Here is a 54,418-nt window from a genome sequence, read left to right as displayed (position 1 = left end):
ACCCCCTACAACCCAGCCGAACACCGCGCCCTGCAAACCCTGCTCAACCCAACCCCACCAACCGGTTGACACAGGGCACTCCCGCCGAGGTCGCTTCGCTCCACGTGCGTGATGGGTCACCCTCGAAAACCGTCAGACCGGCGGCCAGGGGACGGCGGGCCAGTCGGTCGGAGGCTGCGGGAACTTCGAGGCGCGCAGGAGGCGCTTCACGCGGAGGCGTACATGCTGCACCTCGGAGAGGGTGAGGTGTTCCTCCAGCGTCTCGCCGAGCCCGCCCGACAACGCCGACTGCAGCGACCGCAGGACGTCGGTGGCCTCGTCGGGGAGGGGCTTGCCGGTCCAGCCCCAGAGGACCGTGCGCAGCTTGTTCTCCACGTGGAAGGACACGCCGTGGTCGACGCCGTAGACGCGGCTCTCGGGGGCGTACAGGACGTGGCCGCCCTTGCGGTCGGCGTTGTTGATGACCGCGTCGAGGACGGCCAGCCGGGCCAGCCGGGGATCGTCGGCATGGGCCAGGGCGTAGGCGTCGCCGTCGTCGTCGCGGGCCGAGGCCACGGCCAGCCAGCCCTCGGGGATGTCGTAGGCCGGCACGAACCCGATCAGCGCCGACGCGTCCTCGGGCTCGTCGATCCAGAGCTGGCAGGCGCCCACACCGAGCGGGCCGTCGCGCAGGATCGTCGGCGGGACCAGGCCCCAGCCGGTCGCCTGGGACACCAGATAGGCCGAGACCTCGCGACCGGCCAGCGTGCCGTCGGGGAAGTCCCACAGCGGCCGCTCACCGCGCACCGGCTTGTAGACGCAACGCCGGGTCAGGCCGTCGAGGGTGATCTCGGCGCGCAGCGTGGTGTTGGACGCGTCGACCAGCCGGCCCTCGAGCTCCATCTCGCCGCGGGTCAGAAGCTCGACGGCGTCGTCCTCGGGCAGCACCGAGATCGTCACCGGTGATAGCCGTTGTGCCGGGGGCAGAGGTGGCCGGCCGGGTCGAGCGGCTGGCCGCACAGCGGGCACGGCGGGCGGCCGGCGGCGACCACACGGCGGGCGCGGTCGATGAACGCGCGGGTCGCCTCGGGAGTCAACCGGACCCGCAGCCGGTCGAGGTCGTCGTCGGGCTCGTCCTCGTCCTCGTCGTCGTCCGCGACGTCCTCGTCCTCGGCGCCCAGGTCGACCTCGGCCTCACCCTCGCCGGCCTCGATCGCCTCGATCACCACCGTGGTGGTGTCGACGTCGAAGGCCAGCCCGAGCGTGCCGACCCGGAACTCCTCGTCGACGGGGGTGTCCAGCGGCTCGTTGTCGTGCGTGGCCAGCGCCGGAACCTCGGGCAGGTCGACACCGAACCGGCGGCTGGCCTCGGTGAGCAGCTCCTCCAGCTTTTCGGCGAGGAGCGACACCTGCACCTTTTCCAGCGCGACGCTGATCACCCGGCCGCCACCGCGGGCCTGCAGGAAGAAGGTGCGGTCACCCGGCTCGCCGACCGTACCGGCGACGAACCGCTCCGGCGGCTCGAAGGCATGCACCTGGTGGGTCATACGAAAACCCTATCCGCCCCACGGCGTGAGCGCGCAGTGCACCGGGGTGGTTCGCCGAGGGCGCAACTGGGCCATACGCTGCGAGAACGTTCGATTACACGGAGTTGCCACCGCCACCCGCGCCGCCGCCGACCGCCGCGTCGCTCGACGACGCCGCCTCGGCCGGCGGGATCAGGCTGGTCAGGTCACTGGTGTCGTTGAGGCGCACGAGGAACGGGCGGGTCGGCGTGTACCGGATCACGCTGATCGACGCCGGGTCGGCCACGATCCGCTGGAACTCGTCCAGGTGCAGGCCCATGGCATCGGCCACGATGGCCTTGATCACATCGCCGTGGCTGCACGCCAGCCACAGCGCCTCCGGGCCGTACTCGGCGTTGACCGCGGCGTCCCAGCGGCGCATCGCGGCCACCGCCCGGGCCGACATCGCGGCCATCGCCTCGCCGTTCGGGAACACCGCCGCGCTGGGATGCTGCTGCACCACCGGCCACAGCGGGTCCTGGGCCAGTTCCTTGAGCGGCCGGCCCTCCCAGTCGCCGTACCCGCACTCGATCAGGCCCTCGTCCTCGACCGGTTTGGCGTCCGGAAGGGCCAGCTCGAGCGTCTGCCGGCACCGGATGAGCGGGCTGGTAACCACCTTGACCAGCGGCAACGCCCGCAGCCGGTCACCCGCCCGCTCGGCCTGCGCGCGCCCGGTGTCGTCGAGCTCGACCGGCTGCCGGCCGGCCAGGCCACCGCTCGCGTTGGCGGTGGTCCGGCCGTGCCGCATGAGCAGGACGGTGGCCACTAGGACGCCACCCCGGCCGAGTCGAACGCCTCGGCCACCACGCGCAGGGTGTCCAGACCGGACTTCAGGTCACCGACGTACGGGCTGACCGACAGCGTGGTGACGCCGGCCGCGGCGTACTCCCGGATCCGCTCGACGATCACCGGGCGCGGGCCGACCAGGGCGGTGCGCTCGATGAACTCCTGCGGCACGGCCGCCGCGGCCTCCCTGATCTTGCGGTCGAGGTAGAGGTCCTGGACCTGCTTGGCGGCGTCGGCGAAGCCCATCCGGATGGCCAGCCGGTTGTAGAAGTTCTGCTCGCGGCTGCCCATGCCACCGACATAGAGCGCGGAGTACGGCCGGATCACGTCGGCACAGGAGGCGACGTCGTCACCGATCGCCACCGGCACGCTCGGGGCGACGTCGAAGCCGGCCAGCCCCTGACCGGTCTTGTCGCGGCCGGCCTCGATGTGCCGCAGGTGGTCGCCGGCCGTCCGCGGGTCGAAGAAGATGGCCAGCCAGCCGTCCGCGATCTCGCCGGCCAGTTCCAGATTTTTCGGCCCCACCGCGGCCAGGTAGATCGGGATGTGGTCGCGCGGCGGGTGGAAGCCCAGCCGCAGCGCCTTGCCCGCGCCGTCGGGCAGCGGCAGGGTGAAGTGCTCGCCGTCGTACTGCACCGGCTTGCGGGCGATGGCCAGCTTCACGATGTCGACGTACTCACGGGTGCGGCCGAGCGGTTTCGCGAAGCGTACGCCGTGCCAGCCCTCCGACACCTGCGGCCCGGACACGCCCAGCCCGAGCCGGAACCGCCCGCCGGAGAGCGCGTCGATCGTGGTGGCGGTCATCGCGGTGGCGGCGGGCGTTCGGGCCGGGATCTGCATCACCGCCGCGCCCAGGTCGATGTTCTGCGTCTGGCCGGCGATCCAGGCCAGCGTCGACGGCGAGTCCGATCCGTACGCCTCGGCCGCCCACACCACCGAGAAGCCGAGCCGGTCTGCCTCCCGCGCGAGCGCGAGATGGTCGGCCGGCGTGGTCCACGCCGCCTGATAGCCGAGGTTGAGTCCGAGCCGCACGCGCCCTCCCGAAACAGTGGGGAAATCTCCGGTCGAGCCTACTGACCCGGTGACCGGCCATCTCGGTCCGGTAACCGACGCGGCGTGGGATGTCGCGGACCGGGAAGTCTGAATATGGTTCACGCATGCAACAGCGACCGCTCGGCCGAAGCGGGCTGGCGGTCTCGCGGCTCGCGCTCGGCACCATGACGTGGGGCCGGGACACCGACCCGGACGACGCGGCCGCCCAGCTCAAATTCTTCCTGGACGCGGGCGGCACGCTGCTGGACACCGCCGACGTGTACGGCGACGGCGACGCCGAGTCGGTCATCGGCGCCCTGCTCGAACAGCTGGTCCCCCGCGACGAGGTGCTGATCGCGACCAAGGCCGGGCTGACCCCGGGCGGCTGGCGCCGGCGAGACGGCTCACGCGGGCACCTGCTGCGCTCGCTGGAGGGCTCGCTGCGCCGGCTCGGCACCGACCACGTCGACCTGTGGCAGGTGCACGGCTACGACCCGCAGACCCCGCTGGAGGAAACCCTGGCCGCCCTGGATCACGCGGTGACCAGCGGAAAGGCCCGGTACGTGGGGGTGTCCAACTTCGCCGCGTGGCAGACCGCGCGGGCGGCGGCGTGGCAGGCGGCGTACCCGGGCCGGGCCCCGATCGTGGCCGCCCAGATGGAGTACTCCCTGCTGGAGCGGGGCATCGAGCGTGAACTGCTGCCGGCCGCGGCGGCCATGGGGTTCGGGCTGCTGGCCTGGTCGCCGCTGGGCCGGGGCGTGCTGACCGGCAAATACCGGGACGGGCGCCCGCTCGACTCACGGGCCGCCTCCGAGCACCTGACCGCGTTTGTCCAGCCCTACCTCGAGCCGCGTAGCTCCAGCATCGTCGAGTCGGTGGCCACGGCCGCCCGCGGTCTGGGCGTGTCGCCGATCGAGGTGGCGCTGGCCTGGCTGCGCGACCGCCCCGGGGTGACCGCGCCGATCCTGGGCGCCCGCACCGCCGGCCAGCTGCAGGGTGCCCTGCTCAGCGAGGAACTGACGCTGCCGGCCGAGATCGCCAGGGCCCTCGACGACGTGTCGGCGATCGAGGTCGGGTACCCCGAGCGCGAGGGATGATCCGGCGCGCGCTGCTCGCCCCGCTGCGCGCGAGCACCTACCGGCGGGCGGTGTTCCTGCTGCTCGGCGCGGTCATCCTGCTCCCCTACCTGCTGCTGTTCGTGGTGCTCGGGCGGCTGCTGGTGACCGCGCCCGGCACCCGCGGCACGGTGCTGCTGGTGACCGTGGTGGCGGGTGGGGTCGCGCTGGTGCCGCCGTTCTTGAGCGGGACCCGGGAGCTGGAGATCGCCGCCGCGCGGGCGCTGCTGCGGGTCGACCTGCCGCCGCCCGGGCGCCCGGCGCTGGAGACCAGGCTGCGCTCGGCCCTGTGGTTCGCGGTGCACCTGGCCGTGGGCGCGGCGATCGGTGTGGCGCTGATGGCGGCGGTGCCGCTGGCCTCGTCGGCGCTGGCCGGCGGCACCGGGCTGGGTGTGTGGGCCGGCTTCGGCCGCTGGTGGTGGGCGCTGGTGGGGGCGCTGATGCTGGTCGGTACGGCGTACGCGACGGCCGGCCTCGGCGCGCTGGCCGCCACCATGGCACCGGTGCTGCTCGGCCCCTCCCCGGCCGAGCGGATGGCCGCGGTGGAGGACCGGGAGCGGCGGCTGGCCGAGCGCAACCGGCTGGCCCGCGAGCTGCACGACTCGGTCGGCCACGCCCTGACCGCGACGACGTTGCAGGCGGGCGCGGCGCGGGCGGTGTTCGACCGGGACCCGGAGTTCGCCCGGCGCGCCCTGGAGGCGATCGAGGAACTCGGCCGCTCGGCCATGGACGACCTCGACCACGTGCTCGGCGTGCTCCGCGCCGACGACGCCGGGTTCGTGCACAGGCCGGCCGCGCGGGCCGAGGTGGAGAGACTGCTGGCCGACGTCCGGGCGGGCGGCATCGCGGTCGACGCCGACCTGGCCATCGGCGATCACCTGCCCCGGGAGGCGTTCCGGATGGTGCAGGAGAGCCTGACGAACGCGGCCAAACACGGCTCCGGCACGGTCGTCGTCCGGATCACCGCCGCCGAGATGATCGAGATCGAGGTCCGCAACCCCTGTGACGACGAGCCACCCGGCCGCGACGGGCGGGGGCTCACGGGGATGCGCGAGCGGGTCACGCTGGCCGGCGGCACGGTCGAGACCGGGCGGCGCGGCGACGAGTGGGTGGTGCGTGCCAGACTGCCGCGTGACCTCGGTGCTGATCGTTGACGACGACGCCCTGATCCGGGCCGGGCTGCGGGCCATCCTGGACGCGTCGGACGGCATCGACGTGGTCGGCGAGGCCGGCGACGGCGCCGAGGTGGTCCCGGCCGTGGTCGAGCTGCGGCCGGACGTCGTGCTGATGGACGTACGCATGCCCCGCCTGGACGGCATCCAGGCCACCCGGCTGCTGCACGAGCGCCTCGACCGGCCGCCGCGCGTGCTGGTCGTCACCACCTTCGAGAACGACGAGTACGTGTACGAGGCGCTGCGCGCGGGCGCCGGCGGCTTCCTGCTCAAACGCTCCCGGCCGGAGCACATCGTGGAGGCCGTGCGCGTCGTCGCCCGCGGGGAGTCCCTGCTGTTCCCGGCGGCAGTGCGAAGGCTCGCGGCCGCCTACGGTTCTTCCCAGGACCCACTTCCCGGGGTACGCCTGACCGACCGCGAGGGCGAGGTGCTGCGCCTGATGGCCGAGGGCCTGTCCAACGCCGAGATCGCGGCGCGCCTGGTGCTCGGGCTGGAGACGGTGAAGACGCACGTCGGCAATGTTCTGGCCAAGCTCGGCGTCCGTGACCGTACCCGGGCCGTCGTGGTCGCCTACCGCTCCGGCTTCATCGCGCCCTGACCGTCCCCCGCAGTTCCCCGGCCAGTGGTGGCCCTGGGCGGTGTCCGGGGCCCGGGATACCGCCCAGGGCTACCACTGAACGGAAGCCCGGCGCATATTAGATCGCATGGACTACGAGTACGCGCCGCTACGGTTGCCGTCGAATGTCGATCGTCTGACCGCTGCGGCGCAGCTGGCCATCCAGGCCGAGTTCTCCGGGTGGGAGCTCGCCCGGGTGCAGCTCTTCGCCGACGGGACCCGGCAGGTGATGCTCCGCCGCAAGGTGCGGGACACCCCCCAGCCGGGTCTTTCGTACTAGGCCCTACTGCTCGTCCTCGTCGGGGAGGTACGGGTGCTCGTCGAGACGGCCGACGAGTAGGTCGTCCGCGCCCGGCGTGAACGGCCCGGCGCCATCGCTGTCCTCGTACGCCTCCAGATCGAGGGGCTTGGCCGTCTCGCTGACCGTGATCAGGCCGTCCAGCGGCTCCAGTTCGGGCACGTCGAGCGAGCTCAGCGACCCGTCACCGGACTGCAGCAGCTCGAGCACGGCCTCGCCGACCGACTCGATCGGTTCCGCGTCCTCGTCGTCCGGTACCGCGCTGCGGCGGGCCGCGCCGGCCACCCGGAGCAGGGCCGACACGCTGGGCACGCGGTAGTCGCGGCGTTGCCGCACCGAGATCACCTGCTGGTAGCCGTCGGCCGGTTCGGCGCCGTCCAGCCCGCCCACGCCGAGGCCGAAGCGCTGGTCGGCCTCGTCCGGGTCGATCGACTCGACGTCCCACGGCGTCACCTCGCCGAAAGCGTCCAGCAACTGCTCGTCGTAGGCGAACGAGGCGTTGTTGAGCGCCACGTACGCCTGCCAGACGCCGTCGTCGTCGATGCGTCCCTCGGCGGCCTTGACCGCGGCCAGGTGCGCGCGGGCGGCATCGACCACGCGGTCCAGGGCGGCGTCCAGGTCCGCCATCCGGTCGGTCATCAGTGTGGGGTCCTCTCGGGTGGGTCGGGCTGATGGAGCAAATCAGCTGTTGCGCAACAGCCGGTCGAGCACGCGCGCACCGAACCTTAGTCCTTCGACCGGCACACGCTCGTCGATGCCGTGGAACAGCGACGAGAAAGCGAGGTCGGGCGGGAGCTTGAGCGGGGCGAACCCGAAGCAGCGGATGCCGAGCGTGGTGAACGCCTTGGCGTCCGTACCCCCCGAAAGCATGTAGGGAACCGCCCGCGCGCCCGGGTCCTCCGCGCGCAGCGCGTCGCTCATCGCCTCGACCAGCGCACCGTCGAAGCCGGTCTCGAGCGCGGCCTGCTGCTGCAGATGCTCGATCTCGATGTCCGGGCCGATCACCCCGCGCAACTGCTCGAGGAAGATCTCGGCCTGGCCGGGCAGGGTCCGGCAGTCGATCGTGGCCGACGCCTTGCCGGGGATCACGTTGTCCTTGTAGCCCGCCTCGAGCCGGGTCGGGTTGGCCGTGTTGCGCAGCGTCGCGCCGATCAGGTTGGCGATCGGGCCCAGCTTGGCGATGGTCAGCTCGGGCTCGTCCGGGTCGAACTCGATGCCCAGCGCGTCCGACACCTGCTCCAGGAAGGTCCGCACGGTCGGCGTGACGACCATCGGGAACCGGTGCCGGCCGACCGCGGCGACCGCCTCGGCCACGGCGGTGACCGCGTTGTCGTCGTGCACGAACGAGCCGTGGCCGGGGCGCCCCTTGGCGTGCAGCCGCAGCCAGTTGATCCCCTTCTCGGCCGTCTCGACCAGGTAGAGCCGCAGGTCGTCGTTGACCGTGTAGGAGAAGCCGCCGACCTCGCCGATCGCCTCGGTGCAGCCGGACAGCAGGTCGGCGTGCTCGCGGACGAGGAACTGCGAGCCGTAGGTCATGCCCGCCTCCTCGTCGGCGGTGAAGGCGAGCACGATGTCGCGTGGCGGGACGACGCCGGTGCGTTGCCAGTCGCGGACCACCGCGAGCATCATCGCGTCGAAGTCCTTCATGTCGATCGCGCCGCGGCCCCACAGGTAGCCGTCCTTCTCCTCGCCGGAGAACGGCGGCACCGACCACTCGCTCGCGTCGGCCGGGACCACGTCGAGGTGACCGTGCACCAGCAGCGCGCCACGGGACCGGTCGGCGCCGGGGATGCGGGCGACCAGGTTGGCCCGTTTCGGCGCCGACTCGTGGATGACCACCTCGACGCCGACCTCGGTGAGCTTCTCCGCGACGTATTCGGCGGCCACGCGTTCGCCGACCGTGGTGCGCGGGTCACCGGTGTTGCTGGTGTCGATCCGCAGCAGGTCCTGGCAGAGGCTCACGACCTCGTCGACAGCGGTGTCGGTCATCTGCCCTTCATACCAGGGAGTTGTTTCGCCGATCATCGCGACGGGTACCTGCGCGGCCGTGTCCGCGCTGAATCTGCCCCCGCTGCCGCCGGTCGGCGGCGAGACGACCGGCCGCAACGTCGTCGACGTGCTCGCCGAACAGCACCGCGAGCTGCTCGAGCTGGCCGAGCTCCCGCCCGGGCCGGACCGCGGCCGGTACGCCCAGGCTCTGGTGGCCGAGCTGTCCCGGCACCTGTCGGCCGAGGAGCAGTATCTCTATCCGGCGGTGCGCAAGGTGGTGCCCGACGGCGACCGGCTGGCCGACCGCGAGCTGGCCGAGGACCACGATCTGCTCGTGACGCTGCAACGCCTGGATCGGGCCGGACCGGATGATCCCGACTTCGAGGCGGCGGCCGCGGCGGTGAGCGAGGCGGTGGCCCGGCACGTACGGGCGGACGCCGAGGAGCTGTTGCCGTTGCTCACCCAGATGGCCCCGATCGAGGATCTGATCCGGATCGGGAACCGGGTCGAGACGGCCGAGGAGGCGGCACCGACCAGGCCCCATCCGGGTACGCCGGCCCGCCCGCCGTGGAACAAAGTGGTCGATCCGGTCGTGGCCGTCGTCGACAAGGCCCGCGACGCTGTGACCAGGCGCACAACCTACGCCCGTGACCTCTAGATCGACCCGACTCGGTGAAGATTGTTCGCGACGGTGGAGATCACGCGGCTTTACTCGGCGCGCGCAGCTCAAGATAGGTCGCGAACAATCTTCGAATTAACCCGATAGCAACATATGGGGGATCTTTGGCTGACCGAAGGTCTAGCCGGGATCCCGCGAACGTCCTACCGTCACGCTATGAACCTGGAGCTGCGGCATCTGAAGGTGGTCTGCGCGATCGCCGAGACGGGCAGCGTGACCAAGGCGGCGTCCCAGCTCGGGCTCGCCCAGCCCGCTCTCACCGCGCAGTTGCAACGGATCGAACGCACGCTCGGCGGACCACTGTTCGAACGGGACCGGCGCGGCGCACGCCCGACCGCGCTGGGCGAACTGGTGCTCTCCCGCGCCCGGGTGCTCCTGCCGGCCATGAAGGGGCTGCAGGACGAGGCCGCCCGGCTCGCCGGCGCCGGCAGCGACGACACGATGAGCCGCTATCGAATCGGCCAGGTCGGCGGTCCGGTGATCGGCGGGCTGGTCAACCGGCTGTCCGAGGCACAGCCCGAGGCACAGATCTCCACCCACGCGTCGTACTACGTGGAGGAGCTGGCCAACATGGTCCGCGACGGGAAGCTCGACTTCGCCCAGGTCGGCGTGTGCGGCGATGCGATGCCGTCGGCCGACTACGGGCTGGTCTGGCAGACCGTCGCGGTGGACGGCGTCTGCGTGCTGATGCAGGAGGACTCGCCGTTCGCCAAGGGCGACGAGATCGACCTGGCCGAGCTGGCCGACGAGGAGTGGGCGGCCGGCACCGGCGACGGATGTTTCGCCGATTGTTTCGCGGCCGCCTGCGCGCGGGCCGGATTCACCCAGAAGCGCTGCCTGGAGACCGACATCCGCGGGGTGGTGGACATGGTCGAGTCCGGCGTCGCGCTGGGGCTGTGTCAGCCCACCTTCCGCGCGTCCACCGGACTCACCCACCGGCCGCTGGCCGGGGCGCCGGTGCGCTGGCGGCAGGTGCTCGGGTGGCATCCCGACTCACCCGCCGCCCGGGTCGCGCCCCGGCTGATCGGGATGGCGGTCGACGCCTACGAGGAGGTCGTCGCCCGCAATCCCCGTTACGTCGACTGGATCCGCGCGTTCCCGCACCTCGGCAGTAACACGCTCGCCGCCGCCTGAGAAGCGCCTCGCGCGGCAACCCGCTCGCCGCCGCGCGAGGGTGATGCACCCGTGTGCTCAGAACGGCTCTGAGCACACCGGCGCATCATCGGCGCGACCCGGGAATCAGGCCGCGGCCGGGGCCTCCGCGTGAGGTGATGCACCCGTGTGCTCAGAACGGCTCTGAGCACACCGGCGCATCACCGGCGCAACCCGCGAATCAGGCCGCGGCCGGGGCCGGGCTGGCGGCGGTCAGCGTGAGCTTCCCGTCGACCACGTCGGCGGTGACCGTGCGGCCCGGGGCCAGATCGGCCGCCAGCAGCATCCGGGAGAGCCGGTTGTCCAGCTCACGCTGGATGGTCCGGCGCAGCGGACGCGCCCCGAACTCGGGCTGGTAGCCCCGCTCGGCCAGCCAGTCGACCGCCGCCGTGGTCACCTTCAGCGAGATGTCCTGCGCGGCCAGCCGCTGCCGGGTCTCGCCCAGCAGCATCTCGGTGATCTGCCGCAACTGCTCGCTCTCCAACCGGCGGAAGACGATGATCTCGTCGATCCGGTTGACGAACTCCGGCCGGAACTGTTCCCGGAGACGCCGGTCGAGCTGGTCCCGGAAGGCGGCGTCGGCGGAGGAGCCGGTGTCGAAGCCGACGCTGCGCCGCGATCCGTCGATCAGGTCCGAGCCGATGTTGCTGGTCATGATCACCACGGTGTTCTTGAAGCTCACCGTGCGGCCCTGGCCGTCGGTCAGCCGGCCGTCGTCCAGCACCTGCAGCAGGATGTTGAACACGTCGGGGTGCGCCTTCTCGACCTCGTCCAACAGCACCACGCTGTATGGCCGCCGGCGCACCGCCTCGGTCAGCTGCCCGGCCTCGTCGTACCCGACGTATCCGGGCGGGGCACCGACCAGCCGCGACACGGTGTGCCGCTCCTGGAACTCGCTCATGTCCAGCCGCACCATCCGGTCGCTGTCGCCGAACAGCGCCTCGGCCAGCGACCGCGCCAGCTCGGTCTTGCCGACACCGGTCGGGCCGAGGAACAGGAAGCTGCCCACCGGCCGGTCGGGGTCGCCGAGCCCGGCCCGCGAGCGGCGTACCGCCTCGGCCACCGCGGCCACCGCGTCGTCCTGACCGACCACGTGGTCGTGCAGGTGCGCTTCGAGGCGCAGCAGGCGGTCCCGTTCCTCCTCGGTGAGCTGGGTGACCGGGATGCCGGTCGCCCGCGACACGACGTCGGCGATGTCGGCCGGGGTGACCTGCGGAATCTCGGCGTCGCGGACGGCCGGGGCCGATGACAGGGCGGCGATCTGGTCGCGCAGCTCGGACGCCCGCTCGTAGTTCTCGGTCGCCACCGCTTGATCGCGGTCACGGGTCAGCTGGTCGAGTTCTTCATCGATGCGGCGCAGGGCCGGCGACGGCGTCTTGACCCGCAGGCGCACGCGTGCGCCGGCCTGGTCGATCAGGTCGATCGCCTTGTCCGGCAGGAACCGGTCGGTGATGTAGCGGTCGGACAGCTCGGCCGCGGCGTCGAGGGCCGCGTCGGTGATGCGTACCTGGTGGTGGGCCTCGTAGTTGTCCCTCAGGCCGCGCAAGATCTGCACGGTGTCGGAGACCGACGGCTCGCCGACCAGGACCGGCTGGAAGCGGCGGGCCAGGGCCGCGTCCTTCTCGATGTGCTTGCGGTACTCGTCCAGTGTGGTCGCGCCGACCACGCGCAGCCGGCCGCGGGCCAGCGCCGGCTTGAGCATGTTGCTGGCGTCCATGCCGCCGCCCTCGCCGCCGCCACCACCGGCGCCGACCAGGGTGTGGATCTCGTCCAGGAAGACGATCAGGTCGTCGCCGTGCTCCTGGATCTCGTCGATCACCTTGCCCAGCCGCTCCTCGAAGTCACCGCGAAAGCGGGTGCCGGCGACCAGACCGGCCAGGTCGAGCTGGATGACCCGCTTGCCTTCGAGGGTCAGCGGGACGTCGTTGTCGACGATGCGCTGGGCCAGTCCCTCGACGATCGCGGTCTTGCCGACGCCGGCCTCGCCGATCAGCACCGGGTTGTTCTTGGTGCGGCGGGACAGCACCTCGACGGCCTGTTCGATCTCGTCGGCCCGGCCGATCACCGGGTCGATCTCGCCGCGCCGGGCCAGGTCGGTCAGGTCGACGCCGAACTGTTCCAGCGTCGGGGTCTTGCCGCTGCCACCGCCGGTGGTCGCCGGCTCGGGCTGGGCCAGCGTCCGCGGGTCCATCTTGCCGCCCAGCACGCGCCCGGCGGCCGAGTCGGGGTTGAGGCCCAGCGCCATCAGCACGTGCTCGGGTCCCACGTAGGACGAGCCGAGGGCCCGGGAGATCTGCAGGCTGTCCAGCAGCGCCCGTTTGGCCGCCGGTGTCAGGGCGATCGTCTCGGGGAGGGCGTCGCCGCGGGTGTCCGCGGTGTCGAGGTCGGCCAGTGCGGCGTCGGGGTCGGCGCCGGCCCGCTTGGCCAGGGCGCGAAGCTGGTCGTGCTGCAACGTGGCCCAGAGCAGGTCGTCGGTGTCGAGGTCGGCCACCAGGGCGCCCTCGGGGGTCGTGCGGGCGGCGCGCACGGCGGCGTCCGAGAGGACCGCGCGCGCGTCGTTGCTCATGTATTTGGTGATGTCGATCCGCTGCTGAGGACGCGGCTCCTCGCCGAAGAAGCGCCCGAACAGGTCGTCCCACTCGCTCATGTTCGTCTCCCAACGTGGGCCGCGGTTCCGGCCGCACAGTTGAGTCAACCCTTGTCAACTTTGCCGGATTCCCAGTCGCTGGGTGTGAGACGCTGATCTCATGGCTGAGCCACCTTTGTCATGCCCTTCCGGCCCTCGCCTGCGGCGCCGTCCGCAGCCGGCGGCTTCTGCCGCTCGGCGCAGGCGGTCATGACGGAATACCCGCTGCTGATCGTCGACGCCGCCAACGTCGTCGGGTCCAAGCCGGACGGTTGGTGGCGCGACCGCGCCGGGGCGGCCGAACGTCTGCGCGACGGCCTGGTCGTGGTCGCGCGGGACGGGCTGGCCGATGTCCCCGGCCCGCTGGACGTGCTGTTGATCGTGGAGGGCAAGGCCAAAGGCATAAAACCCATTCCGGGTGTACGGGTGGAAAGCGCACCGAACTCCGGCGACGACGCGATCGTCGACGCCGTCGATTTCGAAGACCCCGAACGCAGAGTAATCGTGGTAACAGCAGACCGTGAGCTGCGGCGACGCGTAATCGATCTCGGAGCCGAGGTGCGCGGACCGTCCTCTGTACCACGATGAGTGCTCTTGAATGAATGGGACGGCCGGGCATCCGGGCCCCACGAGGGGCGATACTCTGACCAGAAGTACCCAGTTACTCATCTCCGGGAGGCTGCACGAGTGGCCAGCGTCGCCGAGGTGCGCGCGGCAGTGGACGCCGCGTTGCAGCAGGTCACCGAGGGTCAGGCGGCGATTCAGGCGGCGCGGGAGAAGCTCGGCGAGGCCCAGCAGAGCCTGGCCGCCGCCCTGGACGGCAGCGCGAACGACGCGGTCGGCGCCGCGCACGCCTCCCTCTCCCAGGCCGACCAGCAGCTCGAGGAGTGCATGGGCGCCACCCTGCTCGCCATCGAGCAGGCACAGACCTACACGGCCGCCCTCTAGCCATGTCGATGCTGCAGGAACTCGGTGCCCAGCTACGGGCGACCTCCGACGAACTGCCCACCGGGCTGGTCACGGTGGCCATGGAGCGTCTGCGCAGTGCCACCGAGCTGCTCAACTGGGTCCGGCAGACCTCGGTCGACCCGATCGGCGTACCGCAGCTGGGCAACGCCACCGAGCACGCCGAGCACGCCGCCGCGGCGCTGCGGCTGGCCCAGGACGCGATCGCCTCGTACCTCGCGCAGGTCGGCCTGTCCGGCGAGAGCCAGGGCGGCGACCCCAACCGCGACTGGCGGGCCGGGCTGTCCGAGGACGACGAGAAGAACAAGGTGGCGCCACCGCCCGGCGACGACGACAAGCAGCCCCCGCCGGAACGCCTCGGCCCCTGGTGGCAGCGCCGGGTCGAGCAGCTGACCAACGAGGCCCCGCCACAGGCCGAGAACGGTAACGGCGGCGGCAGCAGCGGCAGCGGCAGCGGCCGGATGGGCACCACCGAGCTGCTGCGCAGCGTGGCCGGCCGGGTCCGGTCCGGCGATCGGGCCAGTCTCGGCCGCGACCTGCACAACGTCAACGCGGCGACCGGGCTGTCGCTGTCCGCCGCGGCCGGCCCGGTGCTCCGCCGGCTCGCCCGTGACCTGCTCGGCCACGACCCGCGGCCCGAGGACGTGAGCCGGCTGCGCAACGCGGTCTCGGGCCGGGTCCGCTCGCTTCTGCCGGGCATCTCGCCGGCCACGCTGGAACAGGTGATCACCCGGACCTGCCGGGCCAAGTCACCCGACGGCGAGGCCCCGCACCCGGCCGACTCCGCCGTCGCGTCCAGCGTGGTCGCCGGCGTGCTGCTGGCCCGGCTCGGCCGGGACGCCGGCACGCTCGACCCGTCCACGCCCGAGCCGCTGCCGCGGCACGACAACGACCGTGCGGTGAACGGCGCCGATGCCTGATCAGCTGTCCCCGCGGGCGCTCGACGTCCGCGCCGCCCTTACCCCGGCCGTGGGGGCGGGCGATGCCTGATCAGCTGTCCCAGCAGGCGCTCGACGTCCGCGCCGCCCTGGCCCAGGCCCTGGGGGCGGCCGACGCCACCCTGACCGAGGCCCGGTCGCAGCACATCGCCGCGGTCGAGCGCCGCGACCGGGTCGCCGCCGCCGCCGAACGCCAGCGCGTCCAGCTCGCCCTGGCCCGGGACAACCGGCTGCGCGACATCGACCACCGCCACCACGACGAGCTGGCCGCCCTGGCCGGTGCGGCCGCGGCGGCCGGGCAGACCGGGGCACCGGGCGCGGCCGGCGACCGGTGGGACAGCTGGCAGCCCACCCCCGGCATGCCCGGCGACACCGCCCCCGAACTGCGCATCGGGCGGCTGCTGCTGCCGTTCGACGGCGAGATCCCGGCCCTGGTGCCACTGCTCGACCGCGGCCACGTGGTCGTCCGTGGCGACGAACGGCTCGGCGACGAGGTGGTGGCCGGGCTGCTGCTGCGGGCACTCGGCTCGGCGCCGCCCGGCACCGTACGCCTGACCGGCTACGACCCCGAGAACCTGGGCGGCGGCCTGGCCGGGTTCGCCCCGCTGGCCGGCGCCGGCGTGCTGACCTTCGTCGGCCCCGGTGGCCTGCCCGCCCTGCTCGACGAGCTGGTCGAGCACGTGCGCCGGATCAACGAGACCGTGCTAGCCGGCGAGCACACGTCGCTGCGGGAGCTGGCCGCCGCCACCGGACGCCGCCCGGAACCGTGGCGGGTGGCCGTCCTGCTCAACCCCGGCGCCCTCGGCCGGCACGAGAGGCAGCAGCTGGAACGCCTGCTGCGCACCGGCGCGGCGTGCGGCGTACACCTGGTCGTCCGCGGTGTCGGGGTGCGCGCGGTGCCCGGCATCGAGGTGATCGAGGCGGCGGCCGGCGACCAGGCCCGCTCCAGCGGCGCCGGTGACCTGCCGATCCGGCTCGACCCGGGCCCACCGGCCACGGTGCTGACGCTGACCAGCCGGCGAATCGCCGACGAGGTCGCCGCCGGGCCGGCCCCGGTCGCGCTGGCCAGCCTGCTGCCCGCGGCCGAGTGGCAGGAGACCTCCGAGCTCGGCCTGACCGCGCCGCTGGGCGACAGCCCGCAGGGCACCGAGGTCCGGGTCACGCTGGCCGACTACCCGCCGCACGCGCTGATCGCGGGGCCGTCCGGCACCGGCAAGACCAACCTCATCTACGCCTGGATGGGCGCCCTTTCGGCCCGCTACTCCCCCACCGAGCTGGCCTTCTACCTGCTCGACTTCAAGGAGGGCGTGTCGTTCGCCCGGTTCGCGCCGGGCCGGCGTGACCCCAGCTGGCTCCCCCACGTGCGCCTGGTCGGGGTCAACGTGAACACCGACCGCGAGTTCGGGCTGGCCCTGCTCCGCTTCCTCGGCTCCGAGCTGCGGCGCCGGGCCGACGCGGCCAAGCGGCACGAGGTGACCAACCTGGCCGAGCTGCGGGCCGAGGACCCGGACGGCCACTGGCCCCGCATCGTCGCCGTGGTCGACGAGTTCCAGGTGCTGCTGGCCGGCCGGGACGCGGTCGCGTCGGAGGCGGTCGACCTGCTCGAAGACCTGGCCCGCCGGGGCCGGTCCCAGGGCATCCACCTGGTGCTGGCCAGCCAGGACGTGTCCGGCATCGAGGCGCTGTGGGGCCGGCCGGCGCTGGTCGCGCAGTTCTCGCTGCGGATCGCGCTGCCCCGGGCCCGGCGGGTGCTGGCCGAGACCAACCTGGCCGCCGAGTCGCTGCCGCGCTACCACGCGGTGGTCAACGCCGACTCCGGCGCCCATCCGGCCAACAAGGTGGTCCGGGTGCCGTCGGCCGGCGACCGGAACAGCTGGAACGAGCTGCAGCACCGGCTGTGGCGGCGGCGGCCGCACGACCTGCCGGCGCCGCGGCTCTTCGACGGCGACGCCATCCCGCGGCTCGAGGACAGCCCCGACTACCGCAAGCTCCAGGCCGGGGTGACGCTGCCGTCGCCGGTGGTGCTGCTGGGCGAGACCATCGACGTGACGGCTCGCTCCGCGCGTACCGAGCTGCGCCGCGCGCCCGGCCGCAACCTGGCCGTCCTGGGCACCCGGGTGGACGAGGCGTGCGCGGTGCTCGGCACGGCCGCGCGCTCGCTGGCCACCCAGTTCGAGCCCGGTGCGGTCCGGTTCTCGGTGGCCTGCCTGGACACCGACGCGAGCGGCGCGGTCGACACCCTCAAGGCCGACCTCAACCCGGCCGACACCGGCTTCTACGACGCGTCCAACGTGGACTGGCTGCTGGAGGACACGGCCGACGCGGCCGGGCAGGAGCCGGGTGACCGGCCGCACTTCCTGTTCCTGTACGCGGTCGACGCCGTGCCGTCGCTGGGCGGCAGCGTGCTTCGCATCCTGCGGCAGGGCCCGGAACGCCGGATCCACGTGCTGGGCTGGTGGCGGGGCGCGGCGCTGCTGCGGGACACCCTCGGCGGCCAGGCGTCGCGGACCGACCCGATCGGGGCCTGGGTGGCCCTCGATGTGCACGGCAGCGAGCTGGCACCGTATTTCCCCAGCGCCGGCGCCCCGGCCTGGTACCCGCGCCCGTGGCGGGCGCTGCACTTCGACCGCTCGGTGCACCGCGGCGCCGAGGTGATCATCCCCTACGGTGTGTCATGACCGCTCCCCTGCCCGGCCCCGACGACGCCGGCTACCGCGGCCTGGTCCGGCAGCTGGCCGGGCTGGACGCGGCCGCCGCCGGGGACCGCGCCGAAGCCGTCCAGTGGCACGACGAGCGGATCGCCATCGCCGCCGACCGGCTGCGCACTGCCGAGGAGGACGTCCGCGCCGCCCAGCAGGCGGTCCGGGCCGCGCAGAAGGCCCGCGAAGAGGTCGAGGCCGAGGTCGCCGACGCCTGGAACAGCTTCATCCACCAGACCGGGGGCAAGGCGGAACGGTTCGGTCGGACCGCCCCCGAGCCGACCATCCCGCACCAGCGCGACCGCAGCCCGGACGACTACCTGCAGGAGGCCGCGGCGACGGCCCGGGCCAAGGTGGCGCCGCCCCGGCCGTTGAGCGGGGCGACGACGCTGTTGTTCGCCGCGTTCGGCTTCCTCGGCGGCGCCTGCGGCGTGGCCGCCCACCAGCTGCTGCGCTGGTCCGGCCGGGAGGCGGGGGGCGACTGGGCGGTGGCGCTGCCGGTCCTGGCCCTGATCGTCATGCTGGCCGGGCCGGTGCTCGCGGTCTTCGGCGCCAAACGGGTGGTCGACCGGCGCGGGGTCGGGCTGGACGCCACGGCCGTCGCCACCGTGCTGGTCACCGGACTGTTCACGGCCGCCCTGCTGTGGGCGGCGGTCCGGCCGGCGGGCTGACCGCGTACAACGAGAATCTTTTTCGCCGTTAAGGCTCTCTTATGGAAGCCCGGAATACGGTCTCGCCATGTTGCCAGTCATGGTCACCGACATGGACGCCGGAAGACGCCCGCGGCCGATCGGCCTGCTCACCAACCTGCTCGCCGGCCAGAAGCTGGAGTTCGTCCGCCTCGGCCACGCCGTCGTGCTCGGCTTCTCCGGCGGCAGCCAGGTGCTGATCGAGACGCTCGCCCGCCTCGACGGCCCGGCCGGCCGGGTGTTCGTCGAGCCCGGCGACGAACCCTCCGACGACCTGGCGGCGCTGCTCGGTGACGTGGTCACCGGCGCGCGCACCTTCCGCGACGGCGAGCTGATGATCACCTTCGGCAGCGGGTCCGAGCTGCTGGTCGGCGTGGACGCCGACGTCGAGTCGTGGGCGGTGGCCGGCTCCGGCGGCGTGCTGATCGTCTGCCTGGCCCGCGGCGAGATCGCCGTCTGGGGCGATCAGCCCGCGTAGGACCGCAGTTTGGCCGGGTTCATCTGCCACAGCAGCCGGTCCACGCCATCCGCGGTGGCGGTCAGCGTGACCAGGCCGAGCAGCTGGTCGCCGCGGCGCAGCAGCACGCCCGGCCGGCCGTTCGCGGTCACCTGGCCGAAGGTCACCCCGGTCCAGTACCAGCTGGAGAACGCGGTGACGAACCGCGCGACCCGCTCGGCCCCGGTCACCACCAGGCGGGACACGTTCCGGGCGCCGTTACCGTCCGAGACGCTGGCCACGTCGGCCGCGAACAGTTTCTCCAGCGCGGCCAGCTCACCGTCGCGGGCCGCGTCCAGGAAGGTGGCGAGCAGCCGCCGCTGGGCCTCGGCCGGCACCTCGGCCTTCCGCTCGCCGGCCACGTGCTTGCGGGCACGGCTGACGAGCTGGCGCACGGCCGGCTCGGTCGACCGCAGGATCACGGCGATTTCGGCGTACGGGTAATCGAAGGCCTCGCGCAGCACATAGGCCGCGCGTTCCGGCGGGGTCAGCTTCTCCATCAGCGTGAGGACGGCGAGCTCCAGCGCCTCCCCGCGCTCGGCCCCGAGAAACGGGTCGGCGGCCGTGTCGACCGGCTCGGGCAGCCACGGCCCGACGTAGGTCTCGCGCCGCACCCGGGCCGACCGCAGCTCGTTGACGGCCAGCCGGGTCGTGACGGTGGCGAGGAAGGCGCCCGGGTTGCGTACCTCGTCGCGGTCGGTGCCCTGCCAGCGCAGCCACACGTCCTGTACGAGATCATCGGCCTCGCCGACGCTGCCGAGCATGCGGTACGCGATGCCGAACAGCCGCGGCCGCACCTCCTGGAAGGCCGCCGCCGCCTCGTCCAGCTCCACCCCCACCGCACCAACCTATCGCGCGAACACGTGGGGACATTCGCTCGGATCGATTCACTTCGGCTCAGGATCCGGCAATGCTCAAAGCCGTCAAGCCCCGCGCCGAGCGCCGCCAACCCGCCTGCCAACCCGCCTGCCAACCCGCCTCCGCCCGGGGTGACCCCGACCGGTGCGCGAGCCTCGACCTCCCCTGACCGCCTACCGCCACCGTCCCGAATCCCGCCCCCACCCGCGGCTCACCCACCCAACCGGACGCATCAACCGCCGATCGAGCCCTCACGCCGCCCTCCAAGGCCAGGCCGCATGTAGAAGTGCCGACCGGGCCGTCCCACCTGGCCAGCGCCGGTCCAGCCATCCGTCCGGGTAGCGCTGGCCGGGGCCATTTCGACTGTTCAGGCGCTTCGTCGACCCCCGCGCGACCGCCGCCCCCGACGTCTCTCCGCGGTGCCCTTTGCTCTGAGCACAAATATGCATCGCTCGGGTACCGCTGGTATGTGAGCGATGCGTATTTGTGCTCAGAGCAAAGCGCGCCCGGGGCCGACCTTTCGGGGGCATCGACGGGGACTCGCGGCCGCGGAACGGATCAAGGGGGTCGCGCGCCGGACGCCGGTGATCACGTCGCGAACGTTGGGCCGGGACCGGCCGGCGAAGCCGCGCCCGGCTACCACTTGGAAGCACGGTGGCAGGCCAGGGCGGTGCGCGAGGGGCCGACAGCGCGGGGGGGTACCGCTGGGGGTGGTCAGGGGGCGGGGATCAGGACGGCTTCCTTGAGGAGGCGGCGGGCCAGGACCAGGCGGTCGGGGTCGTCGTCCAGGGGGAGGTCGGCTACTCGGTGGAGGGTGCCGGACAAGGCCAGGCGCAGGGCGTCGGCACAGAAGGACGGGAAAGTCAGGGTCTGGCCGGGGAGATGGAGGACCACCTTGCCGGGGGTGTCAGTGGTCAGGTGCCAGCGGAGGCCGGGGCGGATGGTCACCTGGTCGTGAGGGGTCAGGGACTCGGCGAAGGCGAGCTGGGCCAGGGGAGCTATCGGCGCGGGGCGGGTGGATGGCCACACCCGGTCGCGGAGGCGGTCGGCTACCGCCGCCGGGTCGGCCGTCGGCAGCCAGACTCGCAGGGCTTCGACGGCCTCGGTCAGGGCGGGGGCGAGCGCGTCGGGGTCGGTCAGGTCCAGGCCGTACGGGAGGGTGGCCCGCAGGGACCGGTCGGTGGCGGCCAGGTTGAGCAGTTCCTCGACGATCGTGTAGCGGGTGAACGCGCGTACCCCGACGGTCAGGTGCAGTGATCGTTCGGTCTGGGCCGATGCGGCGTGCAGCCAGCCTCGCGGCAGGTAGAGGGCGTCACCGGGGGCCAGCACGGCGTCGATGAAGGGTTCACCGGCGGCGGTCGCCGTGACCTCGTCCTTGCGACCACCCCAGGCCTGGCGTTCCAGAGGCTCGGGCAGCACCGGCTCGTGGATGATCCAGCGTTTCGTGCCGTCGACCTGCAGCACGAAGACGTCGTGGGTGTCGTAGTGGGTGGCGAAGCCCTGGTTGCCGGGCGGGGTCAGGTAGGCGTTGACCTGCAGGGGCTGGTTGAGCTCGGCGCCGAGCCCCTCGGTGAAGTCGATCAGGGCCGGCCAGATGCGGTGCAGGCCCTGGAAGACCAGGGTCGCGCCTTCGGCGTACAGGCGCAGGATCTTGTCGTCGGCGACCTGGTCGCCCACCTCCGCGCCCAAGCCGCCGGGGGCGGTGAACCGCGTGGCCGGCAGCACCGTGCCGCGGTCGGCGACGCGCAGGAACGGTGTGCGCAGGCCGCGCCGGCTGAGCAGTTCGTCGGCGTCGCGGGGGGAGAACAGGTCGGTGAAGCCACCGCCCGGCAGTTCGCCGGCACGGGAGAGCAGCGGCTGCCGCCCCCAGTACGCGTCGGCGAACTTGTCCGGGTCGGTGGCGATCAGACGGGTGAGCACGGGTCAGGCGTTGCCGTCGGCGCCGCCATCGTGGCCACCAGGGTTGGCGCCTCCGTCGGCCGGGCCCTCGCCCGCGCTGCCGTCGGCCCCGCCGTCGTGGCCACCCGGGTTGGCGCCACCGTCGGCCGGACCCTCGCCACCCGCGGAACCGTCGGCCCCGCCGTCGTGACCACCAGGGTTCGCGCCACCGTCGGCCGGACCCTCCGAAGCACCCGCACCGCCGGAAGTAATGTCCTCGTCACTGAGTCGCATGACGATCTCCTTTCGCTGTGATCCACCGTCTACCCTCACCGCCCACGGCTAACCCTCCGCATATCGGGTATGCGACCGGAGTGTTGGAGATCGGAACCTCGGGCTGGCAGTACAAGGACTGGAAGGGCGCCTTCTATCCGGAGAAGGTGCCGCAACGGCTGTGGCTGGAGCGGTACGCGGAGTCCTTCGCGACGGTCGAGGTGAACAACGCGTTCTACCGGCTGCCCGAGAGGTCGACGTTCGAGGGCTGGCGGGAACGCACCCCGGGCGACTTCCGGTTCGCGGTCAAGATGAGCCGCTTCCTGACCCACATCAAGCGGCTGCGGGATCCGGCCGAGCCGGTGGAACGGTTCCTGTCCCGGGCGGCGGGGCTCGGCGACAAGCTGGGGCCGGTGCTGATCCAGCTGCCGCCGACGATGCGCGCCGACCCGGCCGCGTTGGACGACACGCTGCGGCGCTTCCCGGTTCGGTCAAGGTCGCGGTCGAGCCGCGGCATCCGTCGTGGTGGACCGATCAGGTGCGCGACATCCTGGGTGCGCACGGCGCGGCGCTGGCCTGGGCCGACCGCCGAGGGCGGCCGCAATCGCCGTTGTGGGTCACCGCCGGGTGGTGCTACCTGCGCTTGCATGAGGGCAGGGCGAACCCATGGCCACGGTACGGGGTGAAAGCCCTCGATTCCTGGCTGGCCCGGCTCCGGGCGCGCGGCCAGGCCTACGTCTACTTCAACAACGACCAGCACTGTGCCGCGGTGGCCGACGCGAGCGCGCTGGCCCGGCGGGCCCGCCGTCCCACCACGCGGACCCCGTAGATTTGGCCCGTGCGGCACATCGAGTTGAACGGCCAGGCCCCGAGTGTGGAGGCGCTGTCCGCGATCGCGGTCACCAACTACGGCCACTACACCTCGATGCAGGTCCGCGACGGCCGGGTCCGCGGCATGGCGTTGCACCTGGCCCGGCTGGACGACGCCAACGAGAAGTTCTTCGGTGACCGCGGCGACGTCGACGACGAGCTGCGGCTGCGGTCCTGGATCAGGCACGCCCTGGGCGACCGGCAGGATGCTTCGGTGCGGGTCGCGTACACCGACGAAGGGGTTCTGATCTCGGTTTCCGACCCGGTCGAGGAGCCGGTCGAGCCGATCCGGGTGCGGACCGAGGTGTACGAGCGGCCGTGGCCGGAGCAGAAGCACGCCGCGACCATGGGCCTGCGGTACGCCTACCGCACCGCGCGCGAGGCCGGCTACGACGACGCGCTGTTCCTGGCCCCCGACGGCCTGGTGCTCGAGGGCACGGCCTGGAACGTGGCGTTCTGGGACGGCGGCCAGGTCGTCCTGCCGGTGGCGCCGATGCTCAAGGGCGTGACGATGGTGCTGCTGCAGGTGGCGATGTCGATGACCGGCATACCGTGGACGATGCGCCAGGTCCGCCGCGAGGAACTCCCCGACCTGCTGGCCGCCGCGGCCATCAACTCGCACTCCCCCGGCCTGCGCGTCGCCGCGATCGACGACATCGTCTTCGACGAGCACGAGAAGCTGACCGAGGCCCTGCACACGGCCTGGGACACGGTCCCGTGGGACGACATCTGACATGCACACGCCGTCTATCCGGGCGCTGCTCCTGCCGGCCCGCCCGGACCGGGCCTCGCTGTCGTCGACGTCAGTCCGCGTCCTCGGCGTCCAGCAGGTCGATCAGCGTTGAGGCGTTGCGCTGGGCGTAATCGGTGTAGCAGTTGTTCATGAAAACCTGGGTGGTGCCGGTCTCGGCGGCCAGGTTTTTCAGGCGCGGGGCCCACTCGGCCAGTTCGGCGGTCGAATACTCGTAGCCGAACTTCTCGTGGATGTCCTTGCTGGTCCATTTGTCGCTGTGGCCGTGGAAGCGGACCACCGCGAGATCGTCGGCCGTCGCCGCGACGACCGGCGGGACCGAGGACTTGTGGCCCTGAGGCATGTCCACGCAGACGAACGGCAGCTTGTGGGCGCGCAGGAAGTCGAGGGTCTCGTTCTGGTTGGCGCCCTCGAACCAGGAGGCGTTGCGGAGCTCGAAGACCGGGCGCAGCGGTTTGCAGCGGGCCGCGACCTCGAGCATGTATTCCTTGTTGGACTTGCGGATGCCGAACCACGGCGGGAACTGGAACAGCAGTGCGCCCAGTTTGCCCGCCTCGACCAGCGGGTCCAGGGCGCTCAGGAAACGCGTCCAGATCTCCTCGTACACCTGCGGTGGAAGATCTTGGGGGTAGACGTTCTTTTTCCCCGTGTCGGGACGCAGATCCTTGTAGATCGAGCTGACCTTGGTCGGGTGCCCGGTGAGCAGGCTGAACGCCTTGATGTTGAAGGTGAAGCCGGCCGGCGTACGCTCGGCCCAGAGTTTGGTCGTCTGCTCGTTGGGCGGGCCGTAATAGGTGGCGTCGACCTCGACCACCGGGAACTGCTTGGCGTAGTAGGCCAGGCGCTTCTCCGGGTTCGTGGCCGTTTGCGGGTACCACCCCGAGTCGAGCAGCGTGCGGTCGGTCCACGACGCGGTCCCGACCTGGATCTTTCCCATGAATGCACGCTAGCGGCCCGCCGCCGCCGATGCGCGACGGGCCGTCGGACGAGCGTCAGCCGGCGCGGCGCTCCCGCGTCGACTTGCAGGCCACGCACGTGGTGGCCGACGGGAACACCTCGAGGCGCGCCGCCGGGATGGGCTGGGCGCATCCCTCGCAGTTGCCGTAGGTGCCCTCGTCCAGGCGCTGCAGCGCGGCCTCGGCCTGCTGGCGCCGGTCCAGGAGGGTACGCAGCAGCGAGGTCGCCGCGTCCCGTTCCGCCGTCTTGGACCCGCTGTCGGCCTGGTCGTCGCCGGCCGCGTCGCCGATCTCGACCAGCCGCAGCTTCTGGTTCTCGGCCACCGCCAGGGCGTACTCGGTGTCGAGCGACTCGAAGCGCTCGCGCAGCACCACCCGGATCTGCTCGGTCTCCTCCGCGGAACGCCCCTTGACGGCACTCTTACCCGCGATCACAGCTCCATTGACGAGCATGCGTTCCCCCTGCCCTTCCCTCTGCCCCTTGCCGGCGGGTCCCCCGCAGCCGGCCCCACACCGTGGAGCCGCCTGATACCCGCCGCCGAAGATCCCAAACCGGATCTTCGCTGAAAAGTAGTCGGAGCATAACTGTCCGTGCTGGTTTCCGCCATGGACCTCGCTATCGGGTCGCCTCACCGCAGGTCAACGCGGGTGCACGGGGTCCCAGAACGTGGAAGGTCAGAAGCGGTCGAGCACGAGCGCGGGGCGCGCCGGGTGATCCATCCGGACCACGACATCGGCGAAAGAAGCCGGGTCGACCTCGTCGGCATAGCGGGCGTACGCGGGCAGCGTCCACGCCTCGGCCGGGTCGGTGCGGCGGGCCAGCGCCGCCGGGGAGAGCTCCAGATGCACGCTGACGTCGAAGGGCAGCCCGGCGCCGAGCAGCAGGGCCCCGCTGACGATCACGACCGCGCCGGCGGGCAGGTCGGCGTAGGGCTCGCGGGTGGCCCGGTCGGTCTCGGCGTTCCAGAGCCGGGTGATGATCTTGCCGGTGCCGCCCGGGCCGGCCGGGTCGAGCACCTCGCGGCGCAGGCCGGCCTCGTCGACCCAGGCCGTGTAGAACGCGTCGGGGCTGGTGCGGCCCAGCTCGAAGCGCAGGGAGGCGGGGCGCAGGAAGTCGGCCGTACGGATGCGGACGGCCGGGCGGCCACGCAGCCGCAGCGGGCCGACCAGGGCGTCGGCCAGGTCCTCGGGCCGGGCGGCGGGCGGGCCGTCGATGGCCACCCGCACTGAGCCGGCCGGGCCGTCGGGCCGCGCCGTTCCGTCAGCCACCCGCGCCCGTGCGTCGGGCCGCGCCACTTCGTCAGCCACCCGCGCCCGGTCATCGGGCCGCGCGCTCGCGTCGGCCGCCCGGGCGCGGTCACCGGAGCCGGCCAGGAGGTCGGCCAGCTCCTCGACGAGCGCCTCAGGCGAGACCGGGCGTACGTGCAACGTCAGTCGTGCGGCTGGACCACGATGTGCGCGTCGTCGGCCAGGCGGTAGCCCACGCCGTAGACGGTCGTGATCAGCGACACCTGCGGGCCCAGCTTGAGCCGCAGCCGGCGGACGTGCACGTCGACCGTGCGCTCGCCGGTGTGCTCGTAGCCCCAGACCCCGGCCAGCAGCTGGGCGCGGGTGAAGACGCGGCGGCGGTTGCTCGCCAGGAACTGCAGCAGCTCGAACTCGAGCCGGGTCAGCGGCAGGGCATCGCCGTCGACCAGGACCTGGCGCGAGGAGACGAGCAGCCGCACCTCGGGGCCGGTGCCGGGCTCGCCGATGGTCTGCACGGGCAGCAGCGCCGCCGGGCCCTCGGACACCTGACCGCCGGCCTCGGCGAGGTCGCGGACGGCGTCGATCAGGCGCTGCGCCTCGGGGCTGAGCTCCTGCTCGGTCATCGGGATGGTGATCGTGAGGGTCAGCGAGGGCGCCGCCGCGGGCGTCTCGACCGGCGCGTGGGTCGCCGGCTCGGAAGCCCGGCGAGCGGCCGGAACGCGCGCACCCCTCGTGCTGTGCCGACCCGGACGTGCTTTCAAAGCCGTGCCCGGCATGATCAAGACCCTCCCCAGCGCCGCATGAATAGGCGCACGTGCAAATGCATTATCCTGCGCCCAGTAACCGCCGAAACAGTAGCGCGGCAGATGCCGCTTCACAGTCAGATATCACTCGTTCTCGTGTGCGATTCTCGTCACGGTCTAAACTTTTTCTTAATCGTCGGTAAGCGGCAGGCGCCAGCCCGGGATCGATGGCCACCGTACGGTCAGAACCACCGTTTCCTCGTTACCCGCACGCCATGAATGGTCCACACCCGGCCCCCAGACGACATAGTCGCCCGGTTCGCGCAGCACCACCGTGCGATCACGCAACTCGATGTCGAACGCGCCCCGGATCAGGACCAGCAACGCCGTCCGCGTCTCACCGGTGGCCCACGCCGCACGCCGATCACCCGGCGGATGGACGCCCCACTTCACCTCGACCTCGCGTGAGTGCAGCAGATCGCCCTCGGGCATGAAATGGCCCAGCAGCCAACCCTGGTTGCGGACACCGTCGTCGCCCGCGCGCCCGACGTAGACGCCCTCACCCACCCCGGAAGGTTATCTTCGGCTGGTGGCAGACGATGTGGCGGGTCAGACGGCGGCCCTGGGGTTCCTCGCGGCGCTGGACGACGAGCAGGCGACGGTGGCGCGGCGGCCGTTCGGCGACGGTCAGCGGCGCTGGCTGGAGTACCGGCCCGAGCCGCGCCCCGGCCTCGCGCTGGCCGATATGGACACCGTGGCCCGCAAGGCCGCGCACCGGCTGCTCGCGAGCGCGCTCACCCCGCCCGCGTACGCCCAGGCCATGGCCGTTGTCGCGCTCGAGGAGGTGCTGGACCGGCGGGAGAACTGGGTCCGCGACCGGCGCGGCGACAACTACCGCGTGGTGATCTTCGGGACGCCGGGCGAGGAACGGTGGGCGTGGCGGTTCGAGGGGCACCACCTGTCGGTGACGGTCACGGTGGTGGACGGCGTGGTGTCGCCGGCGCCGATCTTCCTGGGCGCCAACCCGGCCCGGGTCGACCTGGCCGGGCGTCCGGTCCTGCGGCCGCTGGGCATCGAGGAGGATCTGGGCCGGGCCATCCTGCTCGCCCTGCCGGCCGGGCAACGAGACCGGGCGATCGTTAACGACCAGTCGCCGTTCGACATCTACTCGGGGCCTCGGCCGTCCTCGTCCCGCATCGAGCCCACCGGCCTGCCCCGCAGCGACATGTCTGGAAATATCGGGCAGATGCTCGACGAGCTCGTCGCGATCTACCTGAGCCGCTCGGCCTTCCCGCTGAACACCGGCAACCTGCATTTCGCCTGGGAGGGCCCGCCCGGACCCGGAGTGGGCCACTACTACCGGATCCAGGGCGACGACGTGCTCATCGAGTTCGACAACACCACCGCCGACGGCAACCACGCCCACACCGTGCTGCGGCGCCCGAGAGGTGAGTTCGGCGGCGACCTGCTCGCCGAACACCACCACTCAGACCATTAGGCGTGTCTCGCAGTCCGGCCGAGGCTGCGCAACGCGGCCTAGTTGCCGCTCGATGTCAGACGCCGGCCGACCGCCGCGATCAGGCGGTCCAGCTCCGAGCCGAACGGGTTGTCGTGCACCAGGTAGGTCCAGGTGGCGCTGGGCCGCACGATCTCGGCGCGGTCCGGCTCCCAGCCGTCGGAGAGGTCGACCTCCTCGAACGTCTCGATGGTGCGCGACTCGATCTCGGTGAACACCTTCTGGAACGCCGGCACCGCCGCCCGGTGGAACTCGTCCAGCGGGTCCAGCTTGCCCAGCGCCCGCAGGTGCACGCCCTCGCGAACCTCGGACAACTCGGCCAGATGCTCGGCCCACAGCCGGTCCAGGTGGAACAGCGCGATCGACCGGGCCGCATCGGAGAGCACGTCCTCGTCGGTCTCCTTGGCCTTGTCGGGCGAGCGCTCCAGCAACATGATCGCCGCCACCTCGGAGGTCAGCAGCCGCTCGCGGCGCTCGGCCAGCGCCACCCGCTGCTGCTCGATCACCACGCTGTAGCGCCAGGTGTTGCGGTGGATCTCGTGGTTGACACCCTCGGCGACGCGCTGGGCGTGCTCGACCGCGTACTCCACCGTGTCGTCGTGCACCACGCCGTCCATGTCCATCCGCGGTGAACGCGGCAGAATGTCGCCCGCGTGCCGAGTGACCAGGGCGTCCTCCAGGCTGACGAAGAACACCGAGCCCCCCGGGTCGCCCTGCCGGCCGGCCCGGCCCCGCAACTGGTCGTCCACCCGGCGGCTGTCGTGCCGGCCCGAGCCGATCACGTACAGGCCGCCCAGCTCGACCACCCGGTCGCGATCCTTCTCGTCCGAACCGCCGAGCCGGATGTCGACACCCCGACCGGCCATCTGCGTCGACACGGTGACCGCGCCCAGAGCGCCCGCCTCGGCGATGATCGACGCCTCCTCGGCGTCGTTCTTGGCGTTCAACACGTTGCTCGGCACGCCGGCCGCGGCCAGCTGCTTGGCCAGCAGCTCGGACGCCTTCACGTCGAGGGTGCCGATCAGCACCGGCCGACCCTTGTCGTGGGCGATCTTGATCTCTTCGACCAGCGCCCGGTCGCGGTCCTCGTGCAGCGAGTAGATCCGGTCCGGTTCGTCCTCGCGGATGTTCTCGGTGTTCGGCGGGATCACCGCCACCTCGAGCCCGAAGTACTCGCGGAGCTGCTCGCCCACGTGCACCGCGGTCGCCGTCATACCGCACTTGGTGACGTACAACGCGATGAACGCCTGCACGGTGATCGTGTCGAGAACCTCGCCCTCGGCGGTCGCGCTCAGACCCTCCTTGGCCTCCACCGCCGCCTGCAGGCCGTCCGGCCAGCGACGCCGCTGGGCGACCCGGCCGCGCATCTCGTCGATCAGCTCGACCGTGCCGCCGCGCACGATGTAGTCGACGTCGCGGCGGAGCAGGGCGTGGGCGTGCAGCGCGACGTTGACCGCCGACAGGTGGGCGACCTGATCGTCGGCGTACAGATCGATGCCGAGCTTCTCCTCGAGCTTCTTCAGGCCGGCGTCGGTGAAGGCGACACTCCGGCCGTCCTCGGCGACCTCGTAATCCTTGCCCGCCTTGAGGTCGCGGACCAGATCAGCCGCCTCGTGCACCGGGTCGGCCTCGGTGGCCAGGCTGCCGGCCAGCACCATCGGCACGCGGGCCTCGTCGATCAGGATCGAGTCGGCCTCGTCCACGATGCAGGTGGCCAGCTCGCGCTGCACCCGGTCGGCCACGTCGGTGACCAGCTGGTCGCGCAGGTAGTCGAAGCCGGCCTCGGACACCGACACGTAGGTGACGTCGGCCAGGTAAGCCTCGCGGCGTTCCTGCGGGGTGGACGCCTCGGTCACCCAGCCCACGGACAGGCCGAGCAGGGTGTAGACCGGCTCCATCCACTCCGCGTCACGGCGGGCCAGGTAGTCGTTGACGGTGAGGATGTGCACCGGCCCGTGACCGGTACGCACGTGCCCGAACGCGGCGATCGTCGCCGTCAGCGTCTTGCCCTCACCGGTGGCCATCTCGGCGACCTTGCCGGAGAGCAGCGCCATCGCGCCGAGCAGCTGCACGTCGAACGGGCGCTCGTCCAGGGCGCGCCGGGCGGCCTCACGGCCCACCGCGCAGATGTCGGTGAAGTCCTTGGCCTCGGCGGCCTTCGCGGTGAGCGCCTCGTCGTCCAGTTCCTTCAGATCGTCTTCGAGCGCCTCGACGGCCGGAAGCCGCTTCTCGAACGGCGCGAGATCGACCGTCGTACCCGGACGCTGCAAAAACTTGCGGAAACGCTTCTTGAACCGCTGCGACACACCCATGGCCGGTTACCGTACTTCACTTTCCTGGACGGATGGTGCCGACTCCCGGCACCAGGAGTTGATGCGTGGCGAGCTCGTGGTAGAGCGGGCTGGTGACGAGCAGTTCGTCGTGCGTACCCGTGGCCACCACCCGCCCCGCCTCCAGCACGACGATCGTGTCCGAGTCGACCACCGTGCTCAGCCGGTGCGCCACCACCAGCAGCGTACGGTCGCGGGCGGCGGCGCCGATCGCGCCGCGCAGGGCCGCCTCGTTGCGGGCGTCGAGATTGCTGGTGGGTTCGTCCAGCAGCAGGATGGGCGCGCCGCTGAGCAGGGTACGGGCGATGGCAAGCCGTTGCCGCTCCCCGCCGGAGAGCAGCACCCCACCCTCGCCCACCTGCGCGTCCAGACCCTCCGGGGTCCTGTTCACCAGGCCGTCGAGATTGACCTGGGCCAGGGCCTGCCGCAACCGGTCGTCGTCGGCGTCCGGTGCGGTCAGCAGCAGATTGTCGCGGAGCGTGCCGGCCAGCACCGGCGCCTCCTGCTCGACGTAGCCCAGCCGCTCGCGCAACGCCGCCCGGGACAGCTCACGGATGTCCACACCGCCGACGCTGATCGTGCCGCCGTCGACGTCGTAGAACCGCTCGATCAGCTGCAGGACTGTCGACTTCCCGGCACCGGACGGGCCGACGATCGCGACTCTCGTCCTCTCCTCGACGGTGAAACTGATCTTTTCCAGAACCAATGTCTCGTCGTACGCGAACGAGACGTCCTCGAAGGCGACAGTGTTTCCCCCGCCCGCCTGCCCGGATCGATCGGATTCCCCCTCGGCGGGCACCTCGAGGATCTCCTCGATCCGGCGCAACGCCCCCAGGCCGGTCTGCACCTGCGTATACGCGTTCAGCCCCTGCCCCAGCGGCTGCACCAGGAAGAACAGGAACAGGATGAAGGCCACCAGGTCACCGACGCCGATCGCGCCGGCCGCCACGCGAGCGCCGCCCGCCCCCAGCACCAGCAGGAACGCGCCCTGGATGGCGGCCGACGCGGCCGGGCTGATCAGGGCGCGCAGGCGGGCCACGCGTAGGCCCGCTTCGTACGCCTCATCGGCGTTTTGGCCCACCGCCTCGGTCTCGCGCTCCTCGGCGCGCGAGGCCCGGATGGTCCGCGCGGCCGAGATCGCCCGCTCCACCGCCGAGGTCATGTCGCCCAGCCGTGCCTGCGCCGCCTCGGCCAGGGGCCGGATCCGGCGGGACACCACGACCGCCACCGCCATGCCCGCGCCCAGCGCCACCACCGCCACCCCGAACAGCACCGGGTCGAGCACCACCATCGCCACCGTGGCGCCCGCGGCCATCACCACACCCGACGCCAGCTCGAACAGGCCCGACGTCACCACCGCCCGGAACAGCGTGGTGTCGGCGCCCACCCGGGACAGCAGGTCGCCGGTGCGGCGCCGGTCGTACTCGGCGATCGGCAGGCGGATCAGATGCGCGGCGAGGCGCCGGCGCGTGCCCAGCACCAGCCCCTCGGCCGTCCGCTGGAGCAGATAGTCACGCACGCCGCCGAGCACCGCCCCCACCAGCAGGAGCACCGTCAGCAGCAGCACGACACGGCCGATCGGGCGGCGGCCGGTCAGGCCGTCCAGCACCTCCCGGACCAGGACCGGCTGGGCCAGCATGGCCACCGCGCCGACCAGGGACAACAGCGCCACGACGAGGAGCGTGCGGCGATGCCGGCGCAGGTATGGCGCGAGGGCCTTCATGAGCTCAAGATTAGTTGGTTTGCACACCCGCCTGCCTGGGCACAAACGCACGGCGCCGCGGATGTTTCGTCGCGCTCGGATGTGTCGTCGCTCTCTGGCCTGCCTCGCGCTGCACTCATCGCGTGACACTGCCTCCCCGCGTGACATGGTGGGTGCCTCATCACGTGGCGCTCTGAGGATCGAGAGGGAGCGGATGACGAGCCAGCTGGTCTGCCGGCCGGAGCGGGACTTGCCGGTGGCGGTCCTCCGCGTCCGCGGGCGACTCGACCGGCACACCGCTCACGCCCTGCGCATCGCCGTCCGCCGTTGCCTGGCCCCCCAGCCCGAGGCCCTGCTGGTCGACCTGACCGGCGCCGACCTGGCCGAGCCGGCCGCCCTGGAGGTGATTCCCCACGTGATCACTGAGACCGCCGAGTGGCCCAACGTGCCCGTCATCGTGTGCGGCCACAACCTGGATCACCCCCTTGTCGGGTACGCCGACAGCCTGGCCGAGGCGATGACGGAGATAGCCGACGAGCCGGAGCCGCGCCGCATCCGCGTCCGCCTCAAGCCGGTCCCCGACGCCTGCCGCCAGGTCCGTCAGCTCGTCCACCAGGCCTGCGTCGCCTGGCACGCCGGCGAGGCCGCCGCCTCAGCGTCGCTGGTAGCCACCGAGTTGGTCGCCAACGTGGTCCGGCACGCCCACACCACGATGGAGTTCACCCTCGGCCTCCGCGACAACCGCCTGTGCCTGACCGTCCGCGACGGCAGCCGCCGCCTGCCCCGCGCCGTGGATCCCACCCTGACCGAGACCGGCGGCCGTGGCCTCCGCCTGGTCCGAGCCCTGACCGAATCCTGGGGCGTCCACCCCTTCACCGACGGCAAGGTCGTCTGGACCCACCTGGGCGTTGCCTGACCCCGCCAGACCTCCGGCCGCCGCGCCGGCCTGCACCCACCTGGCCCCGCCGGCCTGCACCCACCTGGCCCCGCAGACCCTCCCACCTGGCCCCCCGGCAGACCTCTCGCCGCCACTTGGGCCCAGAGCCGACGTCCCGCCGACACGGGTCGTCGTCTGGAGCACCTAGCCCTTTGTCCGCATGGAATCGGGGCGGGTGGTCGCCGGCGCGGCCCTCACCGAGCTCAGCCTCCGGTCACGGCCGATCCGTCCCTTACGATCACGCCCGCTGCGGAAGACCGCTCGGCCCGTCCTCGTCATCCGGAGCGTCTTCGCTGCGCGGCGCGGCCGCACCCTGATCGGTAAAGCGAGGCAGCCCGCTGGGCGCGCTCCCCGCTTCCTCCAACCCATTTCCCCGTACGCCCAAAGCCCCACCCGCAGCACCGTCGCCCGGCACACCGTCGCCACCCACGCCGCCGCCCGCAGCACCACTGCCCGGCACACCGCCGCCGCCCGCACCGCCACCCGCAGCACCGCCGCCCGGCACACCGCCGCCACCCGCAGCACCGCCGCCCGGCAGACCGCCGCCGACCCCGCGCAGCCCCGAGGGCGCGCCGGTCCCCGGGGCGTTCTCCCCACCAGGTCGTGAACCGACTAGACCGGCCAACCCCGAAGCCACACCACTCAGCCCCGAAGGCGCGCCTCCCCCGAACTCGACCGGCTTATCTGCCGCCGAATCACCCAGATTCGGAAAGCCTGACCCACCGTTGCCTTGCGGCGCCGCCCCCGGATACCCCGGCCCGCCATTTCCCGGCTGACTCTGGCTTCCCCCAGTCGGCGGCCGATTGAGCTGCCCCATCTGCGGCGGCTCAAGGGGCGGCCGATTGGGTCGCCCGAGCGGCGCCGTAGAAGCCTGCTGCCCCGAGACCCCGCCCCCCGCCCCGATCCCCGAGTTCCCACCCGGACCAGGCCCGCGGCTCCCCTCGGAAGACCCACCCTGACCCACCCCGGACGACCCACCAGGACCCGACCCCTGGCCCACCGCGGACGACCCACCAAGGCCCGACCCCTGACCAGCCACAGACGACCCACCAAGGCCCGACCCCTGACCAGCCACAGACGACCCACCAAGGCCCGACTCCCGACCTGCCGCGGAAGACTCACCTAGGCCCGACCTCCCACCGGACGCCGGAACCCCCTGACCGACCGCGAAGGACTCCCCGGGGCCGGACGCCGGCATGGGCCGGTTGAGCTGGCCCATCTGCGGCGGTTCCAGGGGCGGACGTCCAGTCCGGGCCGCCCCGCCGGCCTGCTCACCCATCCGCCCGAAGGGACTCGACTGTCCACTATCACCAGACTCGGTGCCCTGCTGCCCCGGACCAGCCGACAGAGGCTGACCAAGCCCACCCGGCTGACCCGACCCGGGTTGTCCGAGCCCAGACTGACCCGCACCCGGCTCGCCGAGTTGGCCGAATCCCGGCTGACCGGACCGGCCGAGCGCCGCCTGATCTGAGTGACCTTCGATCTGGCCCGACGTCATGGGGGCCGGGCTGGTCGGCCGGTTCGGCCTGACCGGTTCTGAGGCTCCCGGATGCGCAGGCGAACCCAGACCGGAGCCGCCCGAGCCGGCCACACCTGGGCCACCTGCTGGGCCGCCGGGACGACCGGGTCCGGATGCGTTGGAGTGGCCGAGTCCAATGCTCGGCTCAACCGGGCCGGACGGCTGCTGGCCCAACTGCTGCGGACCCTGCTGGAACCCACCGCCCGCATCAGGCTGACCCTGCGGGAATCCACCCCCGGGAGCCGGCTGGCCCTGCAGGAACCCACCACGCGGATCCTGCTGAGCCCGCGGGTACCCACCACCTGGAGCCTGCTCAGCCTGAGGGAACCCGCCTACCGGAGCCGACTGCCCCTCGGGGACTCCACCAACGTTCGGGACCTGCTGGTTCTGAGGGAAGCCACCAGCGCCGGGAGTGGGCTGGTGCTGAGGGGACCCAGCGAGATGGCCGGGGCCTTGCGTGTTGTGAGCGGGACCTGGGTGGCCCGGCTGCGTGACGTCAGCGGCGGTGGGCTGGATGGGTCCTGGCTGGGCAGGACCCGGGGTGGGTGAGTGCGACTGGGTAGACGTTGCGGCCGGGCCGGAAGGGGTGGGACGCGCGGAAGGGGTGAACTTCGGGGCGTCCAGGGGGCGGTTCTGGCGGTCGAAAATCGGCGGGCCCAGTAGCAGGGGGTCGATGTCCTGGGTTTCCCGGTCGGCGAGGTTGGTCGGGCTGGCGTGTTCGAGGGCTTCGGCTCGGGTGGCGGACGGAGGCTCAGGGTGGGGGGCGGAGAAGGACAGGCCGCTGGGCTCGTCTCCGGTTGGGGCGCCGAGGGAAGGAGCGGGGTGGGCTGAGGGAGCTGGGGCGCCGGGGGTCGAGGGCTGGGTGGCGGCGTGAGGTAGGTCGCTGGGGGTGGAGGCGTCGCCTGCCGGCGGGATTGGGGCGGCGGCCGGATGACGTGCGGCGGGGGGCGGGAAGCCAGCGGGGTCAGGGACCGAAGCCGTTCCGGGGGCGGGGGTCATGTCGGGGAAGGGGGCCGGCGCTGGTCCGTGGTCCTTGAAGGGGGCGCCCTGACCGGTGGTGGATGGCGCGTACGGGGATTCGGGTGAGGTGGCCGGGGACGCGCCAAGCGGAACGGAAGGCTCAACGGCGTGAGGAAGGGAAGGAGCGGCAGGGGTAGGCGAAATAGGCGTGGCTGGTGCGGAGGTCGGTGTGGGAGGCGTGACCGCTGCGGAGGTCGGTGTGGGAGACGTGACCGCTGCGGAGGTCGGTGTGGGAGACGTGACCGCTGCGGAAGCCGCGGCGGGAGACGTAGCCGGGGAAACAGGCGTGGCCGGTGCGTAAGTCGAAGCGGCAGGCGGAGCCGGTGCGGCTGAGGAGGAAGTCGCAGCGGCAGGCGGGGCTGGCGTAGCCGGGGCGGAAGGCGGGGCCGGAGTTGCGGAGGCGGAAAGTGTGGCAGCGGGGGGCGCGGACGGAGCCGCGGAGGCGGACGGGGCCGTAGCAGGGGCGGGAAGCGCTGCGACGGGACCGTGGGTCTGGGCGGCGGGAGCGGGAAGCGGGGCGGCGGCTGTTGGAGGCTGGAGGGCGGAAGGCACGGCTGGGGAGGGCGGGGTGGCGGGCGGAGGGAAAGACGCGGCGGTGAAGGAGACCGCGGTTGGGTAGCCGGTGCCCTGGGGGCCGGCGGACGGCAGGCCCGGGTCAGCGCCCAGAGGGCCGGCGGACGGCAAGCCCGGGTCAGCGCCCAGAGGGCCGGCGGACGGCAAGCCCGGGTCAGCGCCCAGAGGGCTGGCGGACGGCAAGCCCGGGCCGGAGCCCAGGGCCTGGTGACGGGCGGCGGCGATCAGGCCGGACGACTCGGCCAAGCCGGCGGCGAACAGGACCTCGGCCGCTGCCCGGCCGGATGGGCACGGCAGGGGCTCGCCGCAGACGGGGCAGGTGGCCATGCCCTCGCGGGGGCCGGCGCCGTTGGCGTGGGACTGGAGCATCTCGCGGGCGGTACGGGCGAGCACGCTGTCTGGTTTGACGATTGTGGCCATGCGAATTATCCCCCGTCGGCGCCTCGGCGCGCTGCCGGGGCCGGTCGCGCGCGCGTTGAGGTCAAGTTCACCGCCTCGAGGCTGCGTGTGTGCGTGTTTCGGCCAAACACCAGCACCGGGAGTGACCGCCCGGCTGTGGGGTCGAGCGATGAGCGCCCGAGGGCATAGCGCGAGAGCGCACGGCGGGAGCACGCAGCGCGGGCACGGCAAGGGGTACAGCGCGGGCACACCAGCGTGGAGTGGGCGCGCAGTAGGGAAACGGGGGCAGGGGCGGGGTTGGGCGAGCAGCGTCGCCGCGAGGGTTGTGCAGCACGCGCGGTGAAGGGCAGCACGGCGGAGCACACGGCGGCGGAACGGGCGGCACGGCGGAACGCGGAGGGGGCGGGCACGGCGGAGGGGTTCGGCGCGTAGCGCCGGGAGGGTGACCACTTACGCACGTGGAGCGAAGCGACCCTCGGCGGGAGCAGCGGTCTGCACCATCCACCCAGCTACGACATGATTTTGACCCTGATTGCCGAAGAATTCATCGTGAGCCGGACATTCACTCACTGCAATAGCATCATCACTCTCCGTACCATGGTTTCACCCCCAGGAGGTGATCCCCATGGACGACACCGAGCTGTACCGCGAGCAGATCCTCCGGCACGCCGGGCCCGTCATCACGGGTCGTTTTGTCGCGTTCGGCCCCTCGTACACCCGTGAGATCAAGGTCGGCCAGCCCATTGTGCTGGCCGTTTTCGTCGCGGCCACGATCGCGCGGCTGATCGGGGCGCTGGTGCGGCTCAAGGGGGTGCACCGACAACTCAAGGATCTCAAGAAAGGGCCGGAGTTCCTGGTCACGCCGGTGCGGCTCAAGGATGACCTGGGGCAGCTCTACGAGATCGAGATGCACGGGCACCTGGCGGCGTCGCATCTGCACCGCGGCGACCTCGTGCAGGTGCGCACCAAATCCCAGGACGACCCACGGCTTCCGGTACGCCTGATGACCCTGCTCAACCTGACGACCATGCAGCCGCTCACGCCGCGCATCCCGACGGTGTGGTCGCACATCGGGCCGGCGTTGCTGATCCAGGCCGCGCTCGGCCTGACCGCGGCGATCGTGCTGATCGCGATCTGGATCAGCTGACCGGGGCTCAGAGCCGCCCGAGTGGCACGGCGCGGGCCATCGCCAGGTCGCCCGCGTCGTTCGGGTGCAGGTGGTCGCCGCTGTCGTAGGCGGGGAGCATCCGCGTCGGGTCGGACGGGTCACGCGTGGCGGCGTCGAAGTCGGCCACCGACGCGCCGAAGGTGGAGCGGATCCAGTCGTTGACCGCGACGCGGGTCTGCTCCAGCTCCGGCGTCCACGAGCCCCAGCCCCGGAACGGCATGATCGTGGCACCGACGACCTTGATGTCGTGGTCGGCGAGAACCGAGGTGATCTGGGCCAAGCCGGCGATGATCTGCTCGGGGTCGGTCTGGTGCGGGTCCTGCTGGATGTCGTTCACGCCCTCGAAGATGATCACCGAGCGGACTCCGGCGCGCAGCAGCACGTCCTGGGGCAGACGGGTCTGTGCGCTCTGCCCGCACGACTGGTAGATCGTGTAGTTCGGGTAGCCGCAGTCGAGCAGCACCCGGTTGCCGCTGATCCCCGAGTTGGCCACGCCGTAGTCGGGCTGCGGGCCGGCGACCAGGCGGGCGGCCAGATAGTCGGTCCAGCGCCGGTTGGCGTTGAAGGTGCTGGTGACGCCGTCGGTGATCGAGTCGCCGAGCGCGACCACCGTACCGGGCGCGCCGGTCACGTCGACGGCGCTCACGTAATGCCAGACCTGGGTGCGCTCGCCGAACGCGGCGGCCGAGACGTCGGCGGCGTGATCGGCGGGGCCGCGGCTGAACACCGAGTCCTGCATCGCCGCCGGGTGGTAGGTGACGGTGCCGGAGGGCTGCGGCGTCCAGACGCTCACCAGCAGATCCCGATCGGCGGCAACGCGAAGGGTGACCGGGTCGCTGACCGCGTCGGCGCCGGCCGGGACGGTGAACGAGGACCGGCCGTTGAACAGGACCTCGCGCATGGTGCCGGGCGCGGCGGCGCCGTCGCTCCGGTCGACCGTGCCGTCCCAGCGGCCGCCCGCGTGCGCGGAGACGGCCACGGTGACGTGGCCGAACAGCACCGGCCTGGTGCCGTAGCGGTTGGACAGGTGGATGCGGACCTTGTTGCCGCCCGTGGTGGTGTGGACGACGTTGCGGATGGTGAAACCGGCGTATCCCTGTTCGACGCCACCGACGGCGGCGGCGGGAGCGGTGGCCCAGGCGGTGGACCAGTTCGGTGCGGCTGAGGCGGGCGAGGGCAGAGCGAGGACGGAGAGGGCCGCGGCTGCGGCCAGCAAGCGGGACATAGAGATGAGTTTCGATGTCTGCGAACGGGTTTGTAAAGCTGGCAAAGGAGGTAACGCCGTTGTTTGATAAGGCGAGAAGAGAGGCGGTACCTCCGGTGGGCGAAGAGGTCGAGCAGCGCGTATTCACCCGCGAGGACCGCGCGAAGTACCGGCAGAAGATCCGGCGCAGCCTGGACGTGTTCGCCTCGATGCTGCGCGAGGCGCGGTTCGAGTTCGAGCGGCCGCTGACCGGCATGGAGATCGAACTCAACCTGATCGACGCCAACGCCGACCCGGCCATGCGCAACGCCGAGGTGCTGGGCGCGATCGCCGACCCCGACTTCCAGACCGAGTTGGGCCAGTTCAACGTCGAGATCAACGTGCCGCCGCGCCGGCTCGCGGGCGAGGAGAACGCCGACCTGGAACGGTCGCTGCGGGCCAGCCTCAACAACGCCGAGGAGCACGCCCGCTCGGTCGGCGCGCACATGGTCATGATCGGCATCCTGCCGACCCTGCGCCGCGAGCACATGACCGCCGACGCGCTCTCCGCCAACCCCCGCTACGCCCTGCTCAACGAGCAGATCTTCGCGGCCCGGGGCGAGGACCTGGACATCCGGATCGACGGCGTCGACCGGCTGGCGGTCAACACCGACACCATCGCGCCCGAGTCGGCCTGCACCAGCACCCAGTTCCACCTGCAGGTCAGCCCCGAGGAGTTCGCCTCCTACTGGAACGCCGCCCAGGTCATCGCCGGCGTGCAGGTGGCGCTGGGCGCGAACTCGCCGCTGTTGTTCGGCCGGGAGCTGTGGCGGGAGACCCGCATCCCGCTGTTCGAGCAGGCCACCGACACCCGTTCGGAGGAGATCCGGGCCCAGGGCGTACGCCCGCGGGTGTGGTTCGGTGAACGCTGGATCACGTCGGTGTTCGACCTGTTCGAGGAGAACGTCCGCTACTTCCCGGCGCTGCTGCCGATCTGCGACGACGAGGACCCGGCCGACATCGTCGAGCGCGGCGACACCCCGCAACTGTCCGAGCTGCGGCTGCACAACGGCACGGTCTACCGCTGGAACCGGCCCATCTACGCGGTCGTCAAGGGCCGCCCGCACCTGCGCGTGGAGAACCGGGTGCTGCCGGCCGGCCCGACCGTCGTCGACACGATCGCCAACGCCGGTTTCTACTACGGCCTGATCCGCATGCTGGCCGAGGCGGAACGCCCGCTGTGGACGCAGATGTCGTTCAGCGCGGCCGAGGAGAACTTCCACGCCGGCGCCCGGCACGGCATCAACGCGTCGATGTTCTGGCCCGGCCTGGGCTATGTGCCGGTCACCGAGCTGGTGCTGCGCCGGCTGCTCCCGCTGGCCAAGGAGGGGCTGGACCGCTGGGGCGTCTCGGCCGCGGAACGGGACCGGCTGCTCGGCATCGTCGAGCAACGCTGCCTGACCCACCGCAACGGCGCCACCTGGCAGGTCGACACGCTCCACAAGCTGGAGGCCGACGGGCTGAGCCGCCAGGAGGGACTGCACGAGATGCTCCGGCGCTACCTCCCCCTCATGCACGAGAACAAGCCCGTCCACGAATGGCCCACCTAGATCAAATTCAAGACCGGACACCGCCGGGGGCAACGATGGTAGGGGCGGGGAGGTCGGACAGTGGTAGCGCAGGGCGGTATCGAGGGGCCGGATACCGCCCTGGGCTACCACTGTGGCTGGACCGGCCGGGACGACCCGGCGGTGGGGCAGGGAGGGTGACCGGGCGACCAGCCTGCGTGTGGGCCACGGTGGGGATGGGTGGGCGTACCCATCTGATTTTCAGCCTTTGACTGCTCCCGCGGTCAGGCCGGCGACGATGTGGCGCTGGACGAGGAGGAAGAAGACGACCGCGGGGATGGTGAAGACGACCGCGGCGGACATGACCGTGGGCAGGGGGGTGACGAACTCGCCGACGAAGGACGCGATGCCCTTGGAGGCGGGCCACTTCTCCTCGTCGACCATGAACGTGGTGGCGAACAGATATTCGTTCCAGCTGTCGAAGAAGGCCAGCACGGCCGCCGCGGCCAGGGACGGGGCGACCAGGGGCAGGACGATGCGGCGCAGCATCGCGTAGCGGGAGCAGCCGTCGATGGCGGCCGCCTCCTCGATCTCGCGCGGCACGCCGTCCATCGCGGTCTTGATGATCCAGACCGCGACCGGCATCGCGAACGCCGTGTTGCCCAGCACCAGGCCCCACAGGTTGTTGAGCAGCCCGAGGGTCAGGAAGATCGCGTAGAGCGGGACCACGATCAGCGCCTCGGGCAACATCTGGGTGGCGAACAGCGCGAAACCGAAGACGCCGCGGCCGCGGAACGAGAAGCGGGACAGGGCGTACGCGGCCAGCACGGCCAGCGCCAGGCTGAGGATCGTCGTCCCGGCCGCGACGAAGGCGCTGTTGCCGAGCCAGCGCAGCATCGGCGCGCCGTCGATGGCGGACGTGAAGACGTGGCCGAGCCGGGTCACGTCGGGCAGCCAGTGGATGCTGCCGTCGAACAGTTCCTCCTGGGTGCGGGTCGCGGTGACCAGCATCCAGTAAAGCGGGAAGCCCGCCACCGCGGCGAGGACGGCGAGCACGATGAACCGGATTCTCACGCCAGGTCCTTTCCGGCGGCACGGCGTTCGGCCAGGGCGTACGCCACCGTCGCGATGGCCGACAGGATCAGGCCGACGGCTCCGGTGGCGGCCGAGCGGCCCAGGTCGGAGTCGAGGAACGCCTGCCGGTAGACGTCGATGACCAGGGTGGTGGTGCGGTCGACCGGGCCGCCCTGGGTGAGCAGCCAGATGATCTCGAAGCGCCGGAACGACCAGATGGTCATCAGCAGCGCGACCACCCGCAGCGTCGGGACCAGGAACGGCCAGGTGACGCTGCGGAAGATCCGGGCCGGGCCGGCGCCGTCGACCCGTGCGCTCTCGACCAGTTCCTTGGGCACGGACTGCAGCGCGGCCAGCACGACCAGGAGCACGAACGGGAACACCTTCCAGACCGAGACGGCCGTGACGGTGGCCAGGGCGTACGCGGTCAGCCAGCCGTGCCGCCCCAGCCCGGCCGCGGCCGACGCGTGGTTGAGCACACCGTTGTCGTTGTTGAAGATCCACACAAAGATCAGCGCCACCGCGACCGTCGGCGCCGCCCACGGCAGGGTGAGCAGCGCCCGCAGCGCGGTCCGCCCGCGGAACGCCTTGTCCAGCAGGACCGCGGCGGCCGTGCCGAGCAGCAGCGCCCCGGCCACCGTGGCCCCCGCGTAGATCAGGGTGACCCCGAGGGTGCCGGCGAACCGGGAGTCGGCGACCAGATCGGCGTAGTTGCCCGCGCCGATCCACTCGCCGCCGGTCGGGTCGAGCAACTTCGCGTCGGTGAAGGAGAGCCACAGCCCGTTCAGCAGCGGACCGGCCGTGAAGACGAGCAGGTACAGGGCGGCCGCGGCGGCGAAGATGTAGGGGGCGAGGCGGTGGGACCTCACTTCAGCTTCTCCGCCTCCTGCTGGGCGCGGCCCAGGGCGGCGGCGGGATCGTCGCCGTCGACCAGGACCTTCTCCACCTCGGTGAGGACCGCGTGGCGGATCTGCGGGGTCTTCGTCTCGAAGCCGTCGACGACCGCGTCGGCCGAGGTCGCGGCCTGGGCCTGGAAGGTCGGCACCCACGGGTTGGCGGTGACGAACTCGGCCGAGGGCTTGACGTCGGTGCCGATCACGCTGGCGCCCAGCGCTCCGGCGGCCGCCTTCTGCGCCTCGGGGCCGTAGTACCACTTCAGCCACTTCTTGGCCGCTGCCTTGTGCTTGGCGAACTTGTTGATGCCGACGAAGAAGCCGGCCTGGCTGCTCGCGGGGGCCGGGAACGGCAGCTTGCTGGCGCCGACGCCGGTGCTGGGAACGACCTTGTTGTCGGCGACCATGGTGGACAGGGCCGAGCTGTTGTCGATCATCATGCCGACCTTGCCGGCCTTGAACTTGGACCGGAACGTCGACGCGTCGTCGCCGACGGCCATGGCGCCGCTTTTGTACATGTCACGGAACGCGGAGACCGCCGCGATGTTCTCGGGGCTGTTGATGGTCAGCTTGCCGTCCTTCGACCACGCGCCGCCGAACCCGTAGGTCCAGTTGGAGAAGTCGATCCACCAGGGCGTTTCCTCGTTGATCTGGTGGCGTACGGCGAATCCGGGGTTGCCGGTCTTGTCTTTGATGGCCTTGGCCGCGGTGATCAGGCCGGCCATGTCGGTCGGCGGCTGCACCTTGGCGTCGGCGAGCAGCTTCTTGTTCCAGAACAGCGCGTAGTTGACGATCTCCCACGCGTAGCCCAGCTGCTTGCCGTCGACCTTGCCGGCCTCGCTGGTCTTGTTCAGCGCCTGCTTGCCGGCGTCGTCGAGCACGTCGTCGAGGGGTTCGAGCGCGCCCGCGTCGGCCAGTTCGGGCAGGAACGTGTCCGGGATGATCAGGATGTCCGGGCCGCCGCGCGCGCCGATCTGCGTCTTCAGCGTGCTCTCGTAGTCCTTGCGCGCCACCGACTGCTGCTTCAGGGTCACCGACGCGTCGGTCGCGGTGTAGCCGTTCACCGCCTTCCACAGTTGCTCGCCCCGGCCCGGCTCGAGCCACTGCCAGTTCGCGAAGACCAGCTCGCCGCCCGCTTTGTCGTCCTCGCCGCCGCCGCTCTGACCGCAGCCCGCGACCAGGGAGGCGGCGAGCACGACGGCGACCCACTTCCGGAGGTACACCCCAACCACCCGTCTACGAACCAGGTTCGTAAATAGTCCTTTTATCGGTGAGGCGACACTGTGCTCAGGACGGGCGCGGGGGTCAAGGTCACGACTTGTTACAAAGCCTGACTTACGAACATGCGGTGCCCGGTTCAGGCGCGTCGAACAGGGGCGACATTTACGAACGTGCGGCCGGCCGTCGACGGTGGATGCAAATTCGGACTATTTCCGAGCCGGCGTCAGCCGGGCTCCCTCGGCCCGGCTGAACGACACCTCCAGGACCCGGTCGGCCTGCAGGTAGATCGACAGGTCGGCCGCCACGCTACGCATCTCCGCCGCCGGTGTGACCGCGATGGCCAGCATGCCCGCGTCCACGAACTCGCCCAGCACCAGCGCCTCCCGGCCCAGGTCGGCGACGTCCCGGCCGACCGGGACGGCCACCACCCGGTGCCGGGGCAGCCGGTCACGCAACCCGTTGGCCATGACGCGGCCGCTGACCCGGGTCCGCAGCCCGTCAGCGCCGTAGACCACGACCAGCTCGTCGTTGGCGGCCAGCTCGGCCAGCCGCGCCACCACCGCCGCGCCGCCCCAGCGGGTGTCCGTCTCCCCCACCACGGCGATCGTCATCGCCGTCGGGCCCGGCTCCGGATCCGACCGCACCGGCAGCCCCAGGCCCACGGAGAGACCACGCCCGGCCACGTACACCGCCGCCGCCAGGAGCAGGGCGGCGAGCAGCAACCAGGCCCCGGCGTACGAATGGGTCAGACCAGCCGCACCGGCCAGCAACGCCGGCGGCACCAGCGCCCCCAGCGCCCCCACCGAACCCGTCACGCCCATCACCGCACCCGCGTCCCGGGCCGGCGCGGCCTTGCCGATCAGGGCCAGCAGGGTGCCGCTGGCGATGCCGTCGCACACCGCGATCAGCGCGATCACCGGCACCAGCATGACGGTCCGCGCCGCCGCCACGCCGGCCAGGCACAGAGCCGCGGCCACGCCGTAGCAGACCACCACCAGCCGGGCCGTCGGCCAGTGATCGGCGCACCAGCCGCCGGCCAACCGGGCCACCGACGCCACGATGGCCACCACCCCGGTGACGACCACCGCGGGAAACCAGCCGAACCCGGCCACCGTGGACAGGAACACCGGCAGATACACCGCGATCGACACGATGCCGCCCAGCGCGAGCAGATAGAGCAGGGACAACGACGAGGACCAGGCCAGCCGGGCCATCGCCGCGCACCGCCGGACCACGTTGTCCCGCTGCTCCGGAGGCACCGGATCGCGGAGCATCGCCGCGGCCACACCGGCCACGGCGACCAGCAGGACGGCCAGCGCCAGGGCGGCCCGGCGGCCCTCCGGGTCGAACCGCCAGGACGCGGCCGAGACCGCGACGGCGACGACCACGCCGAGACCGAACAGGCCCAGACCACGGCCGCGCTGGCCGTACGGCAGGGTGCGCGTGAGGAGGGCGGAGCCAGCCACGAACGAGGCCCCGGCGACACCGGCCGCCGCCCCGGCCGCCACGACCGCCGGAAGCGAGCCGGCCAGGCCCATGACGGCCACCGCGGCCGCCGACAGCAGGCTGATCGCGGGCAGCGTCCGGTGAGCGCCGAACCGGTCGGTGAGCACGCCCACCGGCAACCGGACCAAGGCGGCGACCAGCACCGGCACGGCGACCAGGAGGGCGTACCGGCCCGGGCCGGCGCCGAAACGGTCGTGCAGGTGCGGTCCGATCAGGATCGAGGCGCGCAGGTTGAGCCCCAACGCGAGCGTGGCGATCACCAGCTTCCGCATGCCTCCCCCTTTCCGGACGCCTACACGTCGCCCACAACGACCAACGGACGGAGCGCCCTCAGGTCACGGGAGGATGGCGTCGACATAACCGCCGTCGACCCGTACCGCGCCGCCGGTCGTGGCCGAAGCCAGCGGCGACGCCAGATAGACCACCATGTTGGCGATCTCCCCGGGCTCGATCAGGCGCTGGAGCAGCGACTGCGGGCGGTGCCGGCGCATGAACTCGCGCTGCGCCTCGTCCCACGGCAGATCTTTGTCGACCAGCGAATAGACGAAGTCCTCGACCCCACCGGTGTGCGTGGGCCCGGCGATCACACTGTTCACAGTCACCCCCGAGCCGGCCGCCTCCTTGGCGAAACCACGCGCGACGGCCAGCAGCGCCGTCTTCGTCATCCCATAGTGGATCATCTCGGCCGGCACCACGACGGCCGAGTCGCTGGCGATGTATTGCACCCGGCCCCAGCCCCGCTCCCGCATCCCCGGCAGGTAGGCCCGGGTCAGCCGGATCGCCGACAGCACGTTGACCTCGAAGTATCGTCGCCATTCGTCGTCGGTGATCTCCAGGGCCGGCTGCGGCCCGTACACACCCAGGTTGTTGATCAGAATGTCGACGTCCGGCAGCAGCTCGAGCACGCGCGCCGCACCGGCCTCGGTGGCGACGTCGGCCGGCACGGCCACGAAGTCGCCGTCGCCGAGCTCCTTCACCGCCCGGCCGACCGACTCCGGTGACCGCCCGTTGACGCCGACCCGGGCCCCCGCGGCGGCCAGGCCGGCCGCGATGGCCCGCCCGATGCCTTGCGTGGAGCCGGTCACCAGTGCGGTTTTCCCGCCGAGATCCAAACGCATGACCTCAGGCTTACCCCAGGCAGGCCGCTTCGACCAGACGGGTCGCGATCCGCGGCTCGCCGGCCCAGTGCAGGTGCAGGTAGGAGGCGTGCAGCCGCGCGGTGGCGAAACCCTCCGGATCGGCGCCACGCCACGCCCAGGCCGCGTCGCCGGCCGGGGAGAGCAGCAGACCCGAACGTGGATGGACGGTCGTGCGGTGAAACTCGTGACCGGTCACCCGGGTGCCGGCCGGCGCCAGCGGGCTGTCCCCCAGCGCCACCGCGTCCCGGTAGCCCAGGGTCAGGGTGGGGGTCATCGCGGCGTCGGCGTCGAGCACGCCGCACATCGGGGCCCCGTCCAGGGTGCGGCAGAGCCAGAGCAGGCCGGCGCATTCGGCCACGATCGGGCCGGCCAGCCCCGCGACGGCGGCGCGCAGGGGCTCGTTGGCGGACAGCTCGGCCGCGTACACCTCGGGAAAGCCGCCGCCGACGACCAGCGCGGCCGTACCCTCCGGCAGCGCCTCGTCCCGCAGCGGATCGACGGTGACCACCTCGGCGCCGGCGCCGGCCAGCAGCTCGGCCGTCTCGGCGTAGGCGAACGTGAAGGCGGGGCCACCGGCGATCGCCACCACCGGTCGCGGCTTCTGTTCGTCTCTCTCGATCGCCACCGGGCTCCACGGCTCGACCGCGAGCGGGGCGGCCGAGCGGGCGACCCGCAGGACCGCCTCCACGTCCACCGACGTGGAGATCAGCTGGGCCAGCGCCGACACCGAGGCCAGCGCCTCCGCCCGCCGCTCGGCCGCCGGCACCAGCCCCAGGTGGCGGGACGGCGCGGCCACCGCGTCGGCCCGGCGCAACGCACCCAGGACCGGCGTGCCGACCTCCTCGCAGGCGTCGCGCAGGATCGTCTCGTGGCGGTCGGAGCCGACCCGGTTGAGGATCACACCGGCGATGCGCGCGTTGCCGAAGCTGCGGAAACCGTGCACCAGCGCCGCCACCGAGCGCCCCTGCGCCGCGGCGTCGACAACCAGCACGACCGGCGCGTCCAGCAGCCCCGCGACCTGCGCGGTCGAGCCGGTCTCGCCGGCGCCGGTGCGGCCGTCGTACAGGCCCATCACGCCCTCGACGACGGCGACGTCGGCGCCGTCCGCACCGTGCGCGAACAGCGGCCCGATCAGGTTCTCGCCGACCATCACCGGGTCGAGATTGCGGCCCGGGCGGCCGGCGGCGAGGGCGTGGTAGCCCGGGTCGATGTAGTCCGGCCCGACCTTGAACGGCGCCACCCGCAGGCCCCTGCCCCGGAACGCGGCGAGCAGCCCCGTCGCCACTGTCGTCTTGCCGTGCCCCGATGCCGGCGCCGCGACGACCACGCGCGGAACGGTCACCACTCGATGCCCCGCTGACCCTTACGGCCGGCGTCCATCGGATGCTTGACCTTGGTCATCTCGGTCACCAGGTCGGCCGCCGCGATCAGGTCCGGGTGCGCGTCCCGCCCGGTGATCACCACGTGTTGCGTACCCGGCCGCGCGCCCAGCGTCGCCACCACGTCGGCCACGTCGACCCAACCCCACTTCATCGGGTACGTGAACTCGTCCAGCACGTAGAACGAATGCGTCTCGGCGGCCAGATCCCGCTTGATCTGCGCCCAGCCCTCGGCCGCCTCGGCGGCGTGGTCGCGTTCGGAGCCCGGCCGCTGAATCCACGACCAGCCCTCACCCATCTTGTGCCAGGTGATCCGCTCCCCCAACGCTTTGAGCGCGGTCTCCTCGCCGACCCGCCACTTCGGACTTTTGACAAACTGGAAAACGCCGATGTCCCAGCCCGCGCTCCAGGCCCGCAACGCCATCCCGAACGCGGCCGTCGACTTTCCCTTGCCGTGCCCCGTGTGCACGGCGAACACCGCCTGGCGCCGCCGCTGCCGCGTGGTCAGCCCGTCATCGGGGACGGCCTCCACCCTTCCCTGCGGCATCAGGCCACCTCGAGGGCGTCGAGCGGGACCAGGTCGGCGTTCAGGGTGGCCGCGAGGCGCCGGGCCAGCCCCAGCCGGACCGGCCCGGATTCGCAGTCGACGACGATGGCGGCCACGCCGGACAGGGCCGGGGCCACTGTCGCCGGGTCCGGCCCCGAGGTGGCGCGCCCGTCGGTCACCACGATCAAGAGCGGGCGTCGGCGGGGGTCGCGGCGACGTTCGGTGTCGATGGTGGTCGCGGCCGTTCGCAAACCAGCGGCCAAGGGGGTACGCCCACCCGTGCGCAACGCCGCCAGCCGCATCACGCCCACCTCGTGGCTGGAGGTCGGCGGCAGCACCTGCTCGGCCGCCTTGCCCCGGAACGTGATCATGCCGACCCGGTCGCGCCGATGGTAGGCGTCGCGCAGCAACGACAGGACGGCGGTCTTGACCACGGTCATGCGCTTGCGGGCGGCCATCGAGCCGGACGCGTCGACCACGAACAGGACCAGGTTCGCCTCGCGGCCCACGTGCACCGACTCGCGGAGGTCGGCCGGCTCGACCGTACGGGAACCGCGGTGGATCGCGGCCCGCAACGTGGCCGGTAGGTGCGGGGCGCCGGACATGCGGCCGTGCGGCACCCGCGACCCGGCGACGCGGCCGCGGCGGGTGAACGCGGGCGAACGTCGCCCCGAGTGCCCGCCGGCGCCACGGTCGGCGATGCGCAGCGTCCTCGGGCGGTAGGCCGGGCCGGCCGCGGCGACTCCCCCGGCCGGCTGCGGCTTCTCGTCTCCCTGCTCCGGCCCCCGCGCCTGGTCCTGCTGCTCCTGCCGGCCGGCTGGCGTTCCGTCCGGGCCGTCGGGACCTTTCTGCGGGCCGCCGTCCTGCGGGTTGCCGCCGGCACCGTCGCGACCGTCCTGCGGGTTGCCGGGACCGTCGCGACCGTCCTGCGGGTTGCCGCCGGCACCGTCGGGGCCATCCTGCGGGTCGCCGCCGGGACCGTCGCCGCCGGTCGGCGGGTCGGGATCCTCGTCGTCCTCGGCGGCGGCGTTCAGGGCGTCCTCGAGGCGTTGCTCGTCGGAGCCGGGCGGGTCGAGCGGATCCTTGCGGCGGCGGTGGGGAAGGGCCAGCCGGGCCGCCTCGCGTACGTCGTCGGTGGTCACCACGGCGCGTCCGTGCCAGGCGGCCATCGCCACCGCGCACCGCGCCACGACGATGTCGGCGCGCATGCCGTCCACGCCGTACGCCAGACAGATCTTCGCGATCCGGTCGAGTTCGGCGTCCGGCAGCACCACCGAGGACGCCGCCGCGCGGGCCGCCGCGATCCGGGTGGCCAGCTCGGCGTCGGCCGCCGCGAACCGGTCGGCGAACCCGGACGGATCCGCCTCGTACGCCAGCCGCCGCCGCACCACCTCGGCCCGCTGCCGCGCATCACGCGGCGCGGACACGGTGACGACCAGCCCGAACCGGTCGACGAGCTGCGGGCGGGGCTCGCCCTCCTCCGGGTTCATGGTGCCGACGAGCAGGAACCGGGCGGCGTGCTTGACCGACACCCCGTCGCGTTCGACGTGGGCCCGGCCCATCGCGGCGGCGTCCAGCAGCAGGTCGACCAGGTGGTCCGGGAGCAGGTTGACCTCGTCGACGTAGAGGGCGCCCCGATGCGCGGCGGCCAGCAGCCCCGGCTCGAACGCCTTGGTCCCGTCGGCCAGCGCACGCTGCAGGTCGAGGGTGCCCACAACCCGGTCCTCGGTGGCACCGACCGGCAGCTCGACGAGCGTGGCGGGCCGCGGCCCGTGCGGCGCGCCGGCGTCATGGGGGCCGTCCGGGCAGTCGGCGTCGGGCGTACCCGGATCACACGCGAAGCGGCATCCACGCACCACCTCGACCTCGGGCAGCAGGCCGGCCAGCGCACGCACCACCGTGCTCTTGGCCGTGCCTTTCTCGCCGCGCACCAGAACCCCGCCGACCGCCGGCGAGACGGCGGTGAGCAGGAGCGCCAGGCGCAGGTCGTCGAGGCCGACAACGGCCGAGAACGGGTACGGGGGTTGCACTGGCACTTCCCTTCTGCACGGGTCCGCGCCCGCACGACGGTCGTTCGAGCGGCCGGAGTCTCCTGACTCCCGGACCGTCAACGGCCCGGTCACAGTGGCGGGACCGCCCCGGACTCGCACCGGGTTCCTCCGCTACCGCTCGCCCGCCACTCAACCCGACCGACCACAACAACGTCAATGTGACGCTGACGTCGTCGCCACCCCCGCCTCCCCGGCCCGCTCGCCGCTCCCTTCGAAGCCTGCCCTCCGCACAGGGTCCTGCCGCCCGGCCCACCACCACTCCGCGTCGGGCACCGTCCACGACGTGATCTCAGCCCGGGGCCGCAGGCCTCGGGGACCACAAGCCTCGGGGACCACAAGCCTCGGGGACCACAAGCCTCGGGGACCACAAGCCCCAGCCCGGAGCCGCAGGCCCTCCGGGACCACAGCCTCAGCCCGGGGCGCGGCACACCTACGGACGCGACGCACTCCTCAGACGCGCGACGCCATCACCCCAGACTCGCGACGCGCTCTCCTCAGGCGCGCGGCGCCACGGAATGCGGGGACGACAGCGACTGCGACAGCTCGGCGACGAACTGGGCCGCCTTCTCGATCAGCGGTCGCTGGTGGCGGTAGAGGTCGGCGTTAGCCCGATCGGGCCGGGCCGGCTCGCCGATGTCCACCAGCGCGGCCGCGTGGTCGAGGTCGGGCAGTTCGCCGAGCGCGTGCCAGCCGAGCAGGCACGCCCCCAGCCCGGTACCCTCGGGCGTGTCAGCGACGGCCACGGGCAGGTCGAGGGCGGCGGCCAGCACGGCCACCCACAGTTCCGAGGCGACGGCACCGCCGGTCGCGCGTACCTCGGTCACCTGGATCCCGGCCGCGTCGAACGAGTCCCGCACCAGCGCGAGCTGCTGGCAAACCCCCTCGACGGCGGCCCGGACCAGATGCGGACGGCCGTGCTCGCGCCCCAGCCCGAGGTAGGCGCCCCGCATCCCCGACCGCCACCAGGGCGCACGCTCACCGAGCAGGTACGGCAGGCACAGCAGCCCCTCGCTACCGGCCGGCGCCGACTGGGCCTCGATCAGCAGCGCGGCGTCGATCTCGTCGGCGTTCTCCCCTTCGGCGGCCGGCCGCGCGAAGCCGCCCGCGAACGCCTGCCCGGCCCACCGCACCACCGACCCGGCGTTGTTGACCGCCCCGCCCAGCACCCACCGGTCCTCGGTCAGCGCATAGCAGAACAGCCGCCCCGCCTCGTCGGCGCTGGGCCGGTCCACGACCGTACGCATCGCCCCGCTCGTGCCCAGCGACACGGCCGCCACCCCCGCCGGCGTAGCACCGACACCCAGGTTGGCCAGCGGCCCGTCCCCCGCCCCGATGATCAGCGGAGTGTCCGCCGGCAGCCCGGCCGCCGAAGCCACCTCGGCGCGCAACCGCAGCCGCCGCGTCGTCGGCACGACCTCGGCGAGCTGGTCTTCCCGCACGCCGGCGATCTCCATGGCCTCCGCATCCCACCGCCGCGCATGAATGTCGTAGAGCCCCGTCGCCGAAGCAAGCGACAGATCCAGCAGATACGCCTCATCGGCGAGCCCCGACAGGATCAGCTCCTTGCCACCGCCCCACCGTGGCGTGTCCCTCAGGGTCTCCGGCTCGGTGGCGCCCCACCAGGCCAGCTTGGACAGCGGCGCCATCGGGTGCACCGGCGTGCCGGTGCGGGCGAGCAGCTTCGCGGCCAGCCCCCGCGCCGCGATCGCCTCGCTCTGCCCACCGGCCCGTCCGTCGGCCCAGGTGACCAACGGCCCGAGCGGCTTGCCCACAGCGTCCATCGGAACGAGCGCGTGCAGGAACGAGCTCAGGCTGACCCCAACCACCCGGTGACCGCCGTCCCGGCACTGCCCGGCCACGTCGATCAGAGCCTCGACGGCCGCGTCGCGCACCCGGTCAGGGTCGAGCTCGGCCCGCCCCGGCCCCGGCACCAGCAGCGGATAGTGCACGCTGGCATGCGCCCGCAACTCCCCGTCGAGCCCGGCGGCGACGCCTTTGGTCGCGGTCGTGCCGCTGTCGATCCCGATCACGACGTCCATGCCAAGACACTAAGCGGCCACGGGCCCACCCGCCTCGCACGCGCCTCCGGAAAACACGGTCCCGATCATCACCCCTCTCTCGCACGAGATCCTTGGCCGTGCGCGGTCACCGGTCAGCAGTCCGGCCCTCCGCCGGCGGCCGGAATCACGCCCCTCCCGACACCGGCACGTCGCCGGGATCGCTCCGGTTCAACTGGCTGAACAGCTTGGCGTACCCGTCGCGCAGTCCATCCCAGCCGTGATCCTTGGCCTCCACGCCGCGGATGACCCCCACCGCGTACCCACCGATCAGCTGGTCGCAGACCATCAGGCAGAGGTGCCAGCCGGCCGCGACCATCGCCTCGAGGCCGCGTTCGGGCGAATGGTGCCGCAGCGTCAGCCGGGTGCCCGTCTCGATCGGTTCCAGCTCCCAGCGCAGCAGATCGAGCCCCCAGGAGTACTCGAGCAGGCGCGGCTCGTCGGCGACCCGGATGAACGCCGGCAGGTCGACCTTCGTGTCGCCGTCGATCATGGTCAGCGTGGTCTCGCCGGTCGCGTCGAGCGGCGCGGAGGCGGCGAACGGCGCCCACTGATCGATCTCGACGGGGTCGACGAGCGCGGTCCAGACCCGCTCGGGTCTGTGTCGCAGCTCGCGCACCATGATCAAGGTCCAGCCGTCGTCGCCGGTGGTCGCCGTCGCGCCGTACGCCACACCGGGGTTGATCTCTGACATTTCGCTCCTCAGGGGTTGCTGTCGAGGTGACGTTCGAGCTTGTCGAGGCTCTGGCTCCAGAGCTCGCGGTACGGGCCCAGCCACGCGTCGAGCTCCTGGAAGGGGCCCGGCTCGAGCCGGTAGATGCGTTGCTGCGCCACGGGTCGCGAGCTGACCACGCCCGCATCCCGCAGCACCTTCAGATGCTTGGACACCGCCGGCTGACTCATCCGCAGGGTCGCCACGAGCTCAGCCACGCCACACTCGCGCATCCGCAGCGTGTCGCAGATGCGTCGGCGTGTCGGTTCGGCCAGCACGGCCAGTGTGTCCAGCGCCATGTGGCAAACATGCCAGAGGAGTTATATAACTGTCAAGGCATGGAGGGAGTGCAATGATGGTGATCGTGCGGGTGCTGATCGTGACCTCGGGTTCGATGGGCGACGTGGCCCCTTACACGGGCCTCGGGGCCCGGATCCGCGATGCCGGCCATGAGGTGACGGTGGCGTCGCACGCGCCGTTCGCGGCCGCGTTCGCCGAGGCCGGGCTGCCCTTCAAGGCCGTGCCGGGAGACCTGCGTGAGATTCTCCCGCAGGCGCGTGGCCAAGACGGCAGATCGTCGGGTACGGGGCCGCGTGCGCTGGCCCGCCTGCTGCAGATCGCGCGTCCCCTGATCGACCAGCTCGGCGACGGCATCGCGGCGGCGGCCGACGAAACCGAGCCCGACGTGATGTTGCTCTCCACTGTGGTGGCACCGCTGGGCTATCAGGTCGCCGAGGCGCGGGGCATCCCGTGGGCCGGCGCCTTCCTCCAGCCCATCTCCCCCACCGGCGACTTCGGCTCGGTCCTGCTCGGCGGCCGCTCGATCGGCCGCCACGGCAACTACGCGATCACCTGGACCGCGAACCGACTGAGCCAGTCCCTCTACGCCAAACCCGTGCAAGACCTGCGCCACCGCCTCGGCCTGCCGCACGAGTCCATCGGCGAGCTGCGAGCCTGGCAGGACGGCGGCCGCTATCCGACGTTCCACGGCTCCAGCCCCGCCGTGGTTCCGCGCCCGAGCGACTGGCGCCCCCAACTGGAGATCACCGGCTACTGGTGGCCCCATTCCCCCGAGTCCTGGACGCCGCCGCCAGAGTTGCGGGCTTTCCTGGACGCCGGCCCGCCTCCCGTCTTCATCGGCTTCGGCAGCATGGCCCCCGCCCAGGGCACCCGCCTGGCCCCCATCGTCCAACGGGCGGTGCACAAGGCCGGCGTACGAGCCGTGGTCCAGGCCGGCTGGGCCGACCTGAACCTGTCCGGCGACGACATCCTCACCATCGGCGAGGCCCCGCACGACTGGCTGTTTCCCCGCATGGCCGCGGTCGTCCACCACGCCGGCGCGGGCACCACCGCCGCCGCCCTCCGAGCCGGCGTACCCGCCGTCCCGGTCCCGGTCCTGGCCGACCAGCCCTTCTGGGCCGCCCGGGTCCACGCCCTAGGGCGCGTCGCCAAAGGGTCATAGCCACTGCAGCAGCGCAGCGATGGTGACGGTGGCCTGGAACGAGCTGCTGGTCTTGTCGTAGCGGGTGGCCACGGATCGGCATTGCTTG

General features: G+C 72.2%; 49 protein-coding genes, 1 pseudogene and 1 riboswitch. Of the genes and pseudogenes, 21 read left to right on the top strand and 29 right to left on the bottom strand.

Translation table 11 applies throughout. The features are described from left to right. Positions 1-132: 132 nt before the first annotated feature. From ACGFIO_RS43015 to ACGFIO_RS43000, 4 genes are all read right to left on the bottom strand, one after another. Positions 133-933 carry an SCO1664 family protein gene (locus tag ACGFIO_RS43015; protein ID WP_392836765.1) on the bottom strand — a complete coding sequence of 267 codons (801 nt, stop codon included), beginning with the start codon at positions 931-933 and terminating at the stop codon, positions 133-135. 2 nt (positions 934-935) lie between these two features. Further along, a complete protein-coding gene (locus tag ACGFIO_RS43010; protein WP_392836763.1) occupies positions 936-1,526 on the bottom strand; it encodes a DUF3090 domain-containing protein in 591 nt (196 codons plus the stop codon). Between the two features lie 94 nt (positions 1,527-1,620). After that, a complete protein-coding gene (locus tag ACGFIO_RS43005; protein WP_392836761.1) occupies positions 1,621-2,310 on the bottom strand; it encodes an MSMEG_4193 family putative phosphomutase in 690 nt (229 codons plus the stop codon). Continuing rightward, on the bottom strand, positions 2,310-3,362 hold the full coding sequence (locus ACGFIO_RS43000) for an LLM class F420-dependent oxidoreductase (protein ID WP_392836758.1): 1,053 nt from the start codon (positions 3,360-3,362) through the stop codon (positions 2,310-2,312). The genes ACGFIO_RS43005 and ACGFIO_RS43000 overlap by 1 nt, the downstream gene beginning before the upstream one ends. Before the next feature lie 125 nt (positions 3,363-3,487). Here ACGFIO_RS43000 and ACGFIO_RS42995 point away from each other — a divergent pair, with 125 nt between their 5' ends. From ACGFIO_RS42995 to ACGFIO_RS42980, 4 genes are all read left to right on the top strand, one after another. Next, positions 3,488-4,459, top strand: a complete 972-nt coding sequence (locus ACGFIO_RS42995) for an aldo/keto reductase (protein ID WP_392836756.1) — start codon at positions 3,488-3,490, stop codon at positions 4,457-4,459. Next, positions 4,456-5,631 (top strand): sensor histidine kinase, encoded by a 1,176-nt coding sequence (locus ACGFIO_RS42990; protein WP_392836753.1) that lies wholly within the window; start codon positions 4,456-4,458, stop codon positions 5,629-5,631. The genes ACGFIO_RS42995 and ACGFIO_RS42990 overlap by 4 nt, the downstream gene beginning before the upstream one ends. Further along, a complete protein-coding gene (locus ACGFIO_RS42985; RefSeq protein ID WP_392836751.1) occupies positions 5,609-6,247 on the top strand; it encodes a response regulator in 639 nt (212 codons plus the stop codon). The genes ACGFIO_RS42990 and ACGFIO_RS42985 overlap by 23 nt, the downstream gene beginning before the upstream one ends. Before the next feature lie 106 nt (positions 6,248-6,353). Next, the gene (locus ACGFIO_RS42980; RefSeq protein ID WP_392836748.1) at positions 6,354-6,545 is read left to right on the top strand and encodes a DUF5703 family protein; all 192 of its coding nucleotides are present in this window, start codon (positions 6,354-6,356) and stop codon (positions 6,543-6,545) included. A gap of 3 nt (positions 6,546-6,548) precedes the next feature. On the opposite strand, the gene ACGFIO_RS42975 is transcribed toward ACGFIO_RS42980, so the two are convergent. Both ACGFIO_RS42975 and ACGFIO_RS42970 read right to left on the bottom strand, forming a co-directional pair. Then, positions 6,549-7,202, bottom strand: a complete 654-nt coding sequence (locus ACGFIO_RS42975; RefSeq protein ID WP_392836745.1) for a hypothetical protein — start codon at positions 7,200-7,202, stop codon at positions 6,549-6,551. 42 nt (positions 7,203-7,244) lie between these two features. Then, complete coding sequence (locus ACGFIO_RS42970; protein ID WP_392836743.1) at positions 7,245-8,552, bottom strand: M20/M25/M40 family metallo-hydrolase; 1,308 nt, start codon at positions 8,550-8,552, stop codon at positions 7,245-7,247. Positions 8,553-8,610: 58 nt separating this feature from the next. Here ACGFIO_RS42970 and ACGFIO_RS42965 point away from each other — a divergent pair, with 58 nt between their 5' ends. Further along, on the top strand, positions 8,611-9,210 hold the full coding sequence (locus ACGFIO_RS42965; protein WP_392836740.1) for a hemerythrin domain-containing protein: 600 nt from the start codon (positions 8,611-8,613) through the stop codon (positions 9,208-9,210). 177 nt (positions 9,211-9,387) lie between these two features. Then, positions 9,388-10,365 (top strand): LysR family transcriptional regulator, encoded by a 978-nt coding sequence (locus ACGFIO_RS42960; RefSeq protein WP_392836738.1) that lies wholly within the window; start codon positions 9,388-9,390, stop codon positions 10,363-10,365. Between the two features lie 199 nt (positions 10,366-10,564). On the opposite strand, the gene ACGFIO_RS42955 is transcribed toward ACGFIO_RS42960, so the two are convergent. Continuing rightward, a complete protein-coding gene (locus tag ACGFIO_RS42955; protein ID WP_392836735.1) occupies positions 10,565-13,030 on the bottom strand; it encodes an ATP-dependent Clp protease ATP-binding subunit in 2,466 nt (821 codons plus the stop codon). Between the two features lie 189 nt (positions 13,031-13,219). On the opposite strand from ACGFIO_RS42955, the gene ACGFIO_RS42950 reads away from it, so the two are divergent. The 6 genes from ACGFIO_RS42950 (at position 13,220) to ACGFIO_RS42925 (ending at position 18,779) form a co-directional block, all read left to right on the top strand. Then, on the top strand, positions 13,220-13,597 hold the full coding sequence (locus ACGFIO_RS42950; RefSeq protein WP_392836732.1) for a hypothetical protein: 378 nt from the start codon (positions 13,220-13,222) through the stop codon (positions 13,595-13,597). A gap of 99 nt (positions 13,598-13,696) precedes the next feature. After that, the gene (locus ACGFIO_RS42945) at positions 13,697-13,957 is read left to right on the top strand and encodes a hypothetical protein (protein ID WP_392836729.1); all 261 of its coding nucleotides are present in this window, start codon (positions 13,697-13,699) and stop codon (positions 13,955-13,957) included. A 2-nt stretch (positions 13,958-13,959) separates the two neighbouring features. Continuing rightward, complete coding sequence (locus ACGFIO_RS42940) at positions 13,960-14,895, top strand: hypothetical protein (RefSeq protein WP_392836727.1); 936 nt, start codon at positions 13,960-13,962, stop codon at positions 14,893-14,895. 62 nt (positions 14,896-14,957) lie between these two features. Beyond that, positions 14,958-17,591 (top strand): FtsK/SpoIIIE domain-containing protein, encoded by a 2,634-nt coding sequence (locus ACGFIO_RS42935; protein ID WP_392836725.1) that lies wholly within the window; start codon positions 14,958-14,960, stop codon positions 17,589-17,591. After that, complete coding sequence (locus ACGFIO_RS42930) at positions 17,588-18,283, top strand: hypothetical protein (protein WP_392836723.1); 696 nt, start codon at positions 17,588-17,590, stop codon at positions 18,281-18,283. Before ACGFIO_RS42935 ends, ACGFIO_RS42930 begins: the two co-directional genes overlap by 4 nt. 67 nt (positions 18,284-18,350) lie before the next feature. Continuing rightward, on the top strand, positions 18,351-18,779 hold the full coding sequence (locus tag ACGFIO_RS42925; protein ID WP_392836720.1) for a DUF6188 family protein: 429 nt from the start codon (positions 18,351-18,353) through the stop codon (positions 18,777-18,779). Here ACGFIO_RS42925 and ACGFIO_RS42920 read toward each other — a convergent pair. The 3 genes from ACGFIO_RS42920 to ACGFIO_RS42910 all read right to left on the bottom strand — a co-directional run bounded on the left by ACGFIO_RS42920 (position 18,767) and on the right by ACGFIO_RS42910 (position 21,827). Next, entirely contained in the window at positions 18,767-19,636 is an 870-nt protein-coding gene (locus tag ACGFIO_RS42920; RefSeq protein ID WP_392836718.1) for an RNA polymerase sigma-70 factor, read from the bottom strand. The genes ACGFIO_RS42925 and ACGFIO_RS42920 overlap by 13 nt on opposite strands. A gap of 733 nt (positions 19,637-20,369) precedes the next feature. Next, a complete protein-coding gene (locus ACGFIO_RS42915; protein WP_392836715.1) occupies positions 20,370-21,575 on the bottom strand; it encodes a cupin domain-containing protein in 1,206 nt (401 codons plus the stop codon). A gap of 3 nt (positions 21,576-21,578) precedes the next feature. Continuing rightward, entirely contained in the window at positions 21,579-21,827 is a 249-nt protein-coding gene (locus tag ACGFIO_RS42910; RefSeq protein ID WP_392836713.1) for a hypothetical protein, read from the bottom strand. Between the two features lie 17 nt (positions 21,828-21,844). On the opposite strand from ACGFIO_RS42910, the pseudogene ACGFIO_RS42905 reads away from it, so the two are divergent. Together ACGFIO_RS42905 and ACGFIO_RS42900 are read left to right on the top strand one after the other, a co-directional pair. Further along, a pseudogene (locus ACGFIO_RS42905) lies at positions 21,845-22,635 on the top strand (DUF72 domain-containing protein). A 9-nt stretch (positions 22,636-22,644) separates the two neighbouring features. Continuing rightward, positions 22,645-23,409 carry an aminotransferase class IV gene (locus ACGFIO_RS42900; protein WP_392836711.1) on the top strand — a complete coding sequence of 255 codons (765 nt, stop codon included), beginning with the start codon at positions 22,645-22,647 and terminating at the stop codon, positions 23,407-23,409. Positions 23,410-23,479: 70 nt separating this feature from the next. Here ACGFIO_RS42900 and ACGFIO_RS42895 read toward each other — a convergent pair whose 3' ends face one another. The 5 genes from ACGFIO_RS42895 to ACGFIO_RS42875 form a co-directional block, all read right to left on the bottom strand. Next, positions 23,480-24,364, bottom strand: a complete 885-nt coding sequence (locus tag ACGFIO_RS42895) for a DUF72 domain-containing protein (RefSeq protein ID WP_392836708.1) — start codon at positions 24,362-24,364, stop codon at positions 23,480-23,482. Positions 24,365-24,419: 55 nt separating this feature from the next. Then, the gene (locus ACGFIO_RS42890; RefSeq protein ID WP_392836706.1) at positions 24,420-24,836 is read right to left on the bottom strand and encodes a TraR/DksA family transcriptional regulator; all 417 of its coding nucleotides are present in this window, start codon (positions 24,834-24,836) and stop codon (positions 24,420-24,422) included. 222 nt (positions 24,837-25,058) lie between these two features. Further along, complete coding sequence (locus ACGFIO_RS42885; protein ID WP_392836703.1) at positions 25,059-25,811, bottom strand: uridine kinase; 753 nt, start codon at positions 25,809-25,811, stop codon at positions 25,059-25,061. 2 nt (positions 25,812-25,813) lie between these two features. Continuing rightward, positions 25,814-26,407: a winged helix-turn-helix domain-containing protein gene (locus tag ACGFIO_RS42880; RefSeq protein WP_392836700.1), complete on the bottom strand. Its 594-nt coding sequence runs from the start codon at positions 26,405-26,407 to the stop codon at positions 25,814-25,816. A 156-nt stretch (positions 26,408-26,563) separates the two neighbouring features. After that, positions 26,564-26,941 carry a signal peptidase I gene (locus ACGFIO_RS42875; RefSeq protein WP_392836697.1) on the bottom strand — a complete coding sequence of 126 codons (378 nt, stop codon included), beginning with the start codon at positions 26,939-26,941 and terminating at the stop codon, positions 26,564-26,566. A gap of 22 nt (positions 26,942-26,963) precedes the next feature. Here ACGFIO_RS42875 and ACGFIO_RS42870 point away from each other — a divergent pair, with 22 nt between their 5' ends. Beyond that, positions 26,964-27,872 (top strand): DUF3500 domain-containing protein, encoded by a 909-nt coding sequence (locus ACGFIO_RS42870; RefSeq protein ID WP_392836695.1) that lies wholly within the window; start codon positions 26,964-26,966, stop codon positions 27,870-27,872. 38 nt (positions 27,873-27,910) lie between these two features. Here the strand turns inward: ACGFIO_RS42870 and secA2 are convergent, their stop codons facing one another. Both secA2 and ACGFIO_RS42860 read right to left on the bottom strand, forming a co-directional pair. Further along, positions 27,911-30,202, bottom strand: a complete 2,292-nt coding sequence (secA2, locus tag ACGFIO_RS42865) for an accessory Sec system translocase SecA2 (RefSeq protein WP_392836693.1) — start codon at positions 30,200-30,202, stop codon at positions 27,911-27,913. A gap of 16 nt (positions 30,203-30,218) precedes the next feature. Then, positions 30,219-31,943 carry an ABC transporter ATP-binding protein gene (locus ACGFIO_RS42860; RefSeq protein ID WP_392836690.1) on the bottom strand — a complete coding sequence of 575 codons (1,725 nt, stop codon included), beginning with the start codon at positions 31,941-31,943 and terminating at the stop codon, positions 30,219-30,221. 193 nt (positions 31,944-32,136) lie between these two features. Between ACGFIO_RS42860 and ACGFIO_RS42855 the strand changes: the two genes are divergently transcribed. From ACGFIO_RS42855 to ACGFIO_RS42840, 4 genes are all read left to right on the top strand, one after another. Then, the gene (locus ACGFIO_RS42855; RefSeq protein ID WP_392836688.1) at positions 32,137-32,838 is read left to right on the top strand and encodes an ATP-binding protein; all 702 of its coding nucleotides are present in this window, start codon (positions 32,137-32,139) and stop codon (positions 32,836-32,838) included. Between the two features lie 181 nt (positions 32,839-33,019). Then, positions 33,020-33,466: a hypothetical protein gene (locus tag ACGFIO_RS42850; protein ID WP_392836686.1), complete on the top strand. Its 447-nt coding sequence runs from the start codon at positions 33,020-33,022 to the stop codon at positions 33,464-33,466. Between the two features lie 942 nt (positions 33,467-34,408). Further along, positions 34,409-34,927, top strand: a complete 519-nt coding sequence (locus ACGFIO_RS42845; RefSeq protein ID WP_392836683.1) for a hypothetical protein — start codon at positions 34,409-34,411, stop codon at positions 34,925-34,927. A gap of 2,068 nt (positions 34,928-36,995) precedes the next feature. Beyond that, positions 36,996-37,517: a hypothetical protein gene (locus ACGFIO_RS42840; RefSeq protein WP_392836680.1), complete on the top strand. Its 522-nt coding sequence runs from the start codon at positions 36,996-36,998 to the stop codon at positions 37,515-37,517. A gap of 7 nt (positions 37,518-37,524) precedes the next feature. On the opposite strand, the gene ACGFIO_RS42835 is transcribed toward ACGFIO_RS42840, so the two are convergent. After that, positions 37,525-38,763: an SGNH/GDSL hydrolase family protein gene (locus ACGFIO_RS42835; protein WP_392836678.1), complete on the bottom strand. Its 1,239-nt coding sequence runs from the start codon at positions 38,761-38,763 to the stop codon at positions 37,525-37,527. A gap of 95 nt (positions 38,764-38,858) precedes the next feature. Here ACGFIO_RS42835 and ACGFIO_RS42830 point away from each other — a divergent pair, with 95 nt between their 5' ends. After that, the gene (locus ACGFIO_RS42830; RefSeq protein WP_392836676.1) at positions 38,859-40,331 is read left to right on the top strand and encodes a glutamate--cysteine ligase; all 1,473 of its coding nucleotides are present in this window, start codon (positions 38,859-38,861) and stop codon (positions 40,329-40,331) included. A gap of 219 nt (positions 40,332-40,550) precedes the next feature. On the opposite strand, the gene ACGFIO_RS42825 is transcribed toward ACGFIO_RS42830, so the two are convergent. The 11 genes from ACGFIO_RS42825 to ACGFIO_RS42775 all read right to left on the bottom strand — a co-directional run bounded on the left by ACGFIO_RS42825 (position 40,551) and on the right by ACGFIO_RS42775 (position 53,167). Next, the gene (locus ACGFIO_RS42825) at positions 40,551-41,363 is read right to left on the bottom strand and encodes a carbohydrate ABC transporter permease (RefSeq protein ID WP_392836673.1); all 813 of its coding nucleotides are present in this window, start codon (positions 41,361-41,363) and stop codon (positions 40,551-40,553) included. After that, the gene (locus ACGFIO_RS42820) at positions 41,360-42,232 is read right to left on the bottom strand and encodes a carbohydrate ABC transporter permease (protein WP_392836671.1); all 873 of its coding nucleotides are present in this window, start codon (positions 42,230-42,232) and stop codon (positions 41,360-41,362) included. Before ACGFIO_RS42820 ends, ACGFIO_RS42825 begins: the two co-directional genes overlap by 4 nt. Next, positions 42,229-43,479, bottom strand: a complete 1,251-nt coding sequence (locus tag ACGFIO_RS42815; RefSeq protein WP_392836669.1) for an ABC transporter substrate-binding protein — start codon at positions 43,477-43,479, stop codon at positions 42,229-42,231. The genes ACGFIO_RS42820 and ACGFIO_RS42815 overlap by 4 nt, the downstream gene beginning before the upstream one ends. 204 nt (positions 43,480-43,683) lie before the next feature. After that, positions 43,684-45,255, bottom strand: a complete 1,572-nt coding sequence (locus ACGFIO_RS42810) for an MFS transporter (RefSeq protein WP_392836667.1) — start codon at positions 45,253-45,255, stop codon at positions 43,684-43,686. 63 nt (positions 45,256-45,318) lie between these two features. After that, positions 45,319-46,101 (bottom strand): SDR family NAD(P)-dependent oxidoreductase, encoded by a 783-nt coding sequence (locus ACGFIO_RS42805; RefSeq protein ID WP_392836664.1) that lies wholly within the window; start codon positions 46,099-46,101, stop codon positions 45,319-45,321. 10 nt (positions 46,102-46,111) lie between these two features. Then, on the bottom strand, positions 46,112-47,467 hold the full coding sequence (locus ACGFIO_RS42800) for a cobyrinate a,c-diamide synthase (RefSeq protein WP_392836662.1): 1,356 nt from the start codon (positions 47,465-47,467) through the stop codon (positions 46,112-46,114). Next, positions 47,461-48,048, bottom strand: coding sequence for a cob(I)yrinic acid a,c-diamide adenosyltransferase (gene cobO, locus ACGFIO_RS42795; protein WP_392836659.1), 588 nt, complete (start codon positions 48,046-48,048; stop codon positions 47,461-47,463). The genes ACGFIO_RS42800 and cobO overlap by 7 nt, the downstream gene beginning before the upstream one ends. Continuing rightward, entirely contained in the window at positions 48,048-50,078 is a 2,031-nt protein-coding gene (locus ACGFIO_RS42790) for a VWA domain-containing protein (RefSeq protein ID WP_392836657.1), read from the bottom strand. Before ACGFIO_RS42790 ends, cobO begins: the two co-directional genes overlap by 1 nt. Positions 50,079-50,133: 55 nt before the next feature. Next, a riboswitch (cobalamin riboswitch) is annotated at positions 50,134-50,208 on the bottom strand. Positions 50,209-50,593: 385 nt separating this feature from the next. Then, positions 50,594-52,138, bottom strand: a complete 1,545-nt coding sequence (locus ACGFIO_RS42785; protein ID WP_392836655.1) for a gluconokinase — start codon at positions 52,136-52,138, stop codon at positions 50,594-50,596. Between the two features lie 145 nt (positions 52,139-52,283). Further along, the gene (locus ACGFIO_RS42780) at positions 52,284-52,850 is read right to left on the bottom strand and encodes an SRPBCC domain-containing protein (RefSeq protein ID WP_392836653.1); all 567 of its coding nucleotides are present in this window, start codon (positions 52,848-52,850) and stop codon (positions 52,284-52,286) included. Positions 52,851-52,858: 8 nt separating this feature from the next. Next, positions 52,859-53,167, bottom strand: a complete 309-nt coding sequence (locus ACGFIO_RS42775; RefSeq protein WP_392836651.1) for an ArsR/SmtB family transcription factor — start codon at positions 53,165-53,167, stop codon at positions 52,859-52,861. Between the two features lie 53 nt (positions 53,168-53,220). On the opposite strand from ACGFIO_RS42775, the gene ACGFIO_RS42770 reads away from it, so the two are divergent. After that, positions 53,221-54,330, top strand: coding sequence for a glycosyltransferase (locus tag ACGFIO_RS42770; protein ID WP_392836649.1), 1,110 nt, complete (start codon positions 53,221-53,223; stop codon positions 54,328-54,330). Positions 54,331-54,418: the final 88 nt, after the last annotated feature.

It is taken from the genome of Actinoplanes sp. NPDC049265, assembly GCF_043197135.1.
Lineage (GTDB): Bacteria > Actinomycetota > Actinomycetes > Mycobacteriales > Micromonosporaceae > Actinoplanes.
This window is presented reverse-complemented; position numbering and strand designations above follow the sequence as displayed.

Coding starts and splice junctions, on each gene's coding strand:
- ACGFIO_RS43010 (WP_392836763.1), bottom strand. CDS start 1,526: ATGACCCACCAGGTGCATGCCTTCGAGCCGCCGGAGCGGTTCGTCGCC.
- ACGFIO_RS42995 (WP_392836756.1), top strand. CDS start 3,488: ATGCAACAGCGACCGCTCGGCCGAAGCGGGCTGGCGGTCTCGCGGCTC.
- ACGFIO_RS42990 (WP_392836753.1), top strand. CDS start 4,456: ATGATCCGGCGCGCGCTGCTCGCCCCGCTGCGCGCGAGCACCTACCGG.
- ACGFIO_RS42980 (WP_392836748.1), top strand. CDS start 6,354: ATGGACTACGAGTACGCGCCGCTACGGTTGCCGTCGAATGTCGATCGT.
- ACGFIO_RS42975 (WP_392836745.1), bottom strand. CDS start 7,202: ATGACCGACCGGATGGCGGACCTGGACGCCGCCCTGGACCGCGTGGTC.
- ACGFIO_RS42970 (WP_392836743.1), bottom strand. CDS start 8,552: ATGACCGACACCGCTGTCGACGAGGTCGTGAGCCTCTGCCAGGACCTG.
- ACGFIO_RS42960 (WP_392836738.1), top strand. CDS start 9,388: ATGAACCTGGAGCTGCGGCATCTGAAGGTGGTCTGCGCGATCGCCGAG.
- ACGFIO_RS42955 (WP_392836735.1), bottom strand. CDS start 13,030: ATGAGCGAGTGGGACGACCTGTTCGGGCGCTTCTTCGGCGAGGAGCCG.
- ACGFIO_RS42950 (WP_392836732.1), top strand. CDS start 13,220: ATGACGGAATACCCGCTGCTGATCGTCGACGCCGCCAACGTCGTCGGG.
- ACGFIO_RS42940 (WP_392836727.1), top strand. CDS start 13,960: ATGTCGATGCTGCAGGAACTCGGTGCCCAGCTACGGGCGACCTCCGAC.
- ACGFIO_RS42935 (WP_392836725.1), top strand. CDS start 14,958: ATGCCTGATCAGCTGTCCCAGCAGGCGCTCGACGTCCGCGCCGCCCTG.
- ACGFIO_RS42930 (WP_392836723.1), top strand. CDS start 17,588: ATGACCGCTCCCCTGCCCGGCCCCGACGACGCCGGCTACCGCGGCCTG.
- ACGFIO_RS42925 (WP_392836720.1), top strand. CDS start 18,351: ATGTTGCCAGTCATGGTCACCGACATGGACGCCGGAAGACGCCCGCGG.
- ACGFIO_RS42910 (WP_392836713.1), bottom strand. CDS start 21,827: ATGCGACTCAGTGACGAGGACATTACTTCCGGCGGTGCGGGTGCTTCG.
- ACGFIO_RS42895 (WP_392836708.1), bottom strand. CDS start 24,364: ATGGGAAAGATCCAGGTCGGGACCGCGTCGTGGACCGACCGCACGCTG.
- ACGFIO_RS42890 (WP_392836706.1), bottom strand. CDS start 24,836: ATGCTCGTCAATGGAGCTGTGATCGCGGGTAAGAGTGCCGTCAAGGGG.
- ACGFIO_RS42880 (WP_392836700.1), bottom strand. CDS start 26,407: ATGCCGGGCACGGCTTTGAAAGCACGTCCGGGTCGGCACAGCACGAGG.
- secA2 (WP_392836693.1), bottom strand. CDS start 30,202: ATGGGTGTGTCGCAGCGGTTCAAGAAGCGTTTCCGCAAGTTTTTGCAG.
- ACGFIO_RS42860 (WP_392836690.1), bottom strand. CDS start 31,943: ATGAAGGCCCTCGCGCCATACCTGCGCCGGCATCGCCGCACGCTCCTC.
- ACGFIO_RS42855 (WP_392836688.1), top strand. CDS start 32,137: ATGACGAGCCAGCTGGTCTGCCGGCCGGAGCGGGACTTGCCGGTGGCG.
- ACGFIO_RS42850 (WP_392836686.1), top strand. CDS start 33,020: ATGGAATCGGGGCGGGTGGTCGCCGGCGCGGCCCTCACCGAGCTCAGC.
- ACGFIO_RS42845 (WP_392836683.1), top strand. CDS start 34,409: ATGCGCAGGCGAACCCAGACCGGAGCCGCCCGAGCCGGCCACACCTGG.
- ACGFIO_RS42840 (WP_392836680.1), top strand. CDS start 36,996: ATGGACGACACCGAGCTGTACCGCGAGCAGATCCTCCGGCACGCCGGG.
- ACGFIO_RS42835 (WP_392836678.1), bottom strand. CDS start 38,763: ATGTCCCGCTTGCTGGCCGCAGCCGCGGCCCTCTCCGTCCTCGCTCTG.
- ACGFIO_RS42810 (WP_392836667.1), bottom strand. CDS start 45,255: ATGCGGAAGCTGGTGATCGCCACGCTCGCGTTGGGGCTCAACCTGCGC.
- ACGFIO_RS42805 (WP_392836664.1), bottom strand. CDS start 46,101: ATGCGTTTGGATCTCGGCGGGAAAACCGCACTGGTGACCGGCTCCACG.
- cobO (WP_392836659.1), bottom strand. CDS start 48,048: ATGCCGCAGGGAAGGGTGGAGGCCGTCCCCGATGACGGGCTGACCACG.
- ACGFIO_RS42785 (WP_392836655.1), bottom strand. CDS start 52,138: ATGGACGTCGTGATCGGGATCGACAGCGGCACGACCGCGACCAAAGGC.
- ACGFIO_RS42780 (WP_392836653.1), bottom strand. CDS start 52,850: ATGTCAGAGATCAACCCCGGTGTGGCGTACGGCGCGACGGCGACCACC.
- ACGFIO_RS42775 (WP_392836651.1), bottom strand. CDS start 53,167: ATGGCGCTGGACACACTGGCCGTGCTGGCCGAACCGACACGCCGACGC.
- ACGFIO_RS42770 (WP_392836649.1), top strand. CDS start 53,221: ATGATGGTGATCGTGCGGGTGCTGATCGTGACCTCGGGTTCGATGGGC.